Here is a 57671-nt window from a genome sequence, read left to right as displayed (position 1 = left end):
GATTCCTTTCCTGGCGGTAGCTCTCGCGTATCAATGACCTTCACATGCGTATGAGGTTGATATTTTACGAGATGTTTAACGACAGAGAGCCCGGTAATACCGAGCCCCACAACCACTACATTTTGAATATTTTGCCAACGTTCCATTTAAACAAGATGCTCTTAATAGTTTTAAAGAACCTCTAATACAGAGGCTCGCATAGGATTAACGAACTTTCAGTGTCGCTAGGCCAATCAGTACCAATACCATTGAGATGATCCAAAAGCGCACGATAACACGCGGTTCTGGCCAGCCTTTCAGCTCATAGTGGTGGTGAATCGGTGCCATACGGAAAATACGCTGGCCACGCAATTTGTAAGAGCCCACCTGCAGAATCACTGACAGAGTCTCCATTACAAACACACCACCCATGATCACTAGTACCAACTCTTGACGAACGAGTACCGCAATCACACCTAACGCACCACCCAGTGCTAGAGAGCCAACATCGCCCATGAATACTTGTGCTGGGTAAGTGTTAAACCATAGGAAGCCAAGGCCTGCACCAACGATAGCAGTACATACCACCACCAGTTCAGAGGTGTATGGGATGTATGGAATGTGTAGGTATGCTGCAAAGTTAACGTTACCTGTCGCCCAAGCGATAACAGCAAAACCCGCAGCAACCATAACCGTTGGCATAATCGCCAAGCCATCTAGGCCATCAGTTAGGTTTACCGCGTTACTGGTACCCACAATAACAAAGTAAGTTAGAACAATGTACAGTAAACCAAGTTGTGGCATCACATCTTTAAAGAAAGGCACCACTAATTGTGTCGCAGCAGTGTCTTGCCCATGAGCATACAGAGCAAACGCCACAACCAATGCAATAGCCGATTGCCAGAAGTACTTCCAACGCGCAATCAAGCCATCAGTGTTCTTACGAACGACTTTACGATAATCATCAACAAAACCAACTGCACCGTAACCGCCTAGCACGACAAGTACGGCCCAAACGTAAGGGTTTGATAAGTCAGCCCAAAGTAAGACCGTAATGATGATCGCAGCAAGGATCATCACACCACCCATGGTTGGTGTACCACGCTTACTGAAGTGAGACTCTGGGCCGTCATTACGAACAACTTGGCCAATTTGCAGCATTTGCAGACGCTCAATTAAACGAGGTCCCATCCACAGCGACAGACATAAAGCCGTCAAAATGCTCGCGATTGCACGAAACGATAAGTATTCGAACAAACGGAAAAAAGAAAGGTGTGGCTGTAGTAGCTCTGCAAGCCAAATTATCATGAAAAGTTCTCCTTTAAAGCAGCGGCTATTTTACTCATTCCTGCACTATTCGCGCCTTTTACCAACAAGGTATGTGACGCGTTTTCTGGCAAGCATAAGTGTTGCTCTATGTGCGCGATCATCGTTTGATGCGTTGCGAAGTGGGTACCATTACAGACCTCACTAATCACCTTGGTATCATCACCGTAAGTGAGTACATGCTCAAAAGCGAATGGGGCAGCATATTCACCGACTTGACGGTGAAGTGCAAGGCTTTCGTCGCCTAATTCAGCCATATTGCCTAAAATCAACCAACGTTGACCTTTGAAGCTCGACAGCAGTTTGGCTGCCGCCTTCATCGCGGGTACGCTGGCGTTATAACTGTCATCTATCAGCTTGATATTCTGACTTAATTGTTGAACCTCAACTCGCCCTTTGACAGAGATAAGATTCGCTAAACCATTTTTTACTTCTTCAAGCGTGGCACCAAACTGAATGCTCAACGCTGCTGAGGCCAACGCATTCGCTACGTTATGCTGACCGATAATGCCAAGCTCAACCGGCAGAGCGCCTTGCGGTGTTTGCATCTCAAAGCACGCTTCGCCCTGCTCATTAATGCGAATATGCTTAGCAAAATAATCTGCCGTGCTGTCGCTTTCTGAAAATGTCAGTACCGTTTTATCTGCGAGTACTTCATTCCAAAAGTCACCACCATTGCTCTCTAGGTTAACAATAGCAGTATCACCAGCAGCAAGCCCCTGAAAAATTTCGCCTTTCGCTTGTTTAACACCATCAATTGAGCCAAAGCCCTCTAGATGCGCGGCAGCAACGTTATTCACTAAGGCCACCTGTGGTTTCACAAGCTGCGTGGTATAGGCAATTTCACCAATGTGGTTCGCGCCCAGTTCTATCACGGCATAGTCGTCATTGGGTTCACTGCGCAGCAAGGTTAGTGGTACTCCAATATCATTATTGAAGTTACCCGCTGTAAACAGCACTTTGCCACGTTGTTGTAGAATACTCGCGACCATCTCTTTGACGGTCGTTTTGCCACAGCTTCCTGTTATCGCCATGGTTGGCACGTTACATTGTTTGTGGATCCAAGCACTTAGCTGACCTAAAGCAAGTTTAGTGTCTTCAACAACAACTTGAGTAATATTTAGGTCAAGTTTTCGTTGAACTAATAACGCACTCGCATTGGCCTCAACAGCCTGACCACAAAAATCATGCGCATCAAAACGTTCACCTACAAGAGCAACAAACAGTGCACCTTCTTCAACGGTGCGAGTATCGGTAGAAACCGCATTGATCAAACTATTGCTCGATTTGCCAGCCTCTATCAGCTGACCGTACACCGCTGAGCAGATCTGCTCGAGTGATACATCAATCATTATGAAATACCTAAAAGTTGTAGTGCTGACTCTCGATCCGAATAGTGGATCGTTTTGTCTTTCAATACTTGGTAATCCTCATGGCCTTTACCTGCCAGAAGAATAATGTCGTTATTACCCGCCTGCTCTAGAGCAAACTTAACCGCCTGAAAGCGATCGTGTTCAACAAAGGCGACTTCAGGCTCACTTAAACCTGCCAGCATGTCTTTAACAATCAATGCCGGGTCTTCACTGCGAGGGTTGTCATCTGAAATAATAATGTTATCGGCGAACTGCTCTGCGGTAACCGCCATCATAGGGCGCTTGCCTGTATCTCGATCACCACCGCAGCCAAAGATTGCCCATAGCTTTCCAGAGCAATGTACACGTAGTGCTGCCAATGCTTTCTCTAATGCGTCAGGTGTATGCGCGTAGTCGACAACCACTTTCGCTTTGTTTGGTACTTGGAACAATTCCATGCGACCAATAACAGGTTGCAATTGAGGTGCTGTGTCGATCAAGGTTTGCTTGTCGATGCCTAGTACAAGTAGGGTCGCGAAAGCAACCAATACATTTGATGCGTTGAACTGGCCAATTAAAGGAACAGACAGTTGTCCCTGCCCCCAGCTACCATCAAAAGCGAGTTTGATACCCGTCTCTGCATAAGCAACATCCGATGCCCATACTGACTGCTGGTAGCCCGATAACGGAAGCAATGACACAGCTACTGCATTGGACAGATCAGCCATCCAAGCTTTACCGACTTCATCATCAACATTAATCACAGCGTGCTTACACTTATGCTGAGTAAACAAGCTCTTCTTAGCCAGAGCGTACTCTTGCATCGTGCCGTGGTAATCCAAGTGGTCACGGCTCAAGTTAGTAAATACACCAGCCTCAAAATCCAATGCCTTAACTCGGCCTTGAACCAAACCATGAGACGAGATTTCCATCGCGGTATAAACAGCGTTTTCTTCCGCTAACTCACTCAGCGTACGTTGTATTTCAATCGCACTACCGGTCGTATTCGCCGCCGTTTTAAGGTTGTCTAGAAAACCGTTACCCGTGGTGCCCATTACCGCAGAGCGTTGGCCGACTAAATCTAGCCACTGAGCAATCAATTGGGTGATAGTGGTTTTGCCATTGGTGCCGGTAACACCAATCAGCTTAGTCGCCTGAGACGAGTAAACACGACCGGCCAACTCAGATAACACCAAGTTAAGGTCTTTAATGTAAACAACCGGAACAGCATCCAACCACTCAATCAGACCATGGGCCTTTTCAGCATCAGCTTGTGCGATAACGGCATTGGCTCCCTGTGAGACCGCTTTGTCAATGAAACGACGGCCATCAACAGCATGCCCAACTACAGCAACAAAAATATCGCCGTCTTTGATGGCACGACTATCCAACTCCAACTGTTCAACGGCAATCGCATCCAGCTCAGGTGAACTAAAGTCACCCCAAGGAGAAAGTAAAGATGACAGCGTGAGGCTATTACTCATATTGAATCCTGATTGGCTCTATTCTTGAAACTTGTTTTCATCAGCAGGGACATTCAGAATTTGCAGTGCGCCCTTCATGATTTCAGAAAAAACAGGGGCTGCGACCGAGCCACCATAGTAGAGGTCACCTTGAGGTTCATTGATCATCACAACCAAAGAGACTCTTGGGTCACTCACTGGAGCAACACCTGCGGTATAGGCGAAGTACTCGTCTCCATAACCACCGGAAATCGCTTTTCTAGATGTACCTGTTTTTGCTGCTACTCGGTAACCCGGCACGGCAGCTCTTGTCGCTGTACCGCCCTTTTGGGTTACGCCTTCTAGCATGTTCAAAACCAACTCAGCATTTTCGCGCTTGATGATCTGTTTTGAGAAATCTTGGTCGTTGCTTTTAACGATATGGATAGGTTCGTAAACACCGTGATTCGCTAACGTCGCATAGGCATGAGCCAATTGCAGCGGAGTAATCGCTAGACCATAACCAAAGGATAAGGTAGCGATTTCAAACTTAGACCAGCGTCGACGGTTCGGGAAAATACCCGCGGTCTCACCGACTAGATTCAGCCCAGACATCTCGCCAAGACCAACAGAACTGTACATGCCCAGTAGCGCTTCAAGTGGCATATCCAGTGCTAACTTCGCCACACCGATGTTACTCGACTTCTTAAGGATTAACGCCAAGTCTGCCTTACCAACTTTGGAAGTATCACGTACACGGCTACCACCGATTTGCATGATGCCGTTACCCGTATCAATTACAGTATCAGCATCCGCGGTACCATTTTCGAGAGCGGCAAGAACAACAAACGGCTTAACCGTCGAACCTGGCTCAAAAGCATCGGTGATCACGCGGTTACGCATCTTAAAGCTTTGTAAATCAGCACGATTGTTTGGGTTGTAAGACGGTGCGTTAACCATGGCCAAAACCGCACCCGTTTTTACGTCTAATAAGATGGCAGATCCAGACGTCGCCTTGTGATCGGCTACCGCCTGTTTAATCGCTCGATAAGCGATGGCTTGTAAGCGCTGATCGATGGTCAATTCGAGTGGTTTACCTTCTTCACGCTCTTCTAGTGCAATGTTTTCAACTACTCGCCCGTAACGGTCTTTACGGATTGTACGTTTACCTGCTTCACCCGTGAGCCACTTATCGTAGCTGCGCTCGACACCTTCTAGGCCGTGTCCATCAATTCCGGTCACACCAATAAGATGCGCGCTGACTTCACCGGCTGGGTAATAACGACGTGATTCTGCTTTAAGACCAATACCCACCAGCTTTAAGTCGCGGATGTATTTCGCCATTGCTGGGCTAACTTGTCTTTGTAGGTAGATAAAACGACGAGATTTGTCGCTGGAGATCTTGTTGATCATCGATTGTCGATCTAAGCCAAGTACATCAGCTAGCGCATACCAACGATCAATTTGGGCCATGCCATTTTTATCGAAGATGGTTTTCGGGTCAGCCCATACCGCCTCAACAGGCACACTGACGGCAAGTGGTTCGCCATTGCGGTCTGAAATAATACCGCGGGCAGAAGGAATAGCCTTAACACGTACAGAACGAAGGTCGCCCTGACGAATTAAGTTATCTGGTTCAATGACTTGGATGTAAGCCACACGACCTACTAGTACAGAAAAGGCAACCAACACAAAAGCAATAACGACGTTGAAACGCCATTTAATCAGAATTGGATCCGAGTCCTTTTCGCTCTTCACTCGCTCTTTCGTTGGTTTCTTAACGGCTTTCGCGGGGGCTTTTTCCTTTTTTCCGGTCATTTCAGTGTGATCACAACTTCTTTGTCGGAGTCTGGACGTTTCATGTCTAGCTCTCGTTTTGCCGATGCTTGAACGCGGCTATGTTCAGCCAGAGCCGTCTCTTCAAGCATTAAATTTCGCCATTCATTATCAAGCTGTTCACGCTCACTCAATGCCATGTCTTTTTGCGTGATTGCCTGACGTGACATGTGTGTCGTGAGAACGACCCCCATCGCGCTCGCGAAGATACAGATAAGCAGCACCAATGGGACTTTACCCACGGAGATCAAATCAAAAAATATTATCTTGGCTAAGTTAGGCTTGGAGGTCTTCATTGACTATAGCTTTTCTGCGATTCGTAATACTGAGCTACGTGAACGAGTGTTCTCATCCACTTCGCCTTTCGATGGTTTTATCGCTTTGCCTACCGGCTTAAGATCAGCACTGCCTAGTGCTTTGATCTGCTCTTCAGTTAAAGGGAGACCGTGAGGCACTTGTGGGCCTTGGCTCTCTTTACGAATAAAGCGCTTCACCATGCGGTCTTCAAGTGAGTGGAAGCTGATAACAGACAGGCGACCTTCTGGAGCAAGAATGCTTGCTGCGCCTTTTAGTGCCGTATCGATCTCTTCCAGTTCACTGTTAATGTAGATACGGAATGCTTGGAAAGCACGTGTTGCTGGGTGCTTTTTCTCTTTGAAACTTTTTGGTGCGACATCAGAGATAAGCTTAGCCAACTGACCAGTACGAGTTAATGGCTCATTCTCTTCGTTTTCTTGATAAGCAATGATGCCTTTTGCGATACGACGGGCGTGCTTGTCTTCACCAAACTCACGAATCACCCAAGTGATGTCATCAAGATCCGCTTCTAGTAGCCACTGAGATACAGGGATACCCGAAGTTGGGTCCATACGCATATCTAGTGGGCCATCTTTCATGAAACTGAAGCCACGTTCAGCGTCATCAAGTTGTGGTGAAGAAACACCTAAATCCAGTAAAACACCATCCACTTTACCCACTAAGTCATAACGCTCTGCATATTCAGCCATACCTGAGAATGGGCCGTGAATAATCGTAAAACGGGGGTCATCAATCTTCTGAGCTTCAGCAATTGCTTGTGGATCGCGGTCGATACTAAAGAGTCTTCCATTCTCGCCCAGTTTAGACAGGATTGTACGGCTGTGCCCACCACGGCCAAAAGTACCATCGATGTAGGTACCGTCAGGTTTGATCGCAAGTCCGTCAATAGATTCGTTAAGCAATACTGAAATATGTTTGAATGCTTCTGTCATAGTCTTCTCAGTGAGTGGATTGAGCCATTAGTTCGGCAATAATTTGTTCTATTAACGTTTTAGTGTACTGATTTCACGCTGTATCTCCACTATATTGTGTATAGGCATTTGGAATTTTTGACCCAAGCTTATATCAGGGTGAAAGATTTTAAGGAAATCTAAATAATTTACGTCAATATAAAGCAAAAAACCCATCACTACGGTTAAGTAATGATGGGTTCTTTATATAGGTGGAGTTGACACATACGCCGGGTTCTGTTCCGCTTGCGCGGCGGTAACCATTCGTCTAGGCCTGCAATCGCTCACAGGCTCAAGCAATCTACCCGCCCCCATACGCGAGCAGCGCAATGCGAGGGCCTATTTGATCTTGCTCCGGGTGGAGTTTACCTTGCTACGAACTGTTGCCAGTCGCACGGTGCGCTCTTACCGCACCCTTTCAGCCTTACCTGTGCCTCTTCCGAAGAAATGAGGCCATCGGCGGTCTTCTCTCTGCTGCACTTGTCGTGGGCTCGCGCCCCCCAGACGTTATCTGGCACCCTGCTCTATGGAGCCCGGACGTTCCTCCCCTCTGCCAGTCTCCCGAAGGACTTCAACGTCAGTTTCCCGAAGGACCTCAACGTCAGTCTCCCGAAGGACATCAGCAAAGCAGCGATTACCCGTTCAACTCCGAGGGCGGATTGTATAGAGATTAGAGTGCAGTGTCTAGCGAGATCACAAATATGCTGCAAACCGCTAAGTAAACGCATGAATTTCACACAATCCAGACAAAAAAAGAGGAATGAAGGGACGACCTTCATTCCTCACAAGCTTTAAAATAGCACTCTAGCGACTTATACACTGAGCAGCTATTTATCTATTCAGCGTTAACCATCTAGGTGCTCAAGGCCCCACTTGTACAGCGCGTTCTTTTTCAGGTTGTAGATTTCAGCTGTCATTGCCGCCGCTTTTTTAAGAGGTAACTCTTTAGTTAGGATACCCAGAGTACGAGTCGCTTCGTCTGGCAGTTCTGTGCTCGCTTCTTCACGATGACCATGAATCAGTAACACCATCTCACCGCGCTTACGGTTCGAATCTTCTTCAATCCACTCAATCAACTCACCCAGTGGCAATCCTTGAATTGTTTCGAATGTCTTAGTCAGCTCACGTGCCAAGACAACTTCACGGTCTGGGCCTAAGATCTCAAGCATATCTTGTAGAGAATCTGAGATTCGATGTGGTGATTCGTAGAAGATACACGTGCGCTCTGCTTTCGCGATCTCTAGGAACTTATCTTTACGACCTTTGCTCTTTGGCGGCAAAAAGCCTTCAAAGCTGAAACGATCAGACGGTAAACCAGACGCACTCAATGCCGTAATCACTGCACAAGCACCAGGAAGTGGCACAACTCTCACACCCGCTTGACGACATTGTGAGACAAGATGGTAACCTGGGTCACTGATTAAAGGTGTACCCGCATCAGAGACTAATGCGATAGACTGACCTTCTAATAACCTTTCGACTAGAACTTGCGCTTTAGTTTGTTCATTATGATCATGTAAAGCGAACGTTCTGGTTGATATATTGAAGTGAGCAAGCAGCTTACCCGTGTGGCGTGTGTCTTCGGCTGCAATAACATCGACACTTGATAAAATTTCAATTGCTCTTTGAGTGATATCTCCCAAATTTCCGATTGGGGTTGGCACAATGTAGAGAGTTGGGCTCTCTGTGAGCAAGGTTTTGTTATCTGTCATTTGTTTACCATCACTTCAACGATTAATATAGATACAAATTTATACGGAATTTAAAGAACTCATGGCAACGATGAACCATAAGAGACTCAGTGTACCACGCTTACTAACTCCAATTGCATTAGCAATTACATTGGCGGCTTGTTCTTCAGGTCCTCAAGCACCAACGAGCGTTGATATTACACTAGATCCAGCGCAATCAACTGAAAGTTACATGATGCAAGCGGATAGTAGCAAAGGAAGTCTACAAAACGACTGGTTAATCATGGCGCTTAAGGCTTCTGTGCAAGCTGGAAAAACCGATCAAGCAACTCTGCTTATTAAACGCTTAGCAAAACAAGAGCTGAGCGAAACGCAACAAGCGGAATGGCAATTAGCTCGCGCTCAACTGTTGGTGAATAACTCGCAGCCTGAACAAGCTTATAGCCAACTGAACTTCCAGCCTTGGTGGAAACTTCCGAACGAGCAGTGGAAAGATTATCACGAGCTACGCGCGAACATTTCTGAAATGCAAAGCGAGTATTTTGAAGCAAGCCGTGAGTTAGTTCTTTATTCAGAATATCTAGACGCTGACGACGAGCTCCAACAACAAGCTGCTGACCGTATTTGGCAGAACCTAAATAGCTACTCTCAATATGAGATTCTGGAGCTTAAGACGTCGCCTACAGAAGACGTTCTCGCAGGTTGGTTACAGCTGGCGATTTACATGAAGACGCTGAACTCAAACCTTCCAAACCTGCAGGAAACCTTGTCGGATTGGCTAGCAGAGAATCCTCAGCACCCAGCAGCGACATACACACCTCAGGCGATCACTGACGTCTTGGCACTAGAGATCAGCAAGCCAACCAGCACTGCACTATTACTGCCTCTAACCGGTAAGTACGGCAAGCAAGCACAACTTGTGCGTGACGGTTTCATCTTTGCGATGATGAATGACAAAGAGCGCGAAGAAGATGCAACGCTGACGGTAATGGATACCAACGTGCAAAGTGCCGCTGAGATTAAAGCAACACTGGAAGAGAACAACGTTGATTTCATCGTTGGCCCGCTGATTAAGAGCAACATAACTAAACTTCAGCAAGCGCAGAAAAACCACGAGAACTCGATTCCAGCTTTAGCTCTGAACATTCCAACGCAACTAGAACCAGATACTAACATTTGTTATCTCGCTCTATCGCCAGAGCAAGAAGTCGCTCAGGCAGCGAAGCACCTATTTGCTCAAGGCTACAAGTACCCGCTTATCCTTGCGCCAAGAGGACGTTTAGGTGAGCGAGTTGAGCAAGCGTTTAAAGAAGAGTGGAAAAAATACAGCAGCAACGATGTTGCTATCAGCTTGTTCTCTGACAAACGCCAACTGCAACGTAATGTGAATCAGGTATTCGGCTTGCAAGAGAGCCAACAACGTATCGCTCAAATGGATGGGTTACTGAACCTAGACCTAGAAACAGAGCCACGCAGCCGTCGTGATATCGATTCTGTCTACATTGTGGCTAAGAACTCAGAGCTAACGCTAATCAAACCCTTCATTGAAGTTGCAATTAACCCAGATGCGAGCCAACCCGCTCTTTTCTCAAACTCACGCAGCAACAGCGGTGATAAGCAGTATGAAGACCTAACCGGCGTGTTCTACAGCGACATCCCACTATTGGTTGAGAACAAAAACGAGCTTAATAAAGAGCTCAACGACCTATGGCCTGCACACTCAAACGGCCAAAAGCGTCTGCAAGCACTGGGAATGGATGCATACTACCTAATGGATGCACTGCCACAGATGAAAGCCGTACAGGGTTACAGCATTCCAGGTGAGACGGGTGTGCTAACCATCGATAACAACTGTGTGGTTCAACGTGAAATCAGCTGGGCAGAGCATGGGGCTTTTTAGCCGAAAGTTCCTATCCAAACCAACCATCACCCACAAACAAGTGGGTGATAAATACGAGGCCGTGGCAAAATCTTATCTGATTAACCACGGTTTATCGTTAATAGAAGAAAACTTCATAGCAAAATGTGGCGAGATTGATCTTATAATGCGCCATAACAATACGGTTGTGTTTGCTGAGGTAAAATACCGCAAGCAAACACGCTACGGACATGCCGCTGAAATGGTGACTGCCAAGAAGTCACAGAAACTGCTCAAAACAGCCAATGTTTGGCTTATGCAGCAAGGCTTGTCGGTGCACTCTACAGATTTCAGGTTTGATATTGTTGCCATTGAAGGGCCGAATGACACTATCGACTGGATTCAAAACGCGATTACCCAAGGATAAACATGCTAGACAGCATTAAAGAAAGTTTTACAGAAAGTATTCAGATCCAAATTGCGGCTGCAGAAGCACTGCCAGACGCAATCACGCATGCCGCTCAAGCAATGGTTGCGACCTTGCTTAACGGAAACAAAATTCTTTGTTGTGGTAATGGTGGTTCGGCGTCGAATGCTCAGCAATTTGTATCGTGCCTACTCAACCGATTTGAAACAGAGCGCCCTAGCCTTCCAGCGATGGCACTCACAGCAGATAACACCACGCTAACGGCTGTGGCTAACGACTACCACTATGAAGAGATCTTCTCTAAGCAGGTACGTGCGTTTGGTCAAACTGGCGATATCCTGTTGGCTATCTCGACTAGTGGTAACAGCAAGAACATCATCAAGGCAATGGAAGCGGCGGTAACTCGCGACATGACAATTATCGCCTTTACCGGTAAAGATGGTGGTGAGATGGCAGGTTTGCTTGGTGAACACGATGTAGAGATTCGTATCCCGTCACACCGTACAGCGCGCATTCATGAAGTACACATGGTGACACTGCACTGCCTATGTGACCTAATCGATCAAGTACTCTTCCCTGCCCACGAAGAGTGATATACGGAGCATCACAATGAAATCATTAACCTCTATGAGGCTGTTTAAGCTGATTAATGTTTCGCTACTTACACTGTCTCTGTCTGGTTGTGCTGGCATTTTCATTGCTGGTGCTGCAACTACTGCAAACCTAGTCACAGATACGCGAACAACCAAAGAGATTTGGAACGACAACAACATCGAATTTGAAGTTGCAGCGATTACCAATAAACAACCATTCCGTGGCAATGTACGTGTCACCGCAAGCTCATACCGAGGTTCAGTGGTGTTGATGGGGCAAGCAACCACAGATTCAGAACGTCGCGCTTTTGAAAACCAAGCCAAAGAAGTGGCTGGCGTTGAGAGCATCCACAATCAAGTTCGAGTGAAAGAACCTTTGTCTGTAAGTGCTATCAGTAAAGACAGCTGGATTACCACTAAGGTGAAATCAGCTCTGCTTGCGAATGCTGAGCTTAACGGCATCAAAGTAAAAGTGATTACTGAGGATTCAGAAGTATTCCTACTTGGACTCGTGACTAGAGAGCATGCCGATATCGCGACAGAAGTTGCGCGTAACATATCTGGCGTAAAACAGGTTATTCGAGCGTTTGAATACGGTGAAGAAGAGACGGCTGTTAACTAGCCGTAAGCCAGTCAACTAAATGCGATATAGCAGAAAAGAAAAAGCAGCGACGAGTCGCTGCTTTTTTATTTGGTTCGTTATCTAATACCAATCGTAGTAAATAATCTATCATTCTAGCTTGTTAAAAATTTCGATAACTGCGTTAGAATTTTTGATTGTAGAATAACTACTTATCAAAAAATTCCGCCTTGCTCTCAAGCTTTTTTCCTGCGCTATTTCTGATCACTTACTTACTGTGATTGGTATAACTAACGTTATTTGATAACACGAAGGCTTGGGCGACCTTTAGCTGGACGAGGTGGCTCAGGATCTGAGTCTGGCTCTTCAGCATCTACGTCTGCCGTTGCTACGCTCAAAGATGGGCCTTTTTCTGGTTCTTCAAAAGGACTTTCTTCAATCCCTTCTTCAAACGCTTCCATGTAAGCCTCTTCAGGTTCAAACATGGTACCAGCACCATTTTCACGAGCATAAATCGCTTGTACTGCGTAAAGCGGAACGATCACAGAGTGTGGACGACCACTAAAGCGAGCACTAAACGTCACAGCTTCGTTACCCAGTTCAAGTTGTCCAACCGCACGAGGCGCGATGTTCAGAATGATCTGACCATCTTGAACAAACTCTTCTGGAACTCGCACACCCGGTAATGTTGCTTCAACAACAAGGTGCGGAGTTAGTTCGTTATCAACCAGCCATTCATAAAATGCACGAAGCATGTATGGTCGGCGTGGAGTCATATTAGAAATATCCATAAACGCTTAGCGAACGAGTCGCATCTCACGCTCAGCTTCAGTTAGAGAAGCTAGGAATGAATCACGTTCGAATACGCGGTTCATGTAAATCTTAAGCTCTTTAGAACCAGGACCAATTAGTTCGATACCAAGCTCAGGTAAACGCCATAATAGCGGAGCTAGGTAACAATCAATTAGGCTAAACTCTTCGCTCATGAAGTATTCATACTCAGCGAAGATAGGAGCAAGAGTCAGTAGGTCGTTGCGCAGTTTAACGCGAGCTGCTTCAGATTCTTCAGCGTTGCCTTTAACGATCTTCTCTGCAACTGAATACCAGTTACGCTCAATGCGGTACATCATTAGACGGCTGTTACCACGAGCAACCGGGTATACAGGCATCAACGGTGGGTGAGGGAAACGCTCATCTAGGTATTCCATGATGATCTTCGAGTCATATAGAGCAAGCTCACGATCAACAAGAGTAGGTACTGATTTGTACGGGTTCAGTTCAACAAGCTCTGCTGGTAGATTTTTTTCATCAACCAACTCAACTTCAACACTTACGCCTTTTTCAGCAAGAACGATGCGCACCTGATGGCTATACATATCAGAAGCACTTGAGAAAAGAGTCATTACAGAACGTTTATTGGCAGCTACAGCCATGGAGCCCTCCAGTACACTTTAAATAAAAACAATGGAGGCCTAAAGCCTCCATTGAACATTAACATAATTTGGGAATTAGCACGGTATTATAGCACAATTAGTGCACATCACGCCAATACTCTTTCTTCAGCAAAATCACGATGATAGTGAAGATTACTAAGAAGGCCATTACCCACCAACCCATAGCGTGACGCTCAAGTTGAACTGGGTCGCCCGAGTAAACCAAAAAGTTAACAAGGTCACGAACTGCTTCGTCGTATTCACCAGCACTTAATTCGCCAGAGCCGTCAGTCTCAGTGCCAACAACAACCGTCACTTCCTCGCCATCTACCATATGAGTATCGTAGATTGGTGTTGGGATACCTTGCAGTTCTTCAAGAACGTGCGGCATACCAACGCTTGGGAAAACAATGTTGTTCACGCCAAATGGACGAGACGGATCTTCATAGAAAGTACGAAGGTAAGTGTACAGCCAGTCTGCGCCACGAACACGAGCAACCAATGTTAGGTCTGGTGGCGGAGCACCAAACCAACTTGCCGCTTGATCAGAAGGCATAGCATTAACCATCAAGTCACCGATTTTCGCTTCAGGGTCGAAAATCAGATTTTCCTTCATAAGATCAACGGGGATCTCTAAATCATTCGCAACACGTTCATAGCGCTGGTACTGCGTTGAGTGACAAGCGAAACAGTAGTTCATGAACATCTTAGCGCCATTTTGCAATGAAGCTTTGTCTGTTAAATCATTGTTCGCTTTGTCTAATGGTACGTTTGCACCCGCTGCCATCACCAGTGACGGCAACATAGCAAATAAAATTACAATCCACTTTTTCATTTGAATGTCACCCTTTCTGGTAATGGTTTCGTCGCTTCATTTTTACTGTAGAACCACAGTAGAACGAAGAACATGAAGTAACCTAAGCTAAAGATTTGAGCCAGTAGCGTGTATGTTGGCGTTGCTGGAAGCGCACCAAGTACACCAAGCGCAATAAAGCTTATTGTGAATTGGATGATGTTAATCAAATGCAGTTTGCTACGGTAACGGTAAGAACGCACTTTACAACGGTCGAACCATGGTAGTAGGAATAGCACAACAATAGATGCGCCCATTGCTACAACACCTAGCAACTTATCAGGAACAGCACGCAGAATTGCGTAAAACGGCGTGAAGTACCATACCGGAGCGATGTGCTCTGGTGTTTTCAGTGGGTTAGCAGCTTCAAAGTTTGGCGGCTCAAGGAAGAATCCACCCATCTCTGGGTTAAAGAACAGCACATAACAGAAGAAGAATAGGAAACCGGCCACACCAACCATATCTTTCACGGTCCCGTATGGGTGGAAAGGAATAGAGTCAATGATGTCGTATTTCTTAGTGTAATCCTTGTGGAATGGGAACTGCGTTTTGTAGTCGTCGCCCATTGTGCCTTTAGGAAGTTTCGTCTCAATACCGTCTGGGTTGTTCGAACCCACTTCGTGCAGTGCTAGTACGTGAAGTACGATAAGCAGCAGAAGTACAATTGGTAGAGCGATAACGTGCAGTGCGAAGAAACGGTTCAGCGTTGCACCAGAGATGATGTAGTCACCACGGATCCAAAGCGTTAGGTCATCACCGATAACAGGGATCGCACCAAACAGAGAAATGATTACCTGAGCACCCCAGTAAGACATTTGACCCCATGGTAGTAGGTAACCCATGAAAGCCTCAGCCATAAGCACTAAGAAGATCAACATACCGAAGATCCAAAGTAGCTCACGAGGCTTTTGGTAAGAACCATAGATTAGGCCACGGAACATGTGCAGGTAGATAACAACGAAGAATGCCGAAGCACCTGTTGAGTGCATGTAACGTAGTAGCCAACCGTATTCCACATCACGCATGATGTATTCAACAGAAGCAAATGCACCCTCACCTGACGGTACGTAGTTCATTGTTAGCCAAATACCCGTAAGGATTTGGTTAACCAATACCAACATTGCCAAAGAACCGAAAAGGTACCAAAAGTTAAAGTTCTTAGGCATTGGGTATTCAGATAAATGCTTTTTATACGCATTCATCGCGGGTAGACGTTTCTCTACCCAATCAAGCAATCCTTGCATTACGCGTCTCCCTCGTCCACACCGATCATGATCTTAGTGTCACTCAAATACATATGCTTTGGTACAACAAGATTCAATGGAGCTGGTACGCCTTGGAATACTCGACCTGCCATATCAAACTTTGAACCATGACAAGGACAGAAGAAACCAGACTTAACACCCTGAACTTGTTCTGCAAAAGAATCCGGCAGGTAAGTTGGAGAACAACCTAAGTGCGTACAGAAACCAACAGCAACGAAGAATTCCGGCTTAATTGAACGGAACTCGTTCTGTGCGTATTCTGGTTGTTGTTCAGCTTCAGATTGAGGGTCACGAAGTTGACCACCGATCGATTTTAGGTTTTCTAGTACCGACTCAGCACGGCGTACAACCCATACAGGTTTACCTTGCCACTCGACACGAACCATTTGTCCCGGTTCTAACTTACTGACTTCCACTTCCACCGGCGCGCCCGCAGCTTTCGCCTTGGCACTCGGATTCCATGATTTAATAAAAGGCACGGCTACAGCAGCTGCTCCTAAACCACCAACAACGGCTGTTGTTGCGGTTAAGAAACGCCTGCGACCGTTATTTAAAGGCGCGTTGCTCATCCAAACATTCTCCCATTTGCTCCTTGTGGATTGAAATAATTCCGATTAAAGAGCATGGCTAACAAAATATGTATTTAGTTCTATTTATTGACGGCAAATGATAAATAAAACCCTACTTTTTGACAAGATAAAGCTACCTTTTTGTAACAATCATGAGGCAAAGCGCACATTGGGTTACAAAAGCTTTCAAAATATAAGAATTTGGAAATAAAACGAGGAAGGGAAAGCGTTTAGAGGGGGTATAAAAACAAAAAGCCCGGCATATAGCCGAGCTTTGAACCACAATTCCAGTCGTAAAACTGGGGGCGTGTACTTTTTCGTAAAGAAAAATTAACGCTTAGAGAATTGAGGTTTACGACGTGCTTTACGTAGACCAACTTTCTTACGTTCAACGCAACGAGCGTCACGAGTAACGTAGCCAGCTGCACGTAGAGCAGGACGTAGAGTTTCATCGTACTCCATAAGAGCGCGAGTGATACCGTGGCGGATTGCGCCAGCTTGACCAGAAATACCACCACCAGAAACAGTGATGTAAAGGTCAAGTTTCTCAGTTAGTTCAACTAGCTCAAGAGGTTGCTTAACAACCATACGAGAAGTTGGACGACCGAAGTAAACATCAAGGCTACGCTTGTTGATTACGATCTCACCAGAGCCTGGTTTGATGAAAACACGAGCTGCTGAGCTTTTGCGACGACCAGTGCCGTAGTATTGATTCTCTGCCATTTTCATAATCCCCTTAGATGTCTAGTACTTGTGGCTGTTGAGCAACATGGTTGTGCTCAGTACCAGCGTACACTTTAAGCTTACGGTACATCGCGCGGCCTAGAGGACCACGTGGAAGCATACCTTTAACTGCTAGTTCTAGAACCATTTCTGGTTTCTTAGCAATTAGCTTTTCAAAAGTGATAGTTTTAAGACCACCTGGGAACTCTGAGTGACGGTAGTAAACCTTACCCTTAGCTTTGTTACCAGTTACAGCAACTTTCTCAGCGTTAACAACGATGATGTAATCACCAGTGTCTACGTGAGGAGTGTATTCTGCTTTGTGCTTGCCGCGTAGGCGAGAAGCGATTTCACTTGCTAGACGGCCAAGAGTTTTGCCTTCAGCGTCTACAACATACCAGTCGCGTTTTACAGTTTCTGGTTTAGCAACGAAAGTTTTCATGCTAATAATTACCTATTTAAAAAATTTACACTTAAGGAATACTCGCGTATTCCCACTGTCTAAGAGTTACCATTCATCACCCCTTCGAGTGTTGGAAAACTCTTGGCATAACGTGATTTTACTCATCGCTAGAGGCCCGCAGTAACGGTAGGTCGCAGGATTATAGAGAAGAGCGAAGAAAAAATCACCTCTTTTTGAACAAAATCACGATTTTTTTAATTCTATTTCTTATTCGAGATAATCAAAGCTAACTTAAGTGTTCTTTTGCCAAATATTCATGGCTCTGCATTTCAATTAAACGCGACTGACAACGTTTAAATTCAAACTCTAGCTGACCATGGGTGTATAGCTTTTCTAGCTCCACTTCCGCTGAAATAATCAGCTTCACATTGCGCTCGTAGAACTCATCAACTAATGCAATGAAGCGCCTCGCAGCGTCATCTGAAGTCGCGCCCATTTGCAATACATCCGCCAATAGAACTGTGTGATAAACCCGAGACAACTCAATATAGTCGTTCTGGCTACGAGCCGACTGACAAAGCTGAGCAAAGGTACCATGCAGTACGCCATCACTCGCTTCGACTACATCTAATTGACGGTGGTTAACCTCTATCTGCTTAAGCTTCTCTTTATCTTCACCAACGAGCTGAGCGTAATACTTTTCGAGATTAATATTCGCTTGGCTATCTAGCGGGTAATGGTAAATCTCAGCCTGTTCTAAGGTACGTAGACGATAGTCAATACCACTATCGACATTAAGGATATGACAGTTGTCTTGAATGAGCTTGATGGCAGGTAAGAAACGCGCTCGCTGTAACCCGTTGCGATACAGATCCGCAGGTGGAATATTAGAGGTCGCAACCAAGATAGCGTTTCGAGCGAATAACTCTTGGAACAAGGTTCCTAGGATCATCGCATCGGTGATGTCTGAAACAAAGAATTCGTCGAAACAGATAATGTCCGCTTCTTCCTTCAACTTGTCTGCGACTAAAGGCAATGGATCACTCACATTACCTAGCGCCTTTAGCTCATCATGAACTCGATACATAAAGCGGTGAAAGTGAACACGCATTTTTTTAGTGGTCGGTAAGGCATCATAGAACGTATCCATTAGGTACGTTTTTCCTCGCCCTACGCCACCCCAAAAATAGAGACCTTTCGGTGGTTGTGGCAGTTCTGGCTTTTTGCCTAGTAATTTCTGGAAGCGAGTCAGTTGAGGAATGGGCGTATTCATGTAATCTTGAAATTGATGAAAGAGTTCATCTAAAGATTTTACGGCTTGCTCTTGTGCTGGATCTCTTTGAAATCCATGTTCTTTTATATCTTGTTCGTATTTTTTAATGGGATTCATGACGACATTTCCACAATGAAAGCAATATCAGACAACAACTAAAAATGAGCCCAAACAGTACGAGGAATAACGTGATGTGGTGAATAATGCAGCATCAAACTGCTAACTAGCGCACACGCATTTCTCTTTATACTGCGGCTTTCTCATAGTACCATGGAGCCGTATCACGTGTAACTAAGCAGTAACAAACATGTTAAAAAACAATAATAAGGAGCTGTTATGCCTTGGATGTATGCCGTTGCCGGTTTACTAGTCGGAGTTATTTTAGGGGTCGCTATTTCTCGTCTCATGACACCTGAATACAAAAAACAAAAGAACGTACAGAAAGAATTGGATAGCGCAAAGTTTGCCCTTGAGCAGCAGCGACAAGAGCTGGCTGATCACTTTGCGAAATCAGCAGAAATGTTGGACACATTAGGTAAAGACTACACAAAACTGTACCAACACATGGAAAAAACAAGCTCAGAGCTGATTCCTAACCTGCCAGAGCAAGATAACCCGTTTGTGAAAACAGCCGCTGCCCATTCGGACAAGCCACAAGAGAAGCCTTCAGTAAAAGAGGCGACACTTGAGGAACAACCGAAAGATTACGCTAATGGCGCAACCGGTTTATTTACAGAGCAGAAGAAAGAAATCATGAATGCTCCCGATGTTGTTACAGCAAAAGCATCGTAAACATTTAACACTTCTGTGAACTTTACAAAGGTTTTTGAGTCATAACTTTCACTCAGGTCATTTGAAACTTATCATACTTATTAAACGTATAAGAGGGTTAAGACCTTAACTAGAGAGGAGTTTATGATGAAAAAACCTTTGCTTGCTTTATCAGTGCTAACTTTAAGCTTAAGTTCAATCATCACCCCCATTAAAGCAACAGCCGCACTGCCATTAAGTGTGGGTAATGAACAATTACCGAGCCTTGCTCCTATGCTTGAACAAGTGACCCCCGCTGTGGTTAGTATTGCCGTAGAAGGCAAACAGGTACAACGTCAGCAAATCCCTGAACAATTTCAATTCTTTTTTGGTCCAGAACAAACACGAGAGCGTCCCTTCCGCGGATTAGGCTCTGGTGTCATCATTGACGCCGAGAAAGGTCATATCGTGACCAATTACCATGTCATTAATGGTGCGGACGATATCAAAGTAAAACTGCATGATGGTCGAGAGTACGATGCTGAGCTAATCGGCGGCGACCAGATGTCTGATATCGCACTGCTAAAATTAGAAGAAGCCAAAAACCTGACCCAGATAAAAGTCGCAGACTCAGACAAACTAAGAGTTGGTGATTTTAGTGTCGCGATCGGTAACCCATTCGGACTTGGGCAAACCGTGACATCCGGTATTGTTTCTGCACTCGGCCGTAGCGGCCTGAATCTAGAAAACTTTGAAAACTTCATTCAAACCGATGCAGCAATCAACAGCGGCAACTCTGGTGGTGCGCTAGTGAACCTTAACGGTGAGCTAATTGGTATCAACACCGCCATTCTTGGCCCTAACGGAGGTAATGTCGGTATCGGCTTTGCAATCCCTTCTAATATGATGACAAACCTGACAGAACAAATTCTCGACTTCGGTGAAGTAAAACGCGGCATGCTTGGCGTTCAAGGCGGAGAAGTGACCTCTGAATTGGCAGAAGCACTCGGTTATGAATCAAGCAAGGGCGCCTTTGTTAGCCAAATCGTCCCTGACAGCGCAGCCGATAAAGCAGGACTGAAAGCGGGCGATATTATTGTCTCTATTAATGGCAAACGCATTGATACCTTCAGCGAGTTAAGAGCTAAGGTCGCAACACTCGGCGCTGGTAAGCAGATTGAACTGGGTGTGGTTCGTGACGGTAAGAGCAAAACCTTTGATGTGACGCTTGGTGAATCCACCAATAATAAAACACAAGCTGAGAAGCTCCATGAAGGACTAGCTGGTGCTGAGTTAACCAACACAACAGAGAGTGACTCTGCAGCGGGCGTCAAGGTATCGAATGTTGCTCAAGGTTCACCAGCCGAAGCCTATCAACTCCTGAAAGATGACATCATCATCGGAGTAAACCGCCAGCCCGTTAAGAACCTTGCTGAGTTTAGAGAGATTCTTGAAAAACAACCTGGTGTACTGGCGCTTAATATCCAGCGAGGCGACCGAACTATCTATCTTGTGATTCGATAGTCTTACGTCAGCGCAATTACAGGGAGGCTCAGTAAGTTTGCTTTAAACTTACTCAGTCTCCCTTTTCTTTAGATCAATCAAAATGCTATGCTTCACTTGTAATCAAATCAGTCATCCATTGATGGAGGCTTCACACCTTACTTGTTGAAGAGGGAAACATGCTGTCCTTTCTATTTCGTTCTATTTCCCTTGGACTCGTTTCAGCGGCGCTTATTCTTCTCGCCTTCCCGAGCTTAAGACCAGCGATTGTCGCTGACGTCACTAGCCCTAAAGTCGATAATATTGGCTCTCTTCAGATTTCATTTAACCAAGCAGTTCGCCGCGCGGCGCCTGCAGTGGTTAACATTTATAGCCGTAAATACGCTGAAAGCGATCGAAACAAACTGCTCACACAAGGTTTGGGCTCTGGGGTGATTGTTAGCGAGAAAGGCTACATCATTACCAACTTCCATGTGGTGGCTCAAGCAGACCAAATAGTTGTGGCACTTCAAGATGGCCGAGTAGCAGCTGCGCAACTTGTCGGTTCAGACAAACGCACCGATATCGCGATACTTAGAGTCAGCGGTGATAATCTACCGGTGATCCCACTCAATCCTAATTACAAAGCCAATGTCGGTGATGTTGTACTGGCTATCGGTAACCCATACAACCTAGGTCAAACAACAACCTTTGGTATCATCTCTGCAACCGGCCGTTCTTCGATCAGTGCCGATGGCCATCAAGCCTTTATCCAGACCGATGCGGCAATCAATGAAGGTAACTCAGGTGGCGCACTGGTGAACTCACAAGGTGAGCTAGTCGGTATCAATACCGCCTCTTTCCAGCAAGCTACCGACATGGAAACCTATGGGATCTCATTCGCTATCCCCTATCCGCTTGCTAATAAAATCATGGAAAAGATCATCGCCGATGGTCGTGTGATTCGTGGCTATATTGGTATCGATGGACAAGACATCAACTCAGTCACCTCACGCATGTTGGGTACTAAGAATATCGGCGGGATCGTTGTGTTGGGGATAGACCCTAATGGTCCGGCTGCCGATGCGGGTTTTGAAGCTCAAGACATTATTGTCAGTATCAACGATAACCAAGTAAATGGTCGCCAGAGTGTAATGGACATCGTTACCGACCTGCGACCTGGTACAGTTATCGATGTGGGTATATTGCGCCAAGGTGAAAGCAAAACCTTAAAGGTGACCATCGCCGAAGATACTCGCCTGTAGAGCAAACTCTGTAAGCAATGATTCAAGCTGCTAATACACAAGTACAAAAAACCCAGCTCATAGGCTGGGTTTTCTTTTATCTAAAGATTGTTTCAAGTATCTCTACGATTCACTTTGCTCTTCGATATCGATGCGAGTCACTCGCTGTAGTCCTCTAGGCAGTAGACCACCACGACGACCACGTTCACCACGGAAGTTTTCAAGATCCGCAGGTTTCAAACCAAGCTTACGTTTACCGGCGTAGATAGTCAGCGTCGCATTCTCTGGGATAGCCATAAGATGTGAGACAAACTCTTCACGCTCTTTTGCTTTCGCAGAAGGGATGTTGATGATCTTGTTGCCTTTACCTTTGCTCAGCTGAGGGAGATCTTTAATCGGGAACAACAACATACGACCTTGGTTAGTAATCGCCAGAATCTGATTACTGTCCAAGTCAGCAATAGGGCTTGGCATCATCACTTCAGAAGCTTGTGGCAAGTTAACCAAGGCTTTACCGCTCTTGTTCTTGGACAGCAGATCGCTACCCTTACAAACAAAACCATAACCTGCATCAGAACCGACTAACCATAATTGTTCATTCTCTCCCATCACCACTTGGCGAATAGAAGTACCTGGGCTGACGTTCAAGCGGCCTGTAATTGGCTCACCTTGGCTTCGCGCCGACGGTAATGAATGTGACTCAAGGGAGTAGCTTCGACCATCACTGCCGAGGAACACCGCTTGTTGGTTACTCTTACCCTTAGCACTCGCTAAGAATTTATCACCCGATTTGTAGTTCAAACCTTCAGCGTCAACTTCATGCCCCTTGGCATGACGAATCCAACCTTTCTCAGACAACACAACCGTGATTGGTTCGCTTGGTACTAAGTCGCGCTCTGTTAGCGCTTTCGCTTCAGCGCGCTCAATCAGAGGTGAACGACGATCATCGCCGTATTTATCCGCATCTGCTTGGATTTCTTTCTTGATCAGCGTATTCAAGCGACGCTCTGAACCGAGTAGCTTTTCAAGCTTCTCACGTTCAGCTTCAAGCTCTTCTTGTTCCGCTCGGATTTTAAACTCTTCTAACTTAGCTAAGTTACGAAGTTTAATATCAAGAATCGCATTGGCTTGAATTTCAGAAATGTTGAAACGGCTCATTAGGACAGGACATGGTTCGTCTTCTGTACGAATGATCTCAATCACTTCATCGATATTAAGATAAGCAGCAAGCAAACCTTCTAAGATGTGCAAGCGTGCCAGTACTTTATCTAAACGGTACTGCAAACGACGGCGAACCGTTGTGCGACGGAACTCGATCCACTCTTTCAGGATTTGAACTAAGCCTTTAACTTGAGGACGATTATCTAAACCAATCATGTTCAAGTTAACGCGGAAGTTTTTCTCTAGATCCGTCGACGCGAACAGGTGACTCATCAATTGGTCACAGTCGATACGATTCGAACGAGGAACGACAACGATACGCGTTGGGTTCTCGTGATCCGATTCATCTCGCAAGTCGTCAACCATTGGCAGCTTCTTAGCGCGCATCTGGTTAGCGATTTGCTCAAGTAACTTCGCACCTGACACTTGATGAGGTAAAGCCGTGATAACAATATCAGAGCCTTCCTTGTGCCAAACCGCGCGCATCTTGATGCTGCCACGTCCAGTACGGTAGATCTTTTCGATGTCCGATTTCGGGGAGATAATCTCAGCTTCAGTCGGGTAATCTGGACCTTGAATGAAACCCATCACGTCTGAAAGCTCAGACTTAGGCGTATCAATTAGGTGAATGGCTGCATTAGCGACTTCACGCACGTTGTGTGGTGGAATATCGGTCGCCATACCTACCGCGATACCTGTAATACCGTTAAGTAGGATGTGAGGTAGGCGAGCAGGCAACATTTGAGGCTCTTTCATGGTGCCATCAAAGTTTGGTTGCCAGTCAACAGTGCCTTGACCTAGTTCACCTAGAAGAACCTCAGCAAACTTAGATAATTTGGCTTCGGTATAACGCATCGCAGCGAACGATTTCGGATCATCAGGAGCACCCCAGTTACCTTGACCATCTACCAATGGGTAGCGGTAAGAGAAAGGCTGCGCCATCAATACCATCGCTTCGTAACAAGCAGAGTCACCATGTGGGTGATACTTACCTAATACGTCACCAACGGTACGTGCTGATTTTTTGTATTTCGATGCAGCCGATAAGCCTAGCTCAGACATCGCGTAGATAATACGACGCTGTACTGGCTTCAAGCCATCACCGATATACGGCAATGCACGATCCATGATCACGTACATTGAGTAATTTAAGTAGGCATCTTCGGTGAACTTGCGCATTGGCAGCTGTTCAACGCCATCATATGTAATTTCGTTAGACATCCATTATACCTCGGCCATATCACCGTTAGTCTGTAGCCATGTACGGCGATCATCTGCACGTTTCTTACCAAGCAGCATGTCCATCATCTCGTTGGTTGCTTCGCTGTCATCAATCGTTAACTGCACAAGGCGACGAGTGTTTGGATCCATGGTGGTTTCACGCAACTGAAGTGGGTTCATTTCACCCAGACCTTTGAATCGTTGCACGTTGATCTTGGCTTTCTTCTGCGATAGTCGCTCAAGCACACCGTCTTTCTCTGCGTCATCGAGTGCGTAGAACACTTCTTTACCGCAATCGATACGATACAGAGGAGGCATTGCCACATAGATATGACCCGCTTCAACCAATGCATGGAAGTGGCGAGTAAATAGTGCACATAACAGTGTCGCGATATGAAGACCATCCGAGTCCGCATCGGCAAGGATACAGATCTTACCGTAACGTAAACCTGATAAATCATCGTTGTCAGGGTCAATACCCAGAGCCACCGAGATGTCGTGCACTTCTTGCGAAGCCAATACTTGGTCTGCTGACACTTCCCATGTATTTAGGATCTTACCGCGAAGTGGCATAACTGCTTGGAACTCACGATCACGTGCTTGTTTAGCAGAACCACCCGCCGAGTCCCCTTCCACGAAGAAGATTTCGGTACGGCTTAAGTCTTGAACTGAACAGTCAGTTAGCTTACCCGGCAGTGCTGGGCCTGAAGCGATTTTCTTACGCACAACCTTTTTGCTTGCGCGCATACGGCGGTGGGCATTCGCAATACAAGCTTCTGCTAGCTGTTCTGCCAGTTGTGGCTTTTCGTTCAACCACAGGCTAAACGCATCTTTTACCACACCAGACACAAACGCAGCAGTTTGACGTGAAGACAAGCGCTCTTTTGTTTGACCAGCAAACTGCGGATCTTGCATCTTCACCGACAGTACGTACGAACAGCGATCGAAGATATCGTCGCCCGTTAGCTTAACGCCACGCGGCAGCAAATTACGGAATTCACAGAACTCACGCATTGCATCAAGAAGACCTTGGCGAAGACCGTTTACGTGTGTACCACCTTGTTTAGTCGGTACTAAGTTCACGTAACTTTCGGTGATCATGTCGCCGCCTTCTGGCTGCCAGATGATCGCCCAGTTTGCCATTTCTGTTTCAGCAACGAATTCGCCAACATACGGTTCTTCAGGCAGCAAGGTGTAACCTTTCACGCCTTCGGCAAGGTAGTCTTTTAGACCATCTTCATAGAACCATTTATGCTCTTCACCACCGACTTTGTCGATAAAGGTAATTTCTAAACCTGGGCAAAGCACTGCTTTTGCACGTAGGTTGTTAATCAGACGAAGTGTCGAGAATTTAGGGCTATCGAAGTACTTAGGATCAGGCCAGAAATGTACTGATGTACCACTGTTACGATGACCACAAGTGCCCGTCACAGTAAGCTCTGTTACTGCATGACCGCCTTCAAGTGCGATCTCGTGAACCTGACCTTCTCGGCGTACGGTCACTTCAACACGTTTTGACAGCGCGTTTACAACCGAGATACCTACACCGTGCAGACCACCAGAGAACTTATAGTTGTTATTCGAGAATTTACCGCCAGAGTGGAGCTTAGTTAAAATCAGCTCAACACCTGAGATCCCTTTTTCAGGGTGGATATCGACAGGCATACCACGGCCGTCATCGGTAACTTCTAACGATTGGTCTGCATGAAGTACCACTTTGATCTTCTTAGCGTGTCCCGCTAGTGCTTCATCGACCGAGTTATCAATGACTTCTTGGGCAAGGTGGTTAGGTCTTTCTGTCTCGGTATACATTCCCGGGCGGTGTCGCACAGGGTCGAGACCTTCAAGTACCTCGAGGTCTTTTGCATTATATTGTTCAGTCATAATACGGAGTTTACTCAAAAAGTTTGCGTCAGTTCGCTGGCTCCAGTTTCACTAAAGCAGAATCATTACTATGAACCGTCATAGTAGAGCGAACGAGCGAAGTATTGGGGAATATAGTCTGGAAGCTGAGTAATGATGTCAAGCTAGTTCAAAAACTAAGACATCAAACTATGATATTTCACCATTGATAGATGAAATAACAGGCAAACAAGAGAAAATCACTTGGTTGGTGGAACAGATTAAAGATTTAGAAAGGTGATGATTTGTTGTGGGTAGCGTTCAAAATCAACAAAGCTATGATCCCCGCCCTCTTCTACTGTCTGTGTTGCACCTTGGTACTTCTCTACCGCTTGTCGGTAATCCAGAACTTCGTCTTCCGTTTGCTGAAGTAACCAGAAGTCGCTCGGCTTAGCGATAGCCGAAACCTCTAACGCCTTCAGTTCATCAATATGTTTTGTTTCCAGTACATATCGTTCATCTGTGTATGGGTTTACTTGTTCACCTAAATAGTCAGCAAGAAGCTCATACGGCTTCACTGCTGGGTTTACAACCACCGCTTTAAAACCATAGTGGCTATTCAGCCATGTTGAAAGATAGCCACCCAGCGAGCTACCGACCAACGCTATTTGATATTGCTCTTTGTATTGCTCCACCAGCTGCTGTAAATGAAGTGCCGCTTGTTGAGGGAAACTCGGCAGTTGAGGGGTTACGACTTTAATATCAGCGCGATGCTCCGCACAGTAATCTGCCATCACATTCGCTTTATGAGAACGTGATGAGCTGTTAAATCCGTGAATATAGAGAAGCAGCGATGGCTTATTAGCTTGTTGATTAGAGCCTGGCATCAATAACCGCCTTCATTAGTAACCAGCAGCCTTAAAATCAGGCAAGAACTGCCCATGAGGCAGACGACGAACTTGCGTGCTAACGGTACCGTCTTGATGTAATTCAATCTCTCTCCAGCCCGGAGACAAAGTATCAACCGCGAAGTCATCTGAGTTAGGTTTGAATTGCACACAAGTCGACGGTGTTGCCATGACTTGTACACCATGATGATCTCGGTTCATGTCTTGATGAACGTGACCACACAGTACGGCTTTAACATTGGTGTGCTGTTGAACCACATCCCAAAATTGATCGGCGTCTTTTAGGTTATGTTGATCTAACCATGCGCTGCCAACCAACAATGGATGGTGGTGCAATAGAACCAAGGTATTACGTTCAGGGAACTCCGTCAGCTTCTGTTCTAATAGGTCAAGCTGTTGATCGCTGAGGCGACCATGAGGCACACCAACCACCTGCGAGTCTAGCATCACCATCTGCCAGTTATCGCCTAGCAAGACATGCTCAACACACTGTATTTGTGGTGATGGTAAAACACTGCCCATATTAGGCTTAAAGTCATGGTTCCCTGGCAGCCAATAGCATGGCTTTTCCAAAGGCTGAATCCCTGACTCAAATTTCTGGTACGACTCAGCACTGTGATCTTGAGATATATCACCGGTTGCTAAAATCGCTTGATAGTCAAAGCCCTGACTAACAATGCCATCGACTACAGCACGAAAGCTATCTTGAGTGTTGATGCTTAATAAGCTGCCATTGCTCGGCGCAAATAAATGCGTGTCCGTTAGCTGCACAAGCTTAATAGTGCTCTCATCAAATTTTGAAGTGTGTGATAATTCCAAAATAACAAATCCAGATACGTTACTGTTTAGACTTTAAAAGTGTTGATAAATAGGCTCAATTAAAAGGCAATTGGGGTTCGGCTGATACCCGTTTTTAAACAAAACGTTAACCATTCCCCAAGAAATTTATTCAATTGAAATTTCTCGTCCTTTTGCAGAAGCTTAGTGTTGGGGTAGTCATATTTCGCTTTGACTCGCGAAAAATCCCCGCTAGCGCACACTTCTGCAACTCGAGCGTCGTGATATAGCCTGACAGACATTTTTGGCAAAGGAAACACTGGCATCGCATCACTCTGACATATATCTATTAATGTGGTGTATTTTGTGACCTCATTCACTGTCAATTGATACACCATATTAACGGCTTGGTAACAGCGAACGTCACCAACCTCATGCCCAACCGGTAACAAAGCGTTCAGTTTGGCATAGTTAGTCTCGTAAACTCGCATCAATTCAGCAAGATCAACATGATACGGTTTTTTGACCGCGATATTTGGCATGACGTTAATCTATCCACTCTGACTGTAATTCTTGGTAGTTCAATTGTAGCCACTGTAGCGCAATGATCGTGGCTCCATTTTCAAATACACCATCTTTTACCAACTGATAAGCAGCTTCGCGACTCATCACTTGTACACGAATGTCTTCACCTTCGTAGTCCAATCCGTGTACCCCTTTGGCTGTCGTTGCATCAACACAGCCAACAAAGACGTCGAGCTTTTCAGAGCAACCACCAGATGAAGGATAATACGAAGTAATAGGCAATACAGATCCGACTTCGACTCCGGCTTCTTCCATTGCTTCACGACGAGCGACGTCTTGTGGCGATTCGTCCGTATCAATGATCCCAGCAACAATTTCGTATTGCCATGGGTTCTCATGCTCTAGGGCTCCGACACGGATCTGTTCGACGATCACCACTTCATCACGCACAGGATCATAAGGTAGCAAAGCGGCAGCATGTCCACGCTCAAACATCTCACGCTCTATTGGTTGGCTCCAGCCTCCCTCAAATAGTCTATGTTTAAATGTGTACTTGACCATTTTGAAAAAACCACGAAACAGCGTCTCTTTTGAGACTATTTCCACATCTTGCGGAGTAAACTCATGTCGTTGATTGTCATACTGTTGCATTTGGTACCTCACTAAGTGATCTTTATAGTTTACTCATTGTCCGAGTTAACTACCAAGGATAAGGTTCAACTTTTTATATAAAATTTATAATTAAAGTTAAGCTTTAAAAAATAAATATTGCACAAGTGGACAGTTAACTGTAAAAAAGTGCAAAGTTTCGAGTAAATTACCACCAAACTGGGTTAAACTCTTCTAAAGAAAATTCCATAAAAGGCAGGAATAGGAAAATGAAAAAACTGCTTCCACTATTTATCAGTGCAGCAATTGGCAGCCTGAGTTCGTCAGCTTTTGCTGATACGCTAGCTGAAGTTTACGACCAAGCAAAACAGAACGATCCACAACTTCTTCGTTCAGCAGCGCAGCGCGATGCCGCTTTTGAAGCAGTAACGTCAAGTCGTAGCTCTTTGTTACCGCAAATCAACCTAACAGCAAACTACGACATTAATCGTGGTGATCGAGATACATCAGGTGTTGGTAATTCAAGCATTGATAACAACACTTGGGGAGCTGCTATCGGCTTCAGCCAAGAGCTTTACCAGCGTTCTTCATGGATCACACTAGATACGGCAGAGAAAACCGCTCGTCAATCTGATTCAGCTTACGCGGCAGAACAACAAGCCTTGATCCTTCGTGTTGCGACAGCATACTTCGAAGTGCTTCGCGCTCAAGATAACCTAGAATTTGTTCGTGCAGAGAAAGCAGCGGTTGCTCGTCAACTAGAACAAACTAAGCAACGTTTTGAAGTAGGTCTTTCAGCAATCACCGATGTACATGATGCGCAAGCTCAGTACGATGGTGTTTTGGCTGATGAAGTTCTTGCAGAGAACGACCTAACGAATAGCTACGAAGGTCTTCGTGAGATTACAGGTCAGGAACACTCTAACCTAAGCATCCTAGATACTGATCGTTTCTCAGCAAGCAAATCTTCTGAGTCTGCAGTTGCACTTGTTGAACAAGCAGAACAAAAGAACCTTAGCTTATTGGCTGCACGTATCTCTCAAGACGTAGCAAAAGACAACATCTCTCTAGCAAGCTCTGGTCACCTACCAAGCTTAACCCTAGATGGTAGCTACGCTGTTTCAGATCAATCAAACAGCACCCAAGATTACGACCAAGACAACCTAAACATTGGTTTGAACTTAGTTGTACCTCTATACACGGGTGGTAACACAACTTCATTGACTAAACAGGCTGAATACAACTACGTTGCAGCAAGTGAAGATCTAGAAGCAACTTACCGTAGCGTTGTAAAAGACGTACGTGCATTCAACAACAACATCAGCGCTTCGATCGGTGCTCTACGCGCTTACGAACAGTCTGTAGTTTCTGCTCAGTCTGCTCTAGAAGCAACAGAAGCTGGTTTTGATGTAGGTACTCGTACTATCGTTGACGTACTAGATTCGACTCGTCGTCTATATGATGCGAACAAAAACCTTTCAGATGCTCGTTACAACTACATCCTAAGTGTACTTCAGCTTCGTCAAGCAGTTGGTACGCTAAGCGAACAAGACATTGTTGATGTAAACGCAGGTCTAAAAGTAGCAAGTAAGTAACTCTTAATTACTCAAGTTACCGTTACAAAAATGCCGCTCATTGAGCGGCATTTTTATTATCGATTAAAGCGAGATTTACTGCCTAACTAAAAGCTTAACGCCAAAAACTAAAAACTAAAAACTAGCCTCGACCACCTTTAATCGCTTTAATGATTTCAGTGGTAGAGCAACCATCTTCAAAGTTAAGTACTTTCACTTCACCACCAGCAGCAATCACTTCCGCACCACCAGCAATCTCTTCAGGCTTGTAATCACCACCTTTCACAAGAATGCTTGGCAGTACCTCAGAGATTAAACGTTGAGGGGTATCTTCAGAGAATGGCACAACCCAATCAACTGCACCTAAGCCAGCCAATACCGCCATACGACGATCAGTTGGGTTCACAGGGCGACCAGGGCCTTTCAAGCGTTTCACTGATTCATCGGTATTTACCGCAACGATCAAACGATCGCCCAGCTCAGCCGCGTGATTCATGTAAGAAACATGACCAGCATGTAGAATATCAAAGCAGCCATTGGTCATAACTACCTTCTCGCCTTTCGCACGAGCACGCTTCACCGCTTCAACCAGTGCCGCTTCTGAGATCACACCGTAGTCTGTGTCTTGACTGCCGTGAATCGCTTCAGCTAGCTCTATCGTGGATAACGTTGACGTACCTAGCTTACCAACAACGACACCAGCTGCAGCGTTCGCTAATGCACACGCCTCATCCAATGGCTTACCAGCTGCAACAGACGCAGCCAGTACTGAGATAACCGTATCACCAGCACCAGTTACGTCGTACACTTCTTTCGCTTGGGTTGGCAAGTGGAATGGTGCCTGACCTTTACGTAATAAAGTCATACCATTTTCACTGCGAGTCACCAATAGAGCTTCAAAGTCATACTTCTCGATCAAGGCAATACCCTTCTCGATAAGATCTTCTTCTGATTTCACTTTACCTGCAACCAGCTCAAACTCTGCCATGTTTGGTGTAAGTAATGTCGCACCACGGTAGCGCTCTAAATCCGCGCCTTTGGGATCGATGAATACAGGAACATTGGCTGCGCGTGCTTTTTGAATGAAGCTCTGTACATGCTCTAATGCACCTTTCGCGTAATCTGACAAGATAACCGAACGTACATTTGGTAGGGCTTGCTCCATGCGAGACAGCATAAGCTCTGGGTTGGTGTTTTCGAATTTGTCTTCAAAATCCAAGCGAATCAACTGCTGACCACGGCTCATCACTCGTAGTTTGGTGATGGTTGGATAGTCTTCTAACTCAACGAAATCACACTTAACCTTCAGAGCACCTAAAGTGCTTTTCAACACCTCAGCAGGCTCATCTTTACCAGTCAAACCAACAACATGAGCATGCCCACCAAGAGAGGCAATGTTCATTGCTACGTTGGCAGCACCACCAGGACGCTCTTCGTTATTTTCTACTTTCACAACGGGGACTGGTGCTTCTGGTGAAATACGGCCAGTTGGGCCATACCAGTAACGGTCAAGCATTACGTCACCGACAATAAGAACACCTGATTGGCTGTAGTCAGGTAGAATTGGTTTCATTGTTGAGCTCCAAAAATCGAATCTGGCTAGAGTCTAGCACACTGATTACAGTGGCTAAACTACAGATAAATGAGTAAAAGCCTATCAAGATAAACATAGCACTCGCTACGCTATGACTGAATTATGCTTCCATCCACTGCTTCCATGCCTGAACAACATGTTCTCTTTCCATTTCGAACTTTTCAATCGCCACATCCGCATCAAGGTTAAGTAGATTACGGTGGTGGATTTCATCCCTTAATGTGGTGTACGCATTGGTCAATGCCATACCTTGTTGCTCGTCCATTATCCCTTGCGACAACAAGCTTTCAAAGATTCTCACATTGTCACACCAACGAGTAAGCTTAGGTTTCTCGTTGCTGTATCTCAGCACTAAGTATTGCGCCAAGAACTCAATATCAGTAATACCGCCCGCATCTTGTTTAAGCATGAATCGATCGGCTTTTTTACCGCCTAAATGGCCACGCATTTTTTCACGCATATCCACAACTGACTTTTTGAGTGTTGCCTCATCTCGTGGCAAGCACAAAACCTCATGCCTAGTTTTGTTAAACGCAGATACCAATAAGTCATCACCGTAAATCATACGAGCACGAGTGAGGGCCTGGTGCTCCCATGTCCACGCGTCATTGTGCTGATACTCGTCAAAGGCATCGGTTGGACTCACCAATAGACCAGATGCACCAGAAGGGCGTAGGCGAGTATCGACTTCGTACAAAATACCAGAAGCAGTTCTGGTCGAGAAAATATGAATAATACGCTGCGCTAATCTTAAGTAGAATTGGCGTCCATCGATCTCTTTCTTTCCATCAGTATAGATGTGTACCGGGCAGTCGTGCATGAACACGATATCAAGATCGGAGTTATAACCAAGCTCCCAACCACCGACTTTGCCATAACCAACGACAGCAAAACCGCGACCTTCGCGATCTTTAACATGGGTCGGTTCACCAAACTTGGCGGATACTTGTAACCAAGCTTGATTGACCCCCGCCTCCACAATGGCTTCTGCTAAGTAGGTCAGGTGATCACTGACCTTCATGACAGGTAGAGCACCCGCAATATCCGCGGCTGCAATTCTCAATATACAGGTCTGCTTAAACTGACGCAGACCTTCCATCTGTTGCTCCATATCATCTTCAGGGATACGGGCTAGATAATCACGCAACTCGGTCTTGTAAGACTCTAAAGGCACGGGATTGTAGAGTTGCTGAGGGTCGATAAGTTCATCTAACAGAATTGGATAACGACCCAACTGCTCCGAAATCATCGGGCTTGCCGTACACAGGCGAACTAGCTGAGTCAACGCGGCAGGGTGTTCATCTAGTAGTTCAAGGTAAGTGGTACGCGTAACGATTTTATGCAGCAGATGCAGTACTCGCGACAAACCAAACTCGGCATCCTTAGCGGTGTACAGCGCTTGAAACACTTTCGGCATCAGTCGATTGAGGACTTCCCGCCCACGAGGGCCAAGAGTCTTTTTAGCCAAATCGGCTTTAAACTGAATGATCGTTTTCGCCGCATCAGGCGGGCTCGCGACCGCAATGTCGTGTTCCAACACGTGCTCAATTACATCGGGTTTATGGGCCATATCCCACAACTCGCTAAAGTGGCTCGCGATCGGATTAGCGTCATCTTCATCAACGCCAATTAGGTCTTCGAACACGGTATGTACATTCGCCATATGGGCGCGAGTTGCCACAATCAAGCTATCCCAATCGGAAAATTGCATGGCAACCGCAAGCTGCAGTTGTTCGAATTCACCGTCAGGTAAGGTTTGAGTTTGCTTATCAGCCATGGCTTGTAACAGGTTCTCAAGGCGACGCAAAAACAGATAAGCTTCACGTAGGTGCCCCACCTCTTCAGACTCTAGCAGATGAAGGGATTCAATCGCACTTAAGGTTTCGAGTAACCCTCGACCGCGTAAGCTAGGCTCGCGTCCACCACGAATCAATTGGAAGACTTGTGCGATAAACTCAACTTCACGAATACCACCAGAGCCAAGCTTGATGTTGTTCGAGAGACCACGACGACGCACTTCGCTGCTGATCATAGACTTCATTCGGCGCAGAGATTGAATCGCACTAAAATCAATATAACGGCGGAACACAAACGGGCGTAGCATTTGGCGAAGCTCTTGATACTCAGGGTACATCTCACTGCCCATCACACGCGCTTTGACCATAGCGTAGCGTTCCCAATCGCGACCTTGTTCTTGATAGTAATCTTCTAGCGCAGCGTAACTCATGACCAGTGGACCACTCTCACCGAATGGACGCAGGCGCATGTCTACTCGATAACAGAATCCATCGAAGGTTTGCTGATCAAGCGCCTTAATAATACGTTGCCCGAGACGTGTAAAGAACTGCGCATTGGCAATGCTGCGTCTTGCACCTTGGGTTTCACCATTCTCTGGGTAGGTGAAGATCAGATCGATATCGGAAGAGAAGTTAAGCTCACCGCCCCCTAGCTTGCCCATACCAATGATCAACATCGGCTGTGCTTCGCCTTGTTCATTACAAGGTGTGCCCCACTCTTTACAACAAATATCGTACTGCCATTGGTAGGTTTCGAAGATCATCGCCTCAGCCAACATCGATAGATGATTTAGGCTCTGCTCTAGCTCCCACGAACCCATAAAATCACGCCAAGCAATGTAGGTCATTTCTCGATTTCGGAATTGACGCAGCACGCGCTGACCGCTCATTTCATCGGTGCAACTAGAAAGTAATTCAGCCAAGCGTTCTCGGTATCCTTCAGCGCGTTCTTCGCATGCCAACATATTAGGTAAGTCACCACATAAAACCGTATCACGCTGCAGGCAATCACCAATAAAACAGCTTAAACCGAGTACACGTTTAAGATCTTCAGTCAGTGGCTCAGACCAAGTATTGATGGCTTCACTTTGATGCTCTAATAATTGCTCAAAAGCAGGCTGGGAGTGAGTGATGAGTTGAGAAGGCAATGGCATGTTTCTTCCTTGTATAAGCTGCGCGCCGAACAATCGGTTTATCGATTCAGTTCTTCAATAACGAGTTTTCATAACTAAAGATAAGTTATACCAAAGTTACGCCAATAAAAAACGCCCACATTAGCAATGTGGCCGTTTTATCGATTAACTTATCTGGTTGAGCTTACAACCGAGAAACAGTCTCTGGGAATTAGCCTTTGACGGATGAAGATTGGGTGCTGAGGACTAAACCTTAAATTGCTTAATCTTACCGTCGAGTTCTTGCGCGTTACTTTCCATAAGCTGAGAGGTCTCGAGCAGTTCACCAACCACCACAACTGAAGCTTCAACAAGCTCGCGTACATTGGTCAGGTTGACGCTCATCTCTTCAGCAACACTGCTCTGTTGGCCTGCAGCGGTCGCGATCTGGAAGTTCATATCATTGATTTGATTGACTTGGCTTACAATGCCGTCAAGCTCACTTCCCGCGTTAGTCACCAGATCAACACCTTCAGCCGCTTCAACAACACTCTTCTCCATCAGTTCTACCGCAGAGTTAGCGCTGCTTTGTAGATGACTGATCATGTCTTGAATCTCTACCGTCGCTTGCTGAGTGCGCTGTGCAAGGTTACGAACCTCATCAGCAACAACCGCAAAACCACGACCCGCTTCACCGGCACGTGCCGCTTCAATTGCAGCGTTCAATGCTAGTAGGTTTGTCTGTTCTGAAATGCCTTGGATAGTACCAACCACACTGCCAATTGAGTCAACGCGTTCTTCTACTTGGTTTACCGCTGCTGCAGATGCTGCGATATCTGAAGATAGCTCACTCATCTTAGACACTGATCCTTGAACGAACTTCTGACCAGTAAGAGCTTGGCCTGATGCCTGTTCAGTCAATGACGAAGCGCTTTGTGCATGCTCAGCGACAGTTTGCACCGTCGACGTCATCTCACTCATTGCTGTTGCCAGTTGATCGATCTCGTTGAACTCTTCTTGAGCTGACTCTTTGGTTTCAGACATGCTGATGGTCATCACTTCCGTCAGAGCAAACAGCTCATCAGAAGAGGCCACCTGAGTTTTGATCATGTCGTTCAGTTGGACGCGAGTTTTTTCAAGTTCGCGTGCCACATCGCCGTATTCATCTTTACAGTCCATTTGAATCGGCACTGATAAGTTCTTATCTGCCATGGTTTTAATGGCGTCATTAAGGTATTGAGTCTGGCGCAGCATAACGCGCGCCGCTGCTAACAGAAGAACCACAAACACAATGATCATCAAGGCTGTTTGCCAAGCCACTTGAACTAGGTAAGTCTCGTAATGCTGTTGTGCGACTTGCGCATTGTTCGTTACAGCAAGCAATGAATCGTAAAACGTACTTGCGTCCCATAGCTGCTTCGAAATGATCAAGATAGTGCTGAATATCATCAACATGACCATTTTTGGAACGAGACGAACGTCAGAGATTACCCTTTCCCACGGCTTGAATGACAGTTTAGTCATTGTCAGTTCTCCATTAATTCTTATATATTGATGGCTTCTATATCCGCGAGGTGGCTATGTCAGTCAAAGTTCGCGATTTATTTTGAGCCTCGTATGAATGTTGAATAATACCAAAGACGCCACCAAGCCGATGAGCTTATTGTCACTGATTCTCTCTTTCTTAGCGTTATTTGTGATCTCAGGCTTATTGTTCGTACCGATCGATAAAGAATCGAAACAAGTCCTTATCGGCCTCGATTTTATAATCTGTAGTGTTTTTCTTTTTCAGCTCACAATTGATCTATTTAGATCACAAAACAAAAAAGAATTTCTAAAAGTACACTGGATCGATTTCTTAGCAAGTATCCCAATGATCGAGCCTCTTCGTTTCGCCCGTATTTTTCAAATTCTGCGAGTCATCTTAGTTCTGCGTTCAAGTAAACGTATTTTCAGAGAGTTATTTCGTAATAGGAAAGAGACCACTTTCGCTTCCATCATTCTGCTTTTGGTGATCTTACTGACTATCGGTGCTGGCACGATCCTGCTATTGGAACACAAAGATCCGAACGCCAACATCACTACAGGTCATGATGCTTTATGGTGGGCGTTTGTGACCATCAGTACTGTGGGTTATGGCGACCATTACCCAGTGACAACTTCCGGTCAGTTAGTGGCTTCAATGGTGATCATCTGTGGTGTCGGTGTGTTTGGTATGATTTCAGGCTTGATTACTTCTTTGATCACCTCCCCAACTCATCATGAGAATCAACGAGCGGAAAACAAAGAGAAACACCTTGAGAAGATCATCGAGCAGCAACAGAAAATCTTAGAGCGACTCGAAAAACTTGAGCAACAAACAAAAAAATAGGGCCGGAGCCCTATTTTCAAATTCATACTTCTATTGATACAGGTATCGAGTTTAGTCTTGCCAGTATGGCTCAACCTCAACACTGATTTGGCGTGTCTGTTCCATCGCATGCAGAATGGACACTTCTTGACGAGCTAACCAACGCTCTAGCTGAAGCTTCTCATCGCCTTCCAGCTTCTCAGTCAAAGGCTCTAATGTTTTAAGTGCCAGCAAGTCATCAATGCCTTGCACCATATCGGCCCAAGGTAAACGGAAACTGTTTCGCTCAGCGTCATCATACAAACTCGCGAAACCAACACCAGAATATAGGTTTCGCATCAAACGGTATTGCTGCTCAATATACGCTTGGCTGGTCATCACTCGCTCTGGCGGGAAAGCTTCCATCAAATCGACCCATGTGCGATCGAGTTGCTGCACGGAAAACCATTCGATACCACGACCCATTTGCTCACGCGCTTTCTCATCTAAGAAAGGCTGCCAGCCACGAGACAAGATCCAACGGCTCAAATCTAACAATAAACCGGTGTAACGAGCAGAGCTCAGCAAGGTAAGCAGATCTTCACGATCTGGCAGTTGCTCTTGCATCTCTTTAAGCTCAGCGACTAAGAACTTACGCGCATCGAGTTTACGTAGTACATGGCCTTTATCTTCCAGCAAGTCTTCGAAGTGATCATAGCTTTTCAGCCAGTCGAGCTCTTGCTCAAGCCACTTCAACTCTTGACGTAAAATAGCACTTGCTCGTCTAGGGACAATGCCACCATAAATGGTGAAAGTCTGGCGGATAAAGCTCAGTGAATGACTGATCTCATGTAGCGCTTCAATCGATTGACGCTCAGTGAAAATCTGCTCGTGATAGTGCCAATGAGCGAGAGCATGCTCTAAAGATTGAATGAAACACGATTCAACGGTATCACTTTTGTCAGTATCAACTAAGGTCAAAGGAGTGACTTCATCTCCTTGATAACCTTGAGCAAGGCGGTAACCCTTAGCTGCTTTACTTAGGTTACCCAAGCGCATGCCACCTTGTTCGCAGAATTGGCGAGACAATGTAAATAGCGCATCCGTTTGACCGGATTTAAGTTCCAATTCGACTTCGCAAATCGGTTCTTGCAGGTCGCCTGATTCAACAAAGCCTTGATCGAATGCGACCTCGACTTGGCTACCATCAGGCATACCAATCAACCACTGCTCACGCGTGAAGTTGGTAGAGAACAGAGGAGTCAGCTCAGCTTGCAACGTTTCGATGTCTTTACCTGTTGGCCAGATATCCTCTGGGTGCAGGGCTAGCTTAGGTTCGTTGCTGTCGTGTTCTGCATTGTATTCAGGCCTTTGATGCAGGCCAGCAACCACACGACCAGCAGTCTTTACGGTTTGTACAAATACGTCATCAAAGCGTCGAATGCGTAAGCCTGTATCGTGCTTACGTAGCCAGTTGTCAGCGGTGTCAAAGTAGATGTTACCTAGCTCACGACAACTGTGCTGAAGTACTTTAGTTTCAGCAATTTTATTGCGTAAAGTCTCTGAAAATTCAGGAGAAACAAAAAACTTCAGTTCTATCTCGGTTTCCATAGTTATACCTTTCTGTGAAGATAGGGACAGGATATTGCCAATTTGAAAAGTCGGCAAGTCAGAAATATCGCCCTTATGATGATCTAAAACAGTTTTAATGAGAGATTGATTAGGTTAACATGCGCGACTTTGTAGCCATCGCTTAACATTTCACCATGAATATGGTGTATGTTGTTTTAAGGTTATTATTTATTAGGTTGGATGACCATGCCAGTAAATACAATTATGGGGTTATTTGCAAAGTCCCCAATTAAACCTTTGCAGCGTCACGTAGTATGCGTGAACGAATGTTGTTCTCACCTAGTTAATTTCTTTGAAGTTTCTTCAAAAGGTGACTGGGAAAAAGCATCAGAAATTCGAGCTCAAATTTCTCACCTTGAGAAAGAAGCTGACGTACTAAAACGTGAAATTCGCCTTAAACTTCCTCGTGGTTTGTTTATGCCAGTTGATCGCACCGATATGTTGGAGCTATTAACTCAACAAGACAAACTCGCAAACCTAGCGAAAGACATTGCTGGCCGTGTATATGGTCGTCAACTTGTCATTCCTGCTCCTATGCAAGAAAACTTCATCGCTTACGTTAAACGTTGTCTAGATGCAGCGAACCAAGCACAAAACGTAATCAATGAATTAGACGAATTACTTGAGACTGGCTTTAAAGGCCGTGAAGTAACACTCGTTGCCGAAATGATTCATCAATTAGATGTAATTGAAGATGACACGGATGCGATGCAGATCGAACTACGCCAACAACTAATGGCAATTGAAGGCGATCTGAATCCAGTTGATATCATGTTCTTATACAAAATTCTTGAATGGGTTGGTGGTATTGCAGATCAAGCACAGCGTGTAGGCGCTCGTCTTGAAGTAATGCTTTCTCGATCTTAAATCATACGTTAACCATATAACGAAGAGCATTTTTTGAACAAACCACTTATGCGCTGAGTATTCCTCTCGCTGAGCGGTTTTTTGCGTCTAAATTTGTTCCGCTTGTTATCAAACAACTAGGTATTACGATGGATATCCTTGCTAACTACGGCACTGTCCTGATTATTGTTGCAGCAGCTTTCGGTTTCTTGATGGCTATTGGTATTGGTGCAAATGACGTTGCGAACGCAATGGGCACCTCAGTAGGCTCTAAAGCTTTAACCGTTAAACAAGCGATCATTATCGCAATGATCTTTGAATTCGCAGGTGCTTACCTTGCGGGCGGCGAAGTAACAGACACGATTCGTAAAGGTGTTATCGAAACGTCTCTATTCGCTCATCAACCAGATGTACTTGTGTACGGCATGATGTCAGCACTTCTTGCTGCTGGTACATGGCTACTTCTCGCTTCTTACATGGGCTGGCCGGTTTCTACGACTCACTCAATCATCGGTGCAATCATCGGTTTTGCGTGTATTTCTGTAGGTACTGAAGCTGTAGACTGGAACAGTGTTCAAGGTATTGTGGGTAGTTGGATTATCACACCCGTTATTTCCGGCTTCTTCGCTTACGTCATATTTGTAAGTGCTCAACGACTGATTTTTGATACAGAGAACCCGCTATTTAACGCGAAACGCTTTGTACCGGTATACATGTTCATTACAACAATGGTAATTGCACTTGTAACCATCAAAAAAGGCCTTAAGCACGTTGGTCTTCACCTAAGCAACACTGAAGCATGGGTTTGGGCTGCTGGCGTTTCTGCGCTTGTAATGATCGGCGGTTACCTATACATCCAGAAGAAATTCGCTAACCGCGAAGAAGACCACGGCTTTGCAGGTGTTGAAGGCATCTTCTCTGTACTCATGGTTATCACAGCTTGTGCGATGGCATTTGCACACGGTTCAAACGACGTTGCGAACGCGATTGGTCCACTGTCTGCTGTTGTATCAACCGTTGAGCACATGGGTGAAATCACAGGTAAGAGTACTATCGCATGGTGGATTCTTCCTCTAGGTGGATTCGGTATCGTTGTTGGTCTTGCAACAATGGGTCATAAAGTAATGGCAACCGTTGGTACTGGTATTACAGAGCTAACACCAAGCCGTGGCTTTGCTGCACAACTTGCAACTGCATGTACGGTTGTACTAGCTTCAGGTACTGGCCTTCCAATCTCTACTACACAAACACTCGTTGGTGCTGTTTTAGGTGTTGGTTTTGCTCGTGGTATCGCAGCACTAAACTTAGGCGTTGTACGTAATATCGTGGCTTCTTGGATTGTGACACTACCTGCAGGTGCTCTACTTGCTGTTGTGTTCTTCTACGCAATTCAAGCTGCGTTTACTATGTAATCGCGACTGCGTTAGTGAATACTAGCGTCAGAACAGTGTGAGCTTCAGTAACGATATGTAAATGCCATGTCATTATTGACTCAAACGCACAGAAAGGGAGGCTTTGCCTCCCTTCTTTGTTGCACCGCATAAAGAAACTAAATATTATTTGCTGATTGAGGCTGACTCATACGCCTACCCAATTTGAATCGTTAAGGGATTTACTGTGAAAAAACTGATTAGCTTAGTTTTGTTCGCAATGCTTGCGGCTCCAGCTGCCTTTGCACAAGACCGTTATATTGCTGACAAACTATTTACTTATATGCATTCTGGCCCAAACAACACATTCCGTATCATCGGTAGTGTTGATGCTGGTGAAAAGATTACATTCCTACAAACTAACAAGAGTACGGGTTACACCCAAATTCAAGACAACCGTGGCCGTAAAGGTTGGGTTGAAAGCAAGCTTGTAAGCACTCAAGAAAGCATGGCACTGCGTATGCCTAAGCTAGAGAAAGAGCTGACGGAAGTTAAAGGCAAGCTAGCGAATGCTCGTCAGAGTGCTGACAGCGAAAAAGCTGGCCTAGCAAGCTCTCTAGATTCTCGTAACAAGCAGATTGCTGAACTAGAACAGAACTACAGTGAAATTAGCCAACAGCTAACGAGTTCTCAAACAGAGAACCGTGAACTGCGCGCTAAGCTAGACACTCAAAAAGACGACCTACTATTGAAGTACTTCATGTACGGTGGTGGTGTTGCGGGTATTGGTCTACTTCTAGGCCTTGTTCTGCCACACATCATGCCTCGTCGCAGAAAATCACCAAACGGTTGGGCGTAGACTTAACGCTTGTATCAGGTACAGTAAATTCAGTATCGAATATCAAAAAGGAGCACCGAGGTGCTCCTTTTTATTTGTCTGTTATCTAGATACCTTTAGAGCTCGCTAGCCTTTCCACTCGTACAGAGCTGGGATTTCTATCTTCTGCTGATTGAACTCTATGATCACTGATTGTGGCTTAATCTCTAGTAATTGAATGTCTTGTCCAATCCAATCTCCTTGCGCCACTTCTTGGCCGTTCACTTTTACCCAACGTTTGGTCTCGCTGCTCGAGTACATATGAGTTTGTAGGTCTAACTTAGGAAGGACGCCTGATAAGCTATTGGTGTGCGTTTCCAACTCAATAACCTGAGAGCCTCTTTGCCCTGCGGGTCTAGAGTCCATCGGCTCAGGAGTGCTTTGTTGCTCCCCCATAATGGATTCAAGCTTCAATGCCAAATCAGGTGGCAACTCACTGAGGTCTAGCCCTTGCAGCAGATCACTGTCCGATTGTAAGTCACTATTTGATTGCTGATCAGTGCTTGATTGCAGAGCAGTCGTTTCATCACTCGCGCCTGGCTGAACGGATGACGATTCAGAACTGGCTGTCATTTGAGTGTTGTTATCAGCATTAGCGAAGATCACTGCTGAGCCACCAGCGGTGTTTGCACGATTAGCGCCAGAATCAATCTGTGCATACATCTCTTGGCGTGGCAATGCTTTCAACGGTTGGCTCGCCGGTGCAGGGCGAACGGTGAACAAGGCATCTTCTTCCTCAGACACGGCATCCATGCTTGCTATATCAGCATCCGCAATTTCAGGCTCAATGTCTGATTCAGTTTTAAATTCTGGCAGAGCGACATTGGCAGCTTGGTTCACGGCTTCTTGTTGTTGGATATACGATTGATAAGCCAAGACGCCACCCACCAACAAAGAAGGAACCAAGATTAAGAGTAGCCCCATCGCTAACGATGAACCTCGCTTGTTGCTCATCCCTTTTGCAGAATTAGGAACATGATGATTCTGGTAGCCTTTGAAGCTTGGTTTGCTAAGAGAGTGCTGATTAATAGAAGATGGCTTGTGAGACGGCTGTTTAAGTTCGTGCATAATACGTGACATTAGCTTTCGCCCCCTTCTAGTGACATCAGCTTAGGCGAATCGAGTTGAGCTAATCTCTGCAATCTTGCTAAGGTGCGCTTACCTGCAATGCCATCAACAGACATACCTTGCCACGTTTGAAATGCTTCGATTTTCATTTTTAACTCATAATCAAATACATCACTACCGGAAACAACCTCTCCTAATACTTCAGAAAGCAGTAGATCAAGCAAAGCAACCGCTTCACCTTGATAGCCCTCTTTAAGGGTCTCTCGCAGCGGCTGCTTCCAAATAGCGACGTAATCGCCTTGCCAGATTTGCTCTAAGGATTGCTTCGGCATCACCAACAGCTTTTCATTAACCAGCAACTCGACAGAATCCTTAGACACGCCATACAGCACAGCAAACACTGGTTTTTGGTCTATGTCGAGATTAAGTACCACAGGAACACCAAGTTCTAACAAGGTATCCAAACTGGCCTGCTGCTGCTCACACACAAAAACACTTTGTGGCTCACTTAAGCACAATCCATCACGCAGTGAAGATTGATATCCCCACAGCGTATACAAGTCTTTGATAGCGAGAGAACGATTGGTCCCCTGCATCAAATGTTGTTGAATGTGTTGTGGCAATTCAAACTTGGCAGGTTTTGGCTCAGCAACCAACTTAGGAACATCTGATACCAAAGAACGCTGAGTACGTGCTAACACTTCCGTCTTTGCTTCATTTGATGCATCCGTAGGCAACCAAGCATTGATATAGCTTGGAGCGAAGTTAAAGGTCGCTATTGCAAGACCAACGCTTAACGTCGCAATCCCTGCGTATTGGAATAACTTAGGCGCGACACGAGAAGTTAGAGCTTTCTCGACGTGATACACATCGGCCTGAAAGGACATAACCTGCTGACACGCTCGGTTAACCGTTTCATTGCTCGGTAGCTGCTCACCGTCATGAAAAGCCAACTGCAGTGCTTTATCACACACCAAGTTAATGAGCCTTGGAATACCATGCGTATATTGAGCAATCAGCTTGATAGAACGGTTCGAAAACAACATCTGCTCGCCACCCGCCGTCTCCAAACGAAACGCGATGTACTTGCCCGTTTCTTCGGTATTAAGAGGCAGTAAGTGATAACGACCAGTAATGCGCTGTGCTAGCTGACGTAGCTGCGTGGTTTGTAAGTGCTGTTGTAATTCCGGCTGGCCGACCAACAGTACTTTTAACAGCTTACGATTGTCGGTTTCCAAGTTTGTTAGAAGGCGTAACTGCTCCAACACATCGGCAGCGAGGTGTTGGGCTTCATCGATCACCAATAGGGTTTGAATGCCTTCGGCATGGCTATCAAGTAGAAAATAATGAATAGCCTGACTGAGCTGTTTCAACGATGCTTGTTCTGGGTACTCGACCTCAAACTCATCGCAGATAGCTTCTAGTAAATCCGTATTTGAAAACGTAGGGTTAAGTATAAGGCCAGCCTGAGTATGGCTATCCAATGAAGACAACATCGCCTTAGCGACCGTTGTTTTCCCTGTACCAACCTCACCAGTAAGCATCGCAAAGCCCCCACCCTCGCCTAAACCGGCTTGTAGGTTCTGCATCGCTTCTTGATGGCGCTGACTCAAAAACAAGTAGCGAGAATTTGGTACAATCGAAAATGGCATCTCAACGAAGCCAAAATATTCCTTATACATGTGCTGCCCTATAATTACGATTAATGGAAAGTACCATTGCTTGCAGTAAAGTCCAGCAGTGATAAAACATTTCGAGGTGATAAGTTGCAAATTTACGATAGCCTACCAAAAGACAACGGGCTACAACGCTATCTAGTCGGTGGAGCAGTGCGCGATAAGCTGCTCAATATTGATAGTTATGATAGAGATTGGGTCGTGGTAGGGAGTACCCCTCAAGAGATGGAAAACCTTGGCTTTACTGCTGTGGGAAAAGATTTCCCGGTATTCTTGCACCCAAAAACCAAAGAAGAGCACGCACTGGCTCGCACTGAGAGAAAATCAGGCTCTGGTTACACAGGCTTCGAATGTTACTTCGCGCCAGACGTGAGTTTGGAAGAAGACCTGATGCGTCGAGATCTGACCATCAACTCTATAGCTCAAGATGATAAAGGCCAACTTCACGATCCTTATCATGGCCAGAAAGATCTCTCGGATCGTATCTTAAGACACGTTTCAGACGCTTTTGTTGAAGACCCTCTTCGTGTACTGCGTGTGGCTCGCTTCGCCGCCAAGCTTCACCATCTTAACTTCACGGTTGCACCGGAAACCATGGATATGATGAGTGAGATCGTCCAATCTGGTGAGCTGGCACACCTTACTGCAGAGCGAGTTTGGCAAGAGTGGCATAAGTCTCTTAGTACACCGCACCCTGAAGTGTTCCTCTCTGTATTGAAAGAGTGTGGTGCATTGGCAGTCGTATTACCTGAGATTGACGCTCTATTTGGCGTCCCTCAACCTGAAAAATGGCACCCTGAAATCGACACGGGTATTCACACTCTGATGGTTGCTCAGCAAGCCGCACTATTAAGCCCATCGCTACCGGTACGCTTTGCAGCTCAAGTGCATGACTTAGGTAAAGGCGTCACACCACAAGCTGAATGGCCAAGCCATAAAATGCACTGCCACACAGGTGTTAAGATAATCAAGAAACTGTGTGAGCGAGTGAGAGTGCCCAATGAGTTCAGAGACCTTGCGTTGTTAGTGTGCGAGCAACATTCTAATATCCACCGCGCAGGCGAGCTCAAACCAACCACCTTTCTCAAGGTTCTCAACAAGTTCGATGTTTGGCGTAAGCCAGATAGGCTCGACGATATACTACTTTGCTGCCAGGCCGACCACGCAGGCCGAAAAGGGTTACAAGATCAGCCTTACCCTCAAAAGGCTCGTTTTGAAGCTGCCTATCAAGCGGCGCTTCAAGTTGAAGTAAAAGCGATCATTGCAGATGGCTTTAAAGGTAAAGATATTCGAGAAGAGCAAGAGAAGCGCAGAGCGGTGGCTATTGAAAGCGCGTTATCAGAACTTGCTAGCAGTTAATCGTCACCGCACTAACTAAAACGTATTAAAAAGCCCGCAGTTAAGCGGGCCTTTTGTTTCAATTCTTACAGCGAGACCGTTGCCTGTGTCTGTTACTGCATCATTAAGAAAGCAAACAGACCACAACCTAGAATCAGTCGGTAGATAACGAACGGTGTCATGCCCATACGAGAGATAAGCTTCAAGAAGAAGTGAATACAGATGTAAGCACTGATGAAAGACACCGCAACACCCGTTAGCAAAGTGCCAACATGGATTGGGTCACCGCTTGTCACCAACTTAAGACCTAAATAACCACCAGCCAGAGTGATGATTGGGATAGACATCAAGAAAGAGAATCGAGCCGCTGCTTCACGTGTGAAACCAAGGTAAAGCGCCGCGGTAATGGTTGCGCCAGAACGAGACGTGCCCGGAATGATCGCCATTGCTTGAGCAAGACCAATAAACAGCGCCTTTTTCCAACCCGCTTGGTATTCGTCATCGCGCAGGCTTGAGTTCTTGTCCACCCACCATAGCAATAGACCAAAGATAATCGTTGTCGTCGCGATCACCCACGCACTGCGTAAGTAAAGCTCAACAATATCTTTCATCAACAAGCCAAAGATACACGCAGGAATCGTCGCGAGAATGATCATCCACGCTAACTTCGCTTCTTTACTGCGATCGCCTTTAAACACTGAACCAAAGAATGCGCTCAACAGAGAGACCACTTCTTTACGGAAATAGATAACAACAGCTGCCAAAGTACCAACGTGGACAGCGACATCAAAGGCCAAACCTTGATCTTCCCAGCCTAAAACAGCAGAAGGAAGGATTAGGTGTGCAGAACTGGAAATAGGTAAAAACTCTGTAAAGCCTTGCACCAACGCCAATATAAACGCTTCAAAATAACTCATTACTTACCTTAAAAATTATAGTTTTATATCTACGACAGAGAGCGAGTCTAATTGCTGCATCTTCTGCCATATTTCACTGACGGTTCTTCCGTCTTGCGGGATCACTCGCGCAGGACAAAGATCATAAAGCGGTTGTGTTACAAAAGGATATTTGTAGATATCACTGCGTGGTAATTCTGGCTCACGCTCAGAAACCTCCTCTCCAAACAGCACAATATCAAGATCGAGTTTTCGATCTTGTAGTTTGTGCGCATCTTGAGAGCGACCCCATTTAAACTCAATTTTACGCAGCTGCTGTGAAAATTCAGTCAATGAGAGTGACGTGTCGAGCTCTATCACAAAGTTATAAAACGGATGGCTATTAAAACCCACGGGCTCACAGTGATAGATTTTAGAGCATTTAAGGTTAGTCCCTAACGATTGAAGCTCTGTCCATGCCACCCTTGCATGCTTGTCGCGGTCTATGTTCGTGCCAACACCAACATAGGCTACTGTCATGCTTGACCTCGTTCGATGATCACACCAACGGCTTTTGCTTGTGGCACTGCGCCAGGTTTAGCCAATCGGATTTTAATCCACGGCACAGAGAATTGAGTCATGATCAATTCAGCAACTTCTTCAGCCACACGTTCAACCAATAGGAATCGGCCATTCGCAATGTGGTCAAGCACGGCTGTACTCACTGTCGAGTAATCCAAAGCATCAACCACATCATCACTCTTACCCGCTGGGCGGTTGTCATGAGCCATTTCAATATCAAGCACAAGTTTTTGTTTAATCTCTTGTTCCCAATCGTAAACACCGATCGTTGTAATTACTTCTAGCTGTTCAATGAAAACTTTATCCAGTGCCATGACTTGTCCTTTTAGAGGTCGGATACCCATATAGGGGAAAAAAACGTATTATTTGCGTAATTCGAGATATGATATCAATTACTCTTGGATTGAGCATTATTTTCCCATCGTTAGGCGTATAACCGTTAAAGGACAGACATGACCCCATTGGCACTAATCATGATCATTGCAGCCTATTTGCTAGGTTCAATCTCTAGTGCGGTCTTGATATGCCGAGTCTTAAGACTTCCCGATCCAAGAACGGTAGGCTCCAATAACCCGGGCGCCACCAATGTACTGCGTGTTGGCGGTAAAGGCGCAGCTGCTGCCGTCCTCCTATGTGACATGCTGAAAGGCACTATCCCTGTCTGGCTTGGCTACTACCTCAAGATCGACCCAATTATTTTAGGGGTTGTCGCAATTGCGGCGTGTCTTGGCCATATGTATCCAATCTTCTTCCACTTCAAAGGTGGTAAAGGCGTGGCAACCGCACTCGGCGCTATCGCCCCAATAGGGTTCGATCTAACCGGAATGATCATGGCGACTTGGTTAGTGGTGGCGTTTTTGTTTCGTTACTCTTCTTTAGCGGCACTGGTTACTGTGCTACTTGCCCCTTTCTACGCTTGGTTAGTCAAACCTCAATACACATTGCCAGTAGCCATGCTGTGCTGTTTGATCGTGTTACGTCACCACCAGAATATCCGCCGCCTACTCGATGGCAGCGAACCAAAACTCGGACAAAAAAAATCGGCTTAAACTGTCACGTCTAAGCCGAACTATTTTTAAACCGAGATGCGTTTAAACCGACGTAAGTATAAGTCGAACAACACTATTCAGTATTTAAGAACTTACAGCAGATGTTTATCTAAAAACGTCTTCAGCATTGTGTTCACAAACTCTGGTTGCTCTAACGAGCTAATATGACCTGCGCCAGGAATCACCACTAATTCACTGCCCGTAATGCAATCGTGCATTAGGTATGACTCAAGAACCGGACGTGGTTTATCTTCTTGTCCTACAGCAATCAAAACAGGCAAAGCAAAGTTCTCTACCGATTCAATCATATCGCGACGTCCAAACACCATTCGACCAATTCGTGCCACTTCTTCAGCGTTGTCGCCCTCAAGAGCTGATAACTGCTGAGTAAAACCTTCAACTAAAGCTGGCGTGTTGGTTTGAGCATCATTAGCAAAGAACAGTGGAACAACCGCTTCAACAATTGGTTGAGGAACCATCTTAGTTTGAGTGATGGTGTCTAACATGTGGAAGTATTTAGCGTGCGCAACTTCTGGCTCTAAACCCACAAAAGTATCCATTAATACCAATGACTGAATTCGCGCAGGTGCTAATTCGGCAAGCTCCGTTCCCCACATACCGCCAACCGATAAGCCAACCACTGAGAATTCTTCGATCTCTAAATGATCAAGCAGAGCCAAAACGTGCTGAGCGTAATCTTTCAAGTTACGCATCGAAGTGGGTGCTGCTTGAGATTCACCATGAGACCAAAGCTCTGGAACAATACAGCGATACTGAGTTTTTAACGCTTCGATCTGCGGCTTCCACATTGCACTATCCCAAAGATAACTGTGGCCGAGTACAACAACAGGGCCTTGACCTTCATCTAGGTACGCCATCGATTGATTGTCTACTGTGAACTTGTTCATTTTCTTCCCTAATCTCTATCAGCAATTATTTATCGACATACAGTCGGTAAGCTAGGATATAAAAACGGCCGCACAAGGCGACCGTTTATCGAAACACTATGGTTTATTACGCAATTGGCTCTAGCTGGTCAATTGGCCAACGCGGTGTGGCATGAACAGACAAATCAGCCGTTTCGCCATTCTTCAAGCGCTGCATGCCCGCATAAGCGATCATCGCACCGTTATCTGTACAGAACTCAGTGCGTGGGTAGTACACCTCACCACCGATTTTCTTAGCAAGAGCTTCAAGCTCAACACGCAGTTGCTTGTTAGCACTTACACCGCCAGCAATCACTATACGTTTCATGCCTGTTTCTACCAAGGCGCGCTTACACTTGATTACTAAGGTTGCACAAACAGCTTCTTGGAATGCATAAGCAATATCAGCACGAGTCTGGTTATCATTATCGTTATCACGAATGGTATTCGCTGCGAACGTCTTCAGACCAGAAAAGCTCATATCTAGACCTGGACGATCGGTCATTGGACGCGGGAACTTAAAACGACCCGGAGTGCCTTTTTCTGCCAAGCGAGATAGCAGTGGACCACCAGGGTAATCTAAGCCCATCAGCTTCGCGGTTTTATCAAACGCTTCACCCGCTGCATCATCAATCGATTCACCAAGAATTCGGTATTCACCAATGCCTTTCACTTCTACCATCATAGTATGGCCGCCAGAAACCAGCAGAGCCACAAATGGGAATGGAGGTGGATTGTCTTCTAACATTGGCGCAAGAAGGTGGCCTTCCATATGATGGACAGGCACAGCAGGCACGCCCCACGCATAAGCAATACTGCGACCAATCGTTGCACCTACAAGCAAAGCGCCCACTAAACCTGGACCAGCCGTGTAAGCCACACCATCAATGTCTTTCGACGTTAGGTTCGCTTCAGCTAATGCCGCTTTAATAAGAGGAATTGTTTTTTTCACGTGGTCACGTGAAGCTAGCTCAGGTACCACACCACCGTAATCGGCGTGCAGCTTTACTTGGCTATATAATTGATGAGAAAGCAGCCCTTGCTCATCATCATAAATCGCGATTCCTGTTTCATCACAAGAGGTTTCAATACCAATAATGCGCATAATTTTCTCGGCACGCTTTCGTCTAAAATGGGAAATTAGCGCAATATTACCCTGCCTAAGCTCTTCAAACAAATATTGTACAGACTATAATCGACAAAGTGCTTTACAAAGCCACTGTGATCGGATTAAAATTCCGCACCATTTTTGATCAAGCTGGTTAATGGCCAAACGCGAATAGAGAGTTAGCTCGATGGGTAACTTCTCTGATTTGGTACTGAGTAGCCAGCGATAATGAATAACCCCTGAGGTGAAAGGCATATGCCAATAGTTAAAGTACGTGAAAACGAACCGTTCGACGTTGCACTACGTCGTTTCAAGCGCTCTTGTGAAAAAGCAGGTATCCTTTCTGAAGTTCGCCGTCGCGAGCACTACGAAAAGCCAACTACAGTTCGCAAACGCGCTAAAGCAGCAGCTCAAAAGCGTCACGCTAAGAAGCTAGCTCGCGAAAACGCACGTCGCGTTCGCCTGTACTAATAACTTAATCCATAAGGACTGAGTTATGGCTCTTATTGAACAACTCAAAGAAGAGCAAAAATTAGCGATGAAAGCCAAGGACAAACCGCGCCTTGGCACTATCCGCTTAGCTCTTTCAGCAATTAAGCAACGTGAAGTTGACGAACGGATCACTCTGAACGACGACGACATTCTTGCTGTATTAGTTAAAATGGTTAAGCAACGTCGCGATTCTGTTGCTCAATATGAATCAGCAAATCGTCAAGATCTTGCTGACGTGGAAAAAGCAGAAATTACGGTACTTGAAGGCTTTATGCCTCAACCGCTAACTGATGAAGAAGTTATTGCACTACTTGATAGCGCAATCGCCGAAGCTCAACCAGCGGGCATGCAAGACATGGGTAAAGTAATGGCTATCTTGAAACCACAAATTCAAGGGCGTGCAGATATGGGGAAAGTTAGTGGTTTAGTTCGTTCTAAACTCGCTTAATCCCAAATCAAATTGCAACAAGCCGTGCAATCCTTCGGAACGCACGGCTTGTTTGTATCTGTAACCTATTCAAACTATTATTATCCACACTCTCAGTTAGTGCATTTTTCTAAGGTTTTATGGCAGGACACATCCCGCGTAGTTTCATCGATGATCTCCTAGCGCGTCTCGACATTGTCGACATTGTGGACGCACGCGTGAAACTTAAGAAAAAAGGCAAAAACTATGGTGCTTGTTGCCCATTCCACAACGAAAAGACCCCTTCTTTTAGCGTAAGCCAAGAAAAACAGTTTTATCACTGCTTTGGTTGTGGCGTACACGGTAATGCTATCGACTTCATTATGGAGTTCGAACGCCTCGATTTTGTTGAAGCTATTGAAGAGCTAGCCTCTTTCTTAGGCCTCGACGTTCCTAGAGAACAGCGCAGCGGCGAGATATCAACAGCACCAAGAGCCAACAGCGAACAAAAACGTAACCTCTACGATTTGATGGGCGGCATCAGTAATTTTTACCGCTCTCAACTGAAAATATCAGCCAACAAACCTGCGATTGATTACCTAAAGAATCGTGGCCTTTCGGGCGAGATCGTCCAGAAGTTTGGTATTGGTTATGTGGCCGATGAGTGGGACTTAGTTCGTAAGAACTTTGGCCAACAGAAAGAAGCCCAAGACATGCTCGTGACTGGCGGCATGCTAATTGAGAACGATAAAGGTAACCGATACGACCGATTCCGTGGACGCGTAATGTTCCCAATTCGTGATCGTCGTGGCCGTGTGATTGGTTTTGGTGGTCGTGTATTAGAAGACGGCACACCAAAATACCTCAACTCACCAGAAACGCCTATCTTCCATAAAGGTAAAGAGCTTTACGGCCTTTATGAAGTGCTGCAAGCCTACCGTGAACCGCCGCAAATACTTGTGGTTGAAGGTTACATGGATGTCGTGGCACTCGCGCAATATGGTGTCGATTACTCAGTAGCATCACTGGGCACCTCGACAACCGGCGACCATGTTCAAATGTTGTTCCGTCAAACCAGCACTGTGGTTTGTTGTTACGATGGTGACCGAGCAGGTAAAGAGGCCGCATGGCGCGCACTAGAAAACGCGCTTGAATACCTGAAAACCGGTAACACGCTTAAGTTTCTATTCTTGCCCGACGGTGAAGATCCAGACAGCTATATTAGAGAGCATGGCAAAGCCGCTTTTGAACAGCTGGTCCACAATGCGACGCCGCTTTCGACCTATTTGTTCGATAACCTGATTGAAATACACAAGTTAAACTTGGGAACAACCGAAGGGAAATCAGCACTGCGTGCACACGCCAGCGCCTTGATTAATAAAATCCCTGACAGTTACTTCCAAGAATTGCTCGAAAAACTGCTCGATGAGCGAACTGGATTTGATAACCAATTGAGACGTGCGCGTGTTCATACACAGAACCCGACACCTCAACCACATAAAGAGCTGAAGCGCACTCCAATGCGTGAAGTTATCGCTTTGCTTATCCAAAATCCGAGCTATGCTGATATGGTACCGGATTTATCAAGTGTCAAAGGCTTACAGTTGCCCGGACTAAGTTTATTCGTCGAAGTACTTGATAAATGCCACGAGCATCCCCATATCAACACAGGCCAATTATTAGAGCATTGGCGACACAATAAACATGAGGCTCTTCTGTCTCGTCTCGCGAGCTGGGAAATCCCCCTCGACGAAGACAATCAAGAAGACATATTTTTAGACTCATTGGACAACATACTTGCCCAGTGCGTTGAAAAACAAATTGAAAACCTGCAGGCCAAAGCAAGAAGCGTCGGTTTATCAGCCGAAGAAAAAAGGGAGCTACTAGCTTTAATGCTAGATCTAAAAGCGTAACCCTGTTTGATTAGTCAGCATTTAATAAATTTGTTAACATAATTGGTTTGCATTTGAGAATGCAACGTCCTTCACCAGACCTGAAGTTGGATATCATCTATGGATCAAAATCCGCAGTCACAGCTTAAATTACTTGTTATTAAAGGCAAGGAACAAGGCTATCTGACCTACGCCGAAGTAAACGACCACCTACCTGCAGAAATCGTGGATTCTGAACAGGTAGAAGACATCATTCAAATGATCAACGACATGGGTATCAAGGTAGTTGAAACTGCACCTGATGCTGATGATCTAGCACTTAATGATGACGATGCCAATATAGATGAAGATGCAGCCGAAGCTGCAGCTGCTGCGCTTTCAAGCGTAGAAAGCGAGATTGGCCGTACTACTGACCCAGTTCGTATGTACATGCGTGAAATGGGTACGGTTGAACTACTGACTCGTGAAGGCGAAATCGACATTGCGAAACGTATTGAAGATGGTATCAATACAGTTCAACTATCGGTTGCTGAGTACCCAGGCACTATTCCATACATCTTGGAACAGTTTGACCGCGTACAAGCAGAAGAGATTCGCTTAACAGACCTAATCAATGGCTTTGTTGACCCAGACGACGATGGCACAGCTGCGCCAACGGCGACTCACATCGGTTCAGAACTTGCTGAAACTGATCTGGAAGACGAAGACAAAGAAGACGCTGAAGACGACGAGGAAGAGGAAGAAGAAGATACAGGTATCGATCCTGAGCTTGCTCTTGAGAAGTTCACAGCGCTTCGTACTAGCTACCAGAACCGTCAGCTAGCGATCAACGAGTACGGCCATGAAAGCCCGAAAGCAACGCTTGCAACGACAATGATGCAAGACGTATTCAAAGAGTTCCGTCTAACACCAAAACAGTTTGATTACCTAGTAAACGAACTGCGTAACTCTATGGATCGCGTACGTACTCAAGAACGCCTAATCATGCGTCAAACGGTTGAGTACGGCAAAATGCCGAAGAAATCTTTCATTGCTCTATTTACTGGTAACGAATCTAGCGAAGCATGGTTGGATGAAGTTCTTGCTTCAGACAAGCCATACGCAGAAAAGATCAAACGTAACGAGCACGACATCCGTCGCTCTATCCAAAAACTGGATATGATCGAACGTGAAACGTCTCTTACTGTTCAAAGCATCAAAGATATCAGCCGTCGTATGTCTATCGGTGAAGCGAAAGCTCGTCGTGCGAAGAAAGAGATGGTTGAAGCGAACTTACGTCTAGTAATCTCGATTGCTAAGAAGTACACAAACCGTGGTCTACAATTCCTGGATCTAATCCAAGAAGGTAACATCGGTCTGATGAAAGCGGTAGATAAGTTTGAATACCGTCGTGGTTATAAGTTCTCTACTTACGCTACTTGGTGGATCCGTCAAGCAATCACTCGTTCGATTGCCGACCAAGCTCGTACTATCCGTATTCCGGTTCACATGATCGAAACGATCAACAAACTAAACCGTATCTCTCGTCAAATGCTACAAGAGATGGGGCGTGAACCACTTCCGGAAGAGCTAGCTGAACGCATGCAAATGCCTGAAGACAAGATCCGTAAAGTACTGAAAATCGCTAAAGAGCCAATCTCAATGGAGACACCAATCGGTGACGACGAAGATTCGCACCTAGGTGATTTCATCGAGGATACAACGCTAGAACTACCTTTAGACTCTGCTACGGCAACAAGCCTACGCGGCGCAACTAAAGACGTTCTTGCAGGCCTAACGCCTCGTGAAGCGAAAGTACTGCGTATGCGTTTCGGTATCGACATGAACACTGACCACACTCTTGAAGAGGTTGGTAAGCAGTTCGACGTAACTCGTGAACGTATCCGTCAGATCGAAGCAAAAGCACTGCGTAAACTTCGTCACCCAAGCCGCTCAGAAACTCTGCGTAGCTTCCTAGACGAGTAATTACACGCTTTAGTGTGGTTAGCTTTTAAGCATAAAATAAGAAAAGGTGAGCGTTGGCTCACCTTTTTTTTATCCGTGTGATTTAAGTGGCTAAGATGTAAGCGGAATTGCCCCTTATAGTGTCTAGACACCACTGAATGCTTCCCCTATAATCTATGCCCTACGGCCCCTTAGCTCAGTGGTTAGAGCGCACGACTCATAATCGTTCGGTCCCCAGTTCAAATCTGGGAGGGGCCACCAAATTAGAAAAGCCAGAACAGTTCACGCTGCTCTGGCTTTTTGCTTTTCTGATTCAGTACAAATCACGCCCTGCACTTCCTAACCAATAACGAATTGTCCCGCACACAATTCCAATTGCCTCTCTGTGACTAAACATACTTTTCTTTTATAAAAAAATCGGCAATATGAGTGTACACAAATCATTCAATAGTTCAGGGAAGAAACATGAAAGACGAAACACTCTCGATTCACTTCGGCTACGAAACTGATCCAACAACCAAATCGGTTGCCACACCTATTTACCAAACCGTCGCTTACGAATTCGATGACGCACAACATGGCGCCGACCTGTTTAACCTTGCGGTGCCAGGTAATATCTACACACGGATAATGAATCCAACCAATGATGTGTTAGAAAAACGCATGGCAGCCTTAGAAGGGGGGATTGCAGGCTTAGTGGTAAGTGCGGGCAGTGCTGCGATCAACTACGCGATTCAGACGTTGGCGCAAATCGGTGACAACATTGTCTCAACGCCTCAGCTTTACGGTGGTACTTACACCCTATTTGCTCACATGTTGCCAAACCAAGGAATTGAAGTTCGTTTTGCTAAAGACGACAAACCAGAAAGCTTAGCGGCACTGATCGATGAAAAAACCAAGGCGGTTTACTGTGAAAGTATCGGTAACCCAGCAGGTAATATTATCGACTTAGAGCGTGTTGCTGAACTTGCTCACGCACAAGGTGTACCTGTGATTGTTGATAACACGGTGGCGACGCCTGTACTGTGTAAACCTATCGATTTTGGTGCTGACATCGTGGTGCACTCACTAACTAAATACGTGGGTGGTCACGGTACAACGTTAGGTGGCGTGATTGTCGACTCAGGTAAATTCCCATGGGCACAGCACAAGGACCGCTTCCCTGTGTTTAATCAGCCAGAGCCTTCTTATCATGGCGTGGTTTATACCGAGGCCTTTGGTGAGGCTGCGTTTATTGGTCGTGCTAGAACGGTTCCCCTACGTAATACAGGTGCAGCACTGTCACCAATGAATGCTTTCATGTTGATGCAAGGTTTGGAGACGTTGTCGCTACGCATGGAGCGACACACAGAGAATGCCTTGAAAGTAGCGGAATACCTCAAGCAACACGAGAAAGTCAGTTGGGTAAGTTACGCTGGCCTGCCTGATTCAGAATTCTATCCACTCGCTGAAAAGTACATGCAAGGTAAGCCATCGGCCATTCTATCTTTTGGTTTAAAAGACGGTTATGAAGCCGGTGTTCGCTTCTATGATGCACTGCAAATCTTCAAGCGCTTAGTTAACATTGGCGATGCGAAATCTCTCGCTTGTCACCCAGCTTCGACGACACACCGTCAACTAAGCGAAGCTGAACAGAAACAAGCCGGTGTATCACCGGAGATGATTCGCCTATCAGTAGGTATCGAGCACATTGACGATATCTTGGCTGACCTAGAGCAAGCACTGAGCGCTTAATGACGCTACAGCTAGCTCTAACACTGATCGTTAACTAACAGACATAAAAAAGGTTCATCGC

At 45.7% G+C, this 57671-nt stretch carries 52 protein-coding genes, 1 tRNA gene and 1 other RNA gene (1 of these 54 running past the window's edge); 20 read left to right on the top strand and 34 right to left on the bottom strand.

Translation table 11 applies throughout. The annotated features are described in order from the left end of the window. From murD to rsmI, 9 genes are all read right to left on the bottom strand, one after another. Positions 1 to 146, bottom strand: the 5' portion of a protein-coding gene (gene murD / locus AB4133_RS20440) for a UDP-N-acetylmuramoyl-L-alanine--D-glutamate ligase (protein ID WP_372225569.1). Its footprint begins 1171 nt before the window's first position; the window shows 146 of its 1317 coding nt (coding positions 1-146); its start codon is at positions 144 to 146; its stop codon lies off the left edge, out of view. A gap of 58 nt (positions 147 to 204) precedes the next feature. Beyond that, entirely contained in the window at positions 205 to 1287 is a 1083-nt protein-coding gene (gene mraY / locus AB4133_RS20435; RefSeq protein ID WP_372123300.1) for a phospho-N-acetylmuramoyl-pentapeptide-transferase, read from the bottom strand. Then, on the bottom strand, positions 1284 to 2657 hold the full coding sequence (gene murF / locus AB4133_RS20430; RefSeq protein ID WP_372225565.1) for a UDP-N-acetylmuramoyl-tripeptide--D-alanyl-D-alanine ligase: 1374 nt from the start codon (positions 2655 to 2657) through the stop codon (positions 1284 to 1286). Before murF ends, mraY begins: the two co-directional genes overlap by 4 nt. After that, positions 2657 to 4141: a UDP-N-acetylmuramoyl-L-alanyl-D-glutamate--2,6-diaminopimelate ligase gene (murE, locus tag AB4133_RS20425; RefSeq protein WP_017059282.1), complete on the bottom strand. Its 1485-nt coding sequence runs from the start codon at positions 4139 to 4141 to the stop codon at positions 2657 to 2659. The genes murF and murE overlap by 1 nt, the downstream gene beginning before the upstream one ends. Before the next feature lie 18 nt (positions 4142 to 4159). Continuing rightward, entirely contained in the window at positions 4160 to 5917 is a 1758-nt protein-coding gene (locus AB4133_RS20420; RefSeq protein ID WP_008223684.1) for a peptidoglycan glycosyltransferase FtsI, read from the bottom strand. Next, positions 5914 to 6231 (bottom strand): cell division protein FtsL, encoded by a 318-nt coding sequence (ftsL, locus tag AB4133_RS20415; RefSeq protein WP_017062901.1) that lies wholly within the window; start codon positions 6229 to 6231, stop codon positions 5914 to 5916. Before ftsL ends, AB4133_RS20420 begins: the two co-directional genes overlap by 4 nt. A gap of 3 nt (positions 6232 to 6234) precedes the next feature. Then, entirely contained in the window at positions 6235 to 7185 is a 951-nt protein-coding gene (rsmH, locus tag AB4133_RS20410) for a 16S rRNA (cytosine(1402)-N(4))-methyltransferase RsmH (protein WP_008223680.1), read from the bottom strand. A gap of 228 nt (positions 7186 to 7413) precedes the next feature. Continuing rightward, positions 7414 to 7853, bottom strand: an RNA gene (gene rnpB, locus AB4133_RS20405) — RNase P RNA component class A. 195 nt (positions 7854 to 8048) lie between these two features. After that, a complete protein-coding gene (rsmI, locus tag AB4133_RS20400; protein WP_017062903.1) occupies positions 8049 to 8915 on the bottom strand; it encodes a 16S rRNA (cytidine(1402)-2'-O)-methyltransferase in 867 nt (288 codons plus the stop codon). Positions 8916 to 8976: 61 nt separating this feature from the next. Between rsmI and AB4133_RS20395 the strand changes: the two genes are divergently transcribed. Genes AB4133_RS20395 through AB4133_RS20380 form a run of 4 tightly spaced genes read left to right on the top strand, consistent with a single transcriptional unit; the run spans position 8977 to position 12394 of the window. Further along, positions 8977 to 10794: a penicillin-binding protein activator gene (locus tag AB4133_RS20395; RefSeq protein WP_017069550.1), complete on the top strand. Its 1818-nt coding sequence runs from the start codon at positions 8977 to 8979 to the stop codon at positions 10792 to 10794. Beyond that, complete coding sequence (locus AB4133_RS20390) at positions 10781 to 11179, top strand: YraN family protein (RefSeq protein WP_017059277.1); 399 nt, start codon at positions 10781 to 10783, stop codon at positions 11177 to 11179. Before AB4133_RS20395 ends, AB4133_RS20390 begins: the two co-directional genes overlap by 14 nt. 2 nt (positions 11180 to 11181) lie before the next feature. Next, the gene (locus AB4133_RS20385) at positions 11182 to 11772 is read left to right on the top strand and encodes a phosphoheptose isomerase (RefSeq protein WP_004729817.1); all 591 of its coding nucleotides are present in this window, start codon (positions 11182 to 11184) and stop codon (positions 11770 to 11772) included. A 16-nt stretch (positions 11773 to 11788) separates the two neighbouring features. Next, positions 11789 to 12394, top strand: a complete 606-nt coding sequence (locus tag AB4133_RS20380; protein ID WP_017062905.1) for a BON domain-containing protein — start codon at positions 11789 to 11791, stop codon at positions 12392 to 12394. A 254-nt stretch (positions 12395 to 12648) separates the two neighbouring features. Here the strand turns inward: AB4133_RS20380 and sspB are convergent, their stop codons facing one another. The 8 genes from sspB to zapE form a co-directional block, all read right to left on the bottom strand. Continuing rightward, a complete protein-coding gene (sspB, locus tag AB4133_RS20375; RefSeq protein ID WP_017072808.1) occupies positions 12649 to 13143 on the bottom strand; it encodes a ClpXP protease specificity-enhancing factor in 495 nt (164 codons plus the stop codon). 6 nt (positions 13144 to 13149) lie between these two features. Beyond that, positions 13150 to 13785: a stringent starvation protein SspA gene (gene sspA / locus AB4133_RS20370; protein WP_009848943.1), complete on the bottom strand. Its 636-nt coding sequence runs from the start codon at positions 13783 to 13785 to the stop codon at positions 13150 to 13152. 97 nt (positions 13786 to 13882) lie between these two features. After that, positions 13883 to 14620 carry a cytochrome c1 gene (locus tag AB4133_RS20365; RefSeq protein WP_017061436.1) on the bottom strand — a complete coding sequence of 246 codons (738 nt, stop codon included), beginning with the start codon at positions 14618 to 14620 and terminating at the stop codon, positions 13883 to 13885. Further along, positions 14617 to 15882, bottom strand: coding sequence for a cytochrome bc complex cytochrome b subunit (locus AB4133_RS20360; protein WP_017061435.1), 1266 nt, complete (start codon positions 15880 to 15882; stop codon positions 14617 to 14619). The genes AB4133_RS20365 and AB4133_RS20360 overlap by 4 nt, the downstream gene beginning before the upstream one ends. Beyond that, positions 15882 to 16472, bottom strand: a complete 591-nt coding sequence (petA, locus tag AB4133_RS20355) for a ubiquinol-cytochrome c reductase iron-sulfur subunit (protein WP_017061434.1) — start codon at positions 16470 to 16472, stop codon at positions 15882 to 15884. The genes AB4133_RS20360 and petA overlap by 1 nt, the downstream gene beginning before the upstream one ends. Positions 16473 to 16802: 330 nt before the next feature. Beyond that, positions 16803 to 17195, bottom strand: a complete 393-nt coding sequence (gene rpsI, locus AB4133_RS20350; protein ID WP_004740758.1) for a 30S ribosomal protein S9 — start codon at positions 17193 to 17195, stop codon at positions 16803 to 16805. Positions 17196 to 17208: 13 nt separating this feature from the next. Then, the gene (gene rplM / locus AB4133_RS20345) at positions 17209 to 17637 is read right to left on the bottom strand and encodes a 50S ribosomal protein L13 (RefSeq protein WP_010434689.1); all 429 of its coding nucleotides are present in this window, start codon (positions 17635 to 17637) and stop codon (positions 17209 to 17211) included. Between the two features lie 247 nt (positions 17638 to 17884). Continuing rightward, complete coding sequence (gene zapE / locus AB4133_RS20340; protein ID WP_017061433.1) at positions 17885 to 18988, bottom strand: cell division protein ZapE; 1104 nt, start codon at positions 18986 to 18988, stop codon at positions 17885 to 17887. Between the two features lie 219 nt (positions 18989 to 19207). Between zapE and zapG the strand changes: the two genes are divergently transcribed. From zapG to degS, 3 genes are all read left to right on the top strand, one after another. After that, entirely contained in the window at positions 19208 to 19663 is a 456-nt protein-coding gene (gene zapG / locus AB4133_RS20335) for a Z-ring associated protein ZapG (protein WP_017061432.1), read from the top strand. 126 nt (positions 19664 to 19789) lie between these two features. Next, a complete protein-coding gene (locus AB4133_RS20330; RefSeq protein ID WP_372225592.1) occupies positions 19790 to 21145 on the top strand; it encodes a Do family serine endopeptidase in 1356 nt (451 codons plus the stop codon). A 158-nt stretch (positions 21146 to 21303) separates the two neighbouring features. Next, positions 21304 to 22368, top strand: a complete 1065-nt coding sequence (gene degS / locus AB4133_RS20325) for an outer membrane-stress sensor serine endopeptidase DegS (protein WP_017061430.1) — start codon at positions 21304 to 21306, stop codon at positions 22366 to 22368. 102 nt (positions 22369 to 22470) lie between these two features. On the opposite strand, the gene parC is transcribed toward degS, so the two are convergent. From parC to nudF, 6 genes are all read right to left on the bottom strand, one after another. After that, the gene (gene parC, locus AB4133_RS20320; RefSeq protein ID WP_017067236.1) at positions 22471 to 24729 is read right to left on the bottom strand and encodes a DNA topoisomerase IV subunit A; all 2259 of its coding nucleotides are present in this window, start codon (positions 24727 to 24729) and stop codon (positions 22471 to 22473) included. Between the two features lie 3 nt (positions 24730 to 24732). After that, positions 24733 to 26613: a DNA topoisomerase IV subunit B gene (gene parE / locus AB4133_RS20315; protein ID WP_017061428.1), complete on the bottom strand. Its 1881-nt coding sequence runs from the start codon at positions 26611 to 26613 to the stop codon at positions 24733 to 24735. Positions 26614 to 26852: 239 nt separating this feature from the next. Then, on the bottom strand, positions 26853 to 27458 hold the full coding sequence (gene yqiA / locus AB4133_RS20310) for an esterase YqiA (protein WP_017061427.1): 606 nt from the start codon (positions 27456 to 27458) through the stop codon (positions 26853 to 26855). Positions 27459 to 27473: 15 nt separating this feature from the next. After that, on the bottom strand, positions 27474 to 28298 hold the full coding sequence (cpdA, locus tag AB4133_RS20305) for a 3',5'-cyclic-AMP phosphodiesterase (protein WP_017061426.1): 825 nt from the start codon (positions 28296 to 28298) through the stop codon (positions 27474 to 27476). Between the two features lie 59 nt (positions 28299 to 28357). Then, positions 28358 to 28798: a DUF1249 family protein gene (locus tag AB4133_RS20300; protein ID WP_008222561.1), complete on the bottom strand. Its 441-nt coding sequence runs from the start codon at positions 28796 to 28798 to the stop codon at positions 28358 to 28360. 4 nt (positions 28799 to 28802) lie between these two features. After that, positions 28803 to 29432: an ADP-ribose diphosphatase gene (gene nudF, locus AB4133_RS20295; protein WP_017061425.1), complete on the bottom strand. Its 630-nt coding sequence runs from the start codon at positions 29430 to 29432 to the stop codon at positions 28803 to 28805. Positions 29433 to 29659: 227 nt separating this feature from the next. On the opposite strand from nudF, the gene tolC reads away from it, so the two are divergent. Further along, a complete protein-coding gene (gene tolC, locus AB4133_RS20290) occupies positions 29660 to 30985 on the top strand; it encodes an outer membrane channel protein TolC (RefSeq protein ID WP_017061424.1) in 1326 nt (441 codons plus the stop codon). 121 nt (positions 30986 to 31106) lie between these two features. Here the strand turns inward: tolC and hldE are convergent, their stop codons facing one another. The 3 genes from hldE to AB4133_RS20275 all read right to left on the bottom strand — a co-directional run bounded on the left by hldE (position 31107) and on the right by AB4133_RS20275 (position 36990). After that, the gene (gene hldE, locus AB4133_RS20285) at positions 31107 to 32537 is read right to left on the bottom strand and encodes a bifunctional D-glycero-beta-D-manno-heptose-7-phosphate kinase/D-glycero-beta-D-manno-heptose 1-phosphate adenylyltransferase HldE (protein ID WP_372225561.1); all 1431 of its coding nucleotides are present in this window, start codon (positions 32535 to 32537) and stop codon (positions 31107 to 31109) included. Between the two features lie 121 nt (positions 32538 to 32658). Further along, positions 32659 to 35508, bottom strand: coding sequence for a bifunctional [glutamate--ammonia ligase]-adenylyl-L-tyrosine phosphorylase/[glutamate--ammonia-ligase] adenylyltransferase (glnE, locus tag AB4133_RS20280; RefSeq protein ID WP_102428399.1), 2850 nt, complete (start codon positions 35506 to 35508; stop codon positions 32659 to 32661). A gap of 225 nt (positions 35509 to 35733) precedes the next feature. Continuing rightward, positions 35734 to 36990: a methyl-accepting chemotaxis protein gene (locus tag AB4133_RS20275; protein ID WP_017061421.1), complete on the bottom strand. Its 1257-nt coding sequence runs from the start codon at positions 36988 to 36990 to the stop codon at positions 35734 to 35736. A 97-nt stretch (positions 36991 to 37087) separates the two neighbouring features. Between AB4133_RS20275 and AB4133_RS20270 the strand changes: the two genes are divergently transcribed. Then, complete coding sequence (locus tag AB4133_RS20270; protein WP_102321461.1) at positions 37088 to 37837, top strand: potassium channel family protein; 750 nt, start codon at positions 37088 to 37090, stop codon at positions 37835 to 37837. Between the two features lie 51 nt (positions 37838 to 37888). Here the strand turns inward: AB4133_RS20270 and AB4133_RS20265 are convergent, their stop codons facing one another. After that, the gene (locus tag AB4133_RS20265) at positions 37889 to 39406 is read right to left on the bottom strand and encodes a CYTH domain-containing protein (RefSeq protein ID WP_372225557.1); all 1518 of its coding nucleotides are present in this window, start codon (positions 39404 to 39406) and stop codon (positions 37889 to 37891) included. A 207-nt stretch (positions 39407 to 39613) separates the two neighbouring features. Between AB4133_RS20265 and AB4133_RS20260 the strand changes: the two genes are divergently transcribed. The 3 genes from AB4133_RS20260 (at position 39614) to AB4133_RS20250 (ending at position 42502) form a co-directional block, all read left to right on the top strand. Next, positions 39614 to 40294, top strand: a complete 681-nt coding sequence (locus tag AB4133_RS20260; RefSeq protein ID WP_010434644.1) for a TIGR00153 family protein — start codon at positions 39614 to 39616, stop codon at positions 40292 to 40294. 128 nt (positions 40295 to 40422) lie between these two features. Further along, the gene (locus tag AB4133_RS20255; protein WP_086714247.1) at positions 40423 to 41685 is read left to right on the top strand and encodes an inorganic phosphate transporter; all 1263 of its coding nucleotides are present in this window, start codon (positions 40423 to 40425) and stop codon (positions 41683 to 41685) included. Between the two features lie 205 nt (positions 41686 to 41890). Next, the gene (locus tag AB4133_RS20250) at positions 41891 to 42502 is read left to right on the top strand and encodes a TIGR04211 family SH3 domain-containing protein (RefSeq protein ID WP_372225555.1); all 612 of its coding nucleotides are present in this window, start codon (positions 41891 to 41893) and stop codon (positions 42500 to 42502) included. A 105-nt stretch (positions 42503 to 42607) separates the two neighbouring features. On the opposite strand, the gene AB4133_RS20245 is transcribed toward AB4133_RS20250, so the two are convergent. After that, positions 42608 to 43600 carry a general secretion pathway protein GspB gene (locus tag AB4133_RS20245; RefSeq protein WP_017062918.1) on the bottom strand — a complete coding sequence of 331 codons (993 nt, stop codon included), beginning with the start codon at positions 43598 to 43600 and terminating at the stop codon, positions 42608 to 42610. After that, the gene (locus AB4133_RS20240) at positions 43600 to 45270 is read right to left on the bottom strand and encodes an ExeA family protein (protein ID WP_229647471.1); all 1671 of its coding nucleotides are present in this window, start codon (positions 45268 to 45270) and stop codon (positions 43600 to 43602) included. Before AB4133_RS20240 ends, AB4133_RS20245 begins: the two co-directional genes overlap by 1 nt. A gap of 36 nt (positions 45271 to 45306) precedes the next feature. Between AB4133_RS20240 and AB4133_RS20235 the strand changes: the two genes are divergently transcribed. Further along, positions 45307 to 46623: a multifunctional CCA addition/repair protein gene (locus AB4133_RS20235; RefSeq protein WP_372225552.1), complete on the top strand. Its 1317-nt coding sequence runs from the start codon at positions 45307 to 45309 to the stop codon at positions 46621 to 46623. Positions 46624 to 46715: 92 nt separating this feature from the next. Here the strand turns inward: AB4133_RS20235 and AB4133_RS20230 are convergent, their stop codons facing one another. Genes AB4133_RS20230 through folB form a run of 3 tightly spaced genes read right to left on the bottom strand, consistent with a single transcriptional unit; the run spans position 46716 to position 48373 of the window. Next, the gene (locus tag AB4133_RS20230) at positions 46716 to 47519 is read right to left on the bottom strand and encodes an undecaprenyl-diphosphate phosphatase (protein WP_010434624.1); all 804 of its coding nucleotides are present in this window, start codon (positions 47517 to 47519) and stop codon (positions 46716 to 46718) included. A 15-nt stretch (positions 47520 to 47534) separates the two neighbouring features. Beyond that, a complete protein-coding gene (gene folK / locus AB4133_RS20225; protein WP_017061413.1) occupies positions 47535 to 48017 on the bottom strand; it encodes a 2-amino-4-hydroxy-6-hydroxymethyldihydropteridine diphosphokinase in 483 nt (160 codons plus the stop codon). After that, positions 48014 to 48373, bottom strand: a complete 360-nt coding sequence (folB, locus tag AB4133_RS20220; protein WP_004735969.1) for a dihydroneopterin aldolase — start codon at positions 48371 to 48373, stop codon at positions 48014 to 48016. The genes folK and folB overlap by 4 nt, the downstream gene beginning before the upstream one ends. Positions 48374 to 48511: 138 nt before the next feature. On the opposite strand from folB, the gene plsY reads away from it, so the two are divergent. Further along, positions 48512 to 49108, top strand: a complete 597-nt coding sequence (plsY, locus tag AB4133_RS20215; protein WP_009847793.1) for a glycerol-3-phosphate 1-O-acyltransferase PlsY — start codon at positions 48512 to 48514, stop codon at positions 49106 to 49108. 92 nt (positions 49109 to 49200) lie between these two features. Here plsY and AB4133_RS20210 read toward each other — a convergent pair whose 3' ends face one another. Together AB4133_RS20210 and tsaD are read right to left on the bottom strand one after the other, a co-directional pair. Beyond that, positions 49201 to 50016, bottom strand: a complete 816-nt coding sequence (locus AB4133_RS20210) for an alpha/beta fold hydrolase (protein WP_229647474.1) — start codon at positions 50014 to 50016, stop codon at positions 49201 to 49203. Between the two features lie 106 nt (positions 50017 to 50122). Then, the gene (gene tsaD, locus AB4133_RS20205; protein WP_229647475.1) at positions 50123 to 51139 is read right to left on the bottom strand and encodes a tRNA (adenosine(37)-N6)-threonylcarbamoyltransferase complex transferase subunit TsaD; all 1017 of its coding nucleotides are present in this window, start codon (positions 51137 to 51139) and stop codon (positions 50123 to 50125) included. Between the two features lie 258 nt (positions 51140 to 51397). Between tsaD and rpsU the strand changes: the two genes are divergently transcribed. The 6 genes from rpsU (at position 51398) to AB4133_RS20175 (ending at position 57610) form a co-directional block, all read left to right on the top strand. Next, a complete protein-coding gene (gene rpsU / locus AB4133_RS20200) occupies positions 51398 to 51613 on the top strand; it encodes a 30S ribosomal protein S21 (RefSeq protein WP_004396009.1) in 216 nt (71 codons plus the stop codon). 25 nt (positions 51614 to 51638) lie between these two features. After that, positions 51639 to 52082 carry a GatB/YqeY domain-containing protein gene (locus AB4133_RS20195; protein ID WP_017069475.1) on the top strand — a complete coding sequence of 148 codons (444 nt, stop codon included), beginning with the start codon at positions 51639 to 51641 and terminating at the stop codon, positions 52080 to 52082. Positions 52083 to 52201: 119 nt separating this feature from the next. Further along, positions 52202 to 53953 carry a DNA primase gene (gene dnaG, locus AB4133_RS20190; RefSeq protein WP_017061408.1) on the top strand — a complete coding sequence of 584 codons (1752 nt, stop codon included), beginning with the start codon at positions 52202 to 52204 and terminating at the stop codon, positions 53951 to 53953. A gap of 99 nt (positions 53954 to 54052) precedes the next feature. After that, positions 54053 to 55897, top strand: a complete 1845-nt coding sequence (rpoD, locus tag AB4133_RS20185; protein WP_017061407.1) for an RNA polymerase sigma factor RpoD — start codon at positions 54053 to 54055, stop codon at positions 55895 to 55897. 164 nt (positions 55898 to 56061) lie between these two features. Continuing rightward, positions 56062 to 56137 (top strand) — tRNA-Ile (locus AB4133_RS20180). 204 nt (positions 56138 to 56341) lie between these two features. Next, positions 56342 to 57610 (top strand): O-acetylhomoserine aminocarboxypropyltransferase/cysteine synthase family protein, encoded by a 1269-nt coding sequence (locus tag AB4133_RS20175; RefSeq protein ID WP_136973934.1) that lies wholly within the window; start codon positions 56342 to 56344, stop codon positions 57608 to 57610. The last annotated feature ends 61 nt before the right edge of the window (positions 57611 to 57671 follow it).

Origin of the sequence: Vibrio sp. 10N.286.52.F8, assembly GCF_041468745.1 — a bacterium.
GTDB classification, from domain to species: domain Bacteria; phylum Pseudomonadota; class Gammaproteobacteria; order Enterobacterales; family Vibrionaceae; genus Vibrio; species Vibrio crassostreae_C.
The sequence above is the reverse complement of the archived record's forward strand: the minus strand, read 5'-3'. Positions and strand labels throughout refer to the sequence as shown.

Bases quoted from the DNA above. Each gene is read 5' to 3' on its own strand.
- mraY (WP_372123300.1), bottom strand. From the start codon at position 1,287: ATGATAATTTGGCTTGCAGAGCTACTACAGCCACACCTTTCTTTTTTC.
- murF (WP_372225565.1), bottom strand. From the start codon at position 2,657: ATGATTGATGTATCACTCGAGCAGATCTGCTCAGCGGTGTACGGTCAG.
- murE (WP_017059282.1), bottom strand. From the start codon at position 4,141: ATGAGTAATAGCCTCACGCTGTCATCTTTACTTTCTCCTTGGGGTGAC.
- AB4133_RS20420 (WP_008223684.1), bottom strand. From the start codon at position 5,917: ATGACCGGAAAAAAGGAAAAAGCCCCCGCGAAAGCCGTTAAGAAACCA.
- ftsL (WP_017062901.1), bottom strand. From the start codon at position 6,231: ATGAAGACCTCCAAGCCTAACTTAGCCAAGATAATATTTTTTGATTTG.
- rsmH (WP_008223680.1), bottom strand. From the start codon at position 7,185: ATGACAGAAGCATTCAAACATATTTCAGTATTGCTTAACGAATCTATT.
- rsmI (WP_017062903.1), bottom strand. From the start codon at position 8,915: ATGACAGATAACAAAACCTTGCTCACAGAGAGCCCAACTCTCTACATT.
- AB4133_RS20395 (WP_017069550.1), top strand. From the start codon at position 8,977: ATGGCAACGATGAACCATAAGAGACTCAGTGTACCACGCTTACTAACT.
- AB4133_RS20390 (WP_017059277.1), top strand. From the start codon at position 10,781: ATGGGGCTTTTTAGCCGAAAGTTCCTATCCAAACCAACCATCACCCAC.
- AB4133_RS20385 (WP_004729817.1), top strand. From the start codon at position 11,182: ATGCTAGACAGCATTAAAGAAAGTTTTACAGAAAGTATTCAGATCCAA.
- AB4133_RS20380 (WP_017062905.1), top strand. From the start codon at position 11,789: ATGAAATCATTAACCTCTATGAGGCTGTTTAAGCTGATTAATGTTTCG.
- sspB (WP_017072808.1), bottom strand. From the start codon at position 13,143: ATGGATATTTCTAATATGACTCCACGCCGACCATACATGCTTCGTGCA.
- sspA (WP_009848943.1), bottom strand. From the start codon at position 13,785: ATGGCTGTAGCTGCCAATAAACGTTCTGTAATGACTCTTTTCTCAAGT.
- AB4133_RS20365 (WP_017061436.1), bottom strand. From the start codon at position 14,620: ATGAAAAAGTGGATTGTAATTTTATTTGCTATGTTGCCGTCACTGGTG.
- AB4133_RS20360 (WP_017061435.1), bottom strand. From the start codon at position 15,882: ATGCAAGGATTGCTTGATTGGGTAGAGAAACGTCTACCCGCGATGAAT.
- petA (WP_017061434.1), bottom strand. From the start codon at position 16,472: ATGAGCAACGCGCCTTTAAATAACGGTCGCAGGCGTTTCTTAACCGCA.
- rpsI (WP_004740758.1), bottom strand. From the start codon at position 17,195: ATGGCAGAGAATCAATACTACGGCACTGGTCGTCGCAAAAGCTCAGCA.
- rplM (WP_010434689.1), bottom strand. From the start codon at position 17,637: ATGAAAACTTTCGTTGCTAAACCAGAAACTGTAAAACGCGACTGGTAT.
- zapE (WP_017061433.1), bottom strand. From the start codon at position 18,988: ATGAATCCCATTAAAAAATACGAACAAGATATAAAAGAACATGGATTT.
- zapG (WP_017061432.1), top strand. From the start codon at position 19,208: ATGCCTTGGATGTATGCCGTTGCCGGTTTACTAGTCGGAGTTATTTTA.
- AB4133_RS20330 (WP_372225592.1), top strand. From the start codon at position 19,790: ATGAAAAAACCTTTGCTTGCTTTATCAGTGCTAACTTTAAGCTTAAGT.
- degS (WP_017061430.1), top strand. From the start codon at position 21,304: ATGCTGTCCTTTCTATTTCGTTCTATTTCCCTTGGACTCGTTTCAGCG.
- parC (WP_017067236.1), bottom strand. From the start codon at position 24,729: ATGTCTAACGAAATTACATATGATGGCGTTGAACAGCTGCCAATGCGC.
- parE (WP_017061428.1), bottom strand. From the start codon at position 26,613: ATGACTGAACAATATAATGCAAAAGACCTCGAGGTACTTGAAGGTCTC.
- yqiA (WP_017061427.1), bottom strand. From the start codon at position 27,458: ATGCCAGGCTCTAATCAACAAGCTAATAAGCCATCGCTGCTTCTCTAT.
- AB4133_RS20300 (WP_008222561.1), bottom strand. From the start codon at position 28,798: ATGCCAAATATCGCGGTCAAAAAACCGTATCATGTTGATCTTGCTGAA.
- nudF (WP_017061425.1), bottom strand. From the start codon at position 29,432: ATGCAACAGTATGACAATCAACGACATGAGTTTACTCCGCAAGATGTG.
- tolC (WP_017061424.1), top strand. From the start codon at position 29,660: ATGAAAAAACTGCTTCCACTATTTATCAGTGCAGCAATTGGCAGCCTG.
- hldE (WP_372225561.1), bottom strand. From the start codon at position 32,537: ATGAAACCAATTCTACCTGACTACAGCCAATCAGGTGTTCTTATTGTC.
- glnE (WP_102428399.1), bottom strand. From the start codon at position 35,508: ATGCCATTGCCTTCTCAACTCATCACTCACTCCCAGCCTGCTTTTGAG.
- AB4133_RS20275 (WP_017061421.1), bottom strand. From the start codon at position 36,990: ATGACTAAACTGTCATTCAAGCCGTGGGAAAGGGTAATCTCTGACGTT.
- AB4133_RS20270 (WP_102321461.1), top strand. From the start codon at position 37,088: ATGTTGAATAATACCAAAGACGCCACCAAGCCGATGAGCTTATTGTCA.
- AB4133_RS20265 (WP_372225557.1), bottom strand. From the start codon at position 39,406: ATGGAAACCGAGATAGAACTGAAGTTTTTTGTTTCTCCTGAATTTTCA.
- AB4133_RS20260 (WP_010434644.1), top strand. From the start codon at position 39,614: ATGCCAGTAAATACAATTATGGGGTTATTTGCAAAGTCCCCAATTAAA.
- AB4133_RS20255 (WP_086714247.1), top strand. From the start codon at position 40,423: ATGGATATCCTTGCTAACTACGGCACTGTCCTGATTATTGTTGCAGCA.
- AB4133_RS20245 (WP_017062918.1), bottom strand. From the start codon at position 43,600: ATGTCACGTATTATGCACGAACTTAAACAGCCGTCTCACAAGCCATCT.
- AB4133_RS20240 (WP_229647471.1), bottom strand. From the start codon at position 45,270: ATGTATAAGGAATATTTTGGCTTCGTTGAGATGCCATTTTCGATTGTA.
- AB4133_RS20230 (WP_010434624.1), bottom strand. From the start codon at position 47,519: ATGAGTTATTTTGAAGCGTTTATATTGGCGTTGGTGCAAGGCTTTACA.
- folK (WP_017061413.1), bottom strand. From the start codon at position 48,017: ATGACAGTAGCCTATGTTGGTGTTGGCACGAACATAGACCGCGACAAG.
- folB (WP_004735969.1), bottom strand. From the start codon at position 48,373: ATGGCACTGGATAAAGTTTTCATTGAACAGCTAGAAGTAATTACAACG.
- plsY (WP_009847793.1), top strand. From the start codon at position 48,512: ATGACCCCATTGGCACTAATCATGATCATTGCAGCCTATTTGCTAGGT.
- AB4133_RS20210 (WP_229647474.1), bottom strand. From the start codon at position 50,016: ATGAACAAGTTCACAGTAGACAATCAATCGATGGCGTACCTAGATGAA.
- tsaD (WP_229647475.1), bottom strand. From the start codon at position 51,139: ATGCGCATTATTGGTATTGAAACCTCTTGTGATGAAACAGGAATCGCG.
- rpsU (WP_004396009.1), top strand. From the start codon at position 51,398: ATGCCAATAGTTAAAGTACGTGAAAACGAACCGTTCGACGTTGCACTA.
- AB4133_RS20195 (WP_017069475.1), top strand. From the start codon at position 51,639: ATGGCTCTTATTGAACAACTCAAAGAAGAGCAAAAATTAGCGATGAAA.
- dnaG (WP_017061408.1), top strand. From the start codon at position 52,202: ATGGCAGGACACATCCCGCGTAGTTTCATCGATGATCTCCTAGCGCGT.
- rpoD (WP_017061407.1), top strand. From the start codon at position 54,053: ATGGATCAAAATCCGCAGTCACAGCTTAAATTACTTGTTATTAAAGGC.
- AB4133_RS20175 (WP_136973934.1), top strand. From the start codon at position 56,342: ATGAAAGACGAAACACTCTCGATTCACTTCGGCTACGAAACTGATCCA.